The following is a 57294-nucleotide window of genomic DNA, read 5'->3' as shown; positions in this document are numbered from 1 at the left end:
GACCGGCTCGGCCACCGGCTGACGCCGTCCGTGGCAGCGACATCGACGGCGGTGGTCTGAATGTCCGACGACATGAGCACGGAGAGAGCCGGATTCGGCTCGCTGTTCGAGCGGGTGACGGTGATGCACGCGACCGACCGGTGGGCCGGCGTCGCCGGTGACGTCGAAGCCGTCATGGGATCACCCAGGTTCTCCGACGGGTCGGCCTGGGCGGCCTGGGATGCGCTGAGCGTCTCCGACGAGACGGACGGGCCGGCCTGGTCGCTCCTCGCGCGGACCGCCGATCTGGCAGCCACGATCGACGTCGCGCGGTCGCTGGGCTGGCATGTCGGCGAGAGGTCGGTGGGAGGTCACGAGACGCGCGTGCCCCTGCGTTCACCGAACGGGCTGACCGTCATCGCATACACCCCGACGTCTGCCCCGTGACCGCGCCGGGAGTCGTCTCGGGAGCAGCCCGTTCAGCGAGCGCGGCGGCGCGAACGCAGCACCGCGGTCGCGAGCTCGGCCCGGTTGCGCAGTCCCGCGGCGTCGAAGATGCGGCTCACGTACTTCTTCACCGACAGCTCCGACAGCGACAGGCGCTGGGCGATCTCGGCGTTGCTCAGGCCGTCGCTGACGAGTTCGGCGACCTCGAGCTGTCGCGGTGTGAGCGCGGCCAACGGGTCGACGGGCTCGTGCGCCGCGGACACAGTCGCGGATCTCGCCCGCAGCTGCCGCGCGAGGATGCGCATCGCGAGCAGGTCGGATTCGTCCCACTTCCGGACGCGGTCGAACATGCCGACGAGGGCCTCACCATCGGAGAGCGGCAGGTGCAGGGCCGACGCGGTCTCCATGTCGTTGGGGTGCAGATAGTCCACGACATAGGAGCGCTGCGGGACCGGCAGGCGCGAGAGTTCGTCGAGGGTCGCGAATCCCTCGGCCGTGAGGACCCGCCGAGCGCGCGGCAGCGCGAAGATGTCCTTGTCGCGCCATCGTTCGCGGTAGTCCCGCAGCAGCGGGGCCGCGGCGCCGGTCAGCAGCGGTGCCGGGTCGTCGAAGATGTCGCTGTAGGTGCGGCCGTGGAAGAACGTCACGTCGCGAACCCCGAAGTACGTGGAGATGGCCTCGACCAGGCCCTCTTTGAAGTCCTGACCGCCGGCCGCGTGTTCGCACTGCTCGAGCACCGCCAGGACCCCGAGCATCTGCCGACGCGACAGCAGGTCCTGCCATCCCCCGCGAGGCGACACCGGATCGGCGCCGGGCCTGCGTCGGGCGCCCGGCTCAGAACTACCGCGCATAGCTACGAACAGTACCCATCGACCCGGAGCCACCGACCCGGGTCGCCCAATCCCACCGGATCGAGAGGCACCTGCCCATGACGACTCCTCCCCTCGGCACCGACCTGATCGGCGCGGCGCGGTCGCACTCGCTCGGCGACATCCCGCGCAGGTCGGCCGCCCGGACGCCCGACAAGCCGGCCGTCATCCACCGCGACACCCGCCTGACCTTCCGGGAGTTCGACGACGCGGTCGACCGGGTCGCCGCCGCGTTGCACGCCGCCGGCCTGCGGCAGGGGCAGACCCTCGGCATCCTGTCGCACAACTGCTGGCAATTCCCCGTGGTCATCTTCGCCGCCGCGCGGATCGGGGTCATCTCGGTCCCGATCAACTTCATGCTCACCGCGGCGGAGATCGCGTACATCCTCGAGGACTGCGGCGCGTCCGGCCTGATCGTCGAAGACGCGCTCGTGCCCACCGCCGACGAGGCGATCGCCGCATCCACCGCACCGGTGACCGTGCGTCGGTCGATCCCGCTCGGTCCCGGCCTTTCCGACTCCCGATGGCCGTCCGTCGACGACTGGGTGCGCGAACCGGCCGGGCCGCTGCCCGATGTCCGCGTCGCCGACGACGACGTCATCCGCATCATGTACACCTCCGGCACCGAATCCCGACCGAAGGGCGCCATGCACACGAGCCGGACGCTCATGTGGCAGTACATGAGTTGCGTGGTCTCGGGCGGGATGAGCGACGACGACATCGAGGTTCACTCGCTTCCGCTCTACCACTGCGCGCAACTGGACAACTTCCTGATCACCGACATCATGCTGGGCGCGACCAGCATCATCCTCGACCGTCCCGACACCGCAACGCTCCTCCGGACGGTGGCGCAGGAGGGTGCGACCAAACTCTTCTGCCCGCCGACCGTGTGGATCTCGTTGCTGAGTTCCCCCGACTTCGACCCGGATGCCCTGTCCTCGCTGCGGAAGGGTTACTACGGGGCCTCCGCGCTCCCCGTCGAGGTGCTGGGTGAGTTGAGCGCGGCCCTGCCCGACCTCCGCCTGCGGAACTTCTACGGCCAGACCGAGATGGGTTCGCTGGCAACGGTTCTGGCGCCCGACGACCAGGCCACCCGCGGGGGTTCCGCCGGCCGCCCCGCGCTGAACGTGGAGACCCGGATCGTCGACTCCGACGGTCACGGCGTGCCGGCCGGCACGGTCGGCGAGATCGTGCATCGCAGCCCCCAGGTGACCGTCGGCTACCTCAACCTGCCCGAGAAGACGGCCGAGTCGTTCCGAGGGGGTTGGTTCCACAGCGGTGATCTCGGCTACGTCGACGGCGACGGGTACCTGTGGGTGGTCGATCGGCAGAAGGACATGATCAAGACCGGCGGCGAGAATGTGTCGAGCCGCGAGGTCGAGGAAGTGCTGTTCGAACACCCCGCCGTGCACGAAGCAGCGGTCATCGGCGTTCCGCATCCCTACTGGGTGGAAGCCGTCGCGGCGGTGGTGGTACCGGCCCCCGGGTACACGATCGACCCGGGATCGATCACCCAGCACTGCCGAGACCGGCTCGCGCCGTACAAGATCCCGAAGATCGTGATCGCGAGCGAGTCCCTGCCCAAGAACCCCAGCGGCAAGATCCTCAAGCGCGACCTCCGTGACCACTACGCCGACATCGCCTCGGGTGATGGCTGAACCCGCTGGTTTGCAACCGGTTCAGCTCGCCTCGAGCCGTTCGACGATCCCGCGATCTCCATCGACCCGCACGCGCTCTCCCGTTCGCAACACCTGGGTGCCCACCAGGGTGTTCACGACGCACGGCAGCCCGTATTCGCGGGCGACCACCGCACCGTGCGAGACCGAACTGCCGATGTCGGTGACCAGTGCGCCGATGACGGTGAAGTACGGCGTCCAGCCGACGTCGGTGACGGGTGCCACGAGGATCTCACCGCGCTGGACATCACGCGCCTCCACGATCGACTTCGCGACGCGCACCGCACCTTCGACGGTTCCCCGGCCCGCCGGACGACCCACGATCCGGCCATCGCCGACATTCCGCTCGGGAGCTACGACGCGCGGGGACGGGCGGCCGACCGACACATCGTCGAACTCGAGCCGATCCTGGTACGACAACGCTTCTCGACGCATCTGCGCGCTCTCGACGAGGTCGGTGATGTCGCCGGCGCCGACGACCCGGTGCAGCTCCGCACGGTCGAAGAAGAAGACGAGATCGGCGTCGGGAAGCCGCCCGGTCTCGGCCAACACCTCGCCGAGGTGCCGGTAACCGCGCTTGAGCCGATGTGCCATCAGCGCCATCCGCGACTTCGTCTCCTCGCGCCCCCGTGCACCCCCCTGCGCCAGGCGGGCGAGAAGCCTGATCGCGGCGGGCGGCGTTTCGTCGCCAGCCGCCGGGGCCGAATTCCGAACGGCGGGGTCGAGCGCAGACCGCAGCATCACCTGCATCATCGCCCCCAGACCACCGGGGTCGTCGGCCCAGGACGGGTCGCGCATACACAGTTCGCGGTAACCGCGGTGACCGTGCCGCTCGAGGAATCGCTGCAGCGCGCGACCGGCGTCACCGGAGGCCGACCGCAGCCCGGCGACCGCCACGTCCGGTGCGGCGGAGAGGAACTCCTCGGCCACCGCGGAATCGGCGGCGATCGTCCGTACGACGGCGTCGAGTTCGGCGAGCATCAGCGCGCTCTCGACTTCCGACGCACCGGCCATGAGCCGGGCGGCCTCGGCCTTGCCGTCGTCCTCGGTGCGGCCGTCCTTCTCCGCGCGCCGGACCAGCACGCTCTCGAGCACATTCGCCGCGACGGCAGCGCGTGAGGACGACCGCACATGGATGAGGGTGACGTCGCAGTACTGGGCGACCCCGGCTTCCAGCTCCTGCCATACGATCCGGGGGTCGCGGCTCGTCGGCACCGCGAACCCGGCGATCTCACCGGGCAGTCGACGAATGGCGGGACCGACCGACAGCGCATGCGAGGTCAGCCGGACGGTGTTCCCGAGCTTGCGCCGGAACGGTTGTGGCGGCTTGGGTTCGAGTTCGTCGATGACCCGCCCGCAGATCGAGGTCGAGAACTGTTCCAGCGAGTTCCCGAGGATGCCGGAACTCAGTGCCGTGCCCTCGGTCAGGTTCAGGAACATGTGCCCGTAGAAGTAACCCACCTGCAGCCAGGGTTTCTCGTATCGCTCCTGTGCCCGGGCGACCACCTGCACCATCTGCATCGCGTAGTCGATCGCGAACCCGGAGACCGATGCGGTCAGCGGGCAGAACGCGCCCGGCATCATCTCGCCGATGTTGCATCGTGTGTACACATGGTCGGCGCCGGCCACCGGCGAGTCCATCTCGTTCAGGTCACCGGGCAGCGTGGTGATCGGCCGGGCCTGCAACCACCAGAGTTCACCGGATTTGTCGATGGCCCATTCGAGGTCCATCGGCTGGCCCCACTCCTGCTCGGCCCGGCGGGCGCCGGACTGGATCGCCGCGATCTCGACCGGCGACAGAACCGGCGCCGCAACGGTTTCGTTGACCACCGCGGTTCCGTCGGCATCGAGCACGACGTGATCGGGAGCAACCGTCCCGTCAACGAGCGCCTCGCCGAGTCCGGAAACGACGTCGATCACCGTCAGGTCCCGCCGACCTGAGACCGGGTCCGCGGTGAACACCACGCCCGCGGCGCGCGCATCGACCATCCGCTGGACCACCACATTCATGGTGGCCGAGGCATTCCCGCTGTACGACGACGCGCGTAGCGAGTGCACCGAGTCGGCACAGGCGCGAACCGCGTCGACGAAGCGGTCGACGGTGTCGACCCCCAGCACGGTGTCGTACTGACCGGCGAAGGACTGGTCGTCCCCGTCCTCCCCCACGGCCGAGGACCGGACCGCGACCGGTGTCCATCCGGCGGCGGCCATCTCGTCGAATCGTGCTGTCGCAGCGTCGGACACCCCCGACACGCCGGCGATGACGTACCCGGGCGGCACCCGGAGACCCAGGCGCCGCAGACGTGCGAGTCCGGCCGCCTTGCCGCCGTACCGGTCGTCGGCGATCTCCTCGAATTCGACCGTTTGCGAACTCATCTCGCCTCACCACTCAGGGAGTCGACGATCTCGGCCAGCGGTTCCACACCGATGGGTCCCGGTTGATAGAGGCAGATGCGGTCCGACACACCGTCGACGCGGTCGCGGATGTGTGCGGCGATCTCGGCCGGAGTGCCGCAGGCGGCGATGGTGTGGAGGATCTCGTCGTCGATGAGTCCGGCCATCTCCTGCCAGCGTCCCTGTTTGGACATCGTGTTGAGTTCCGGCTGCAGGTCGCCCCATCCGTGCGCATCGAGCACGGGCCGGTATGCGGGAGTGGAACCGTAGAACGCCAACAGCATTCGCGTCGAGGCATGGTCGTCCGTCACATTCGGCCCGCTCGCTCCGCTCCCGGCGCCGGACGCGTCCGAACCGACCGAGACGATGATCTCGGGCACCACCTCGAAGTCGTCCTCGCTCCGACCGGCTGCCGCGAGACCGTCGCGGACCGCGGGCAGCGTCGTGCCGTGCAGGAACCGCTTCGATCCGAACGGCATCACCAGCAGGCCGTCCGCGACCTCCGCGGTGGCACGGGTCAGGCGGGGCCCCAGCGCGCCCAGGTAGATCGGTGGCGGCCCGTACGGGTTGGGGCCGGGCACGAAGGTCGGCGTCATCAGGGTGTGCCGGTGGTACTGACCCCGGAAGTCCAGACGCTCACCGTCGTTCCACGTCGCGAAGATCGCGCGCAGGGCGCCGACCATCTCCTTCATCCGCTCCACGGGTCGGTCGAACTCGGCGCCGTACCGCTTCTCGATCTGCGCGCGCACCTGGGTACCGAGTCCGAGAATGAACCTGCCCTCACTGAGCAAGTGCAGGTCGTTGGCCTGGTGTGCGAGCTGGATCGGGTTGCGCGGGAGCGCGATCGCCACGTTGGACATGATGTCGAGCCCGTCGACCGCGGTCGCGAGCGCGAGCGGGGTGAACACGTCGTGCGGACCCTCGAAGGTGAACACGCCCGACGCGCCGGCCTCCTGTAGAGCCCGTGCGCGATCGACTGCTCCGACCGGATCGAACAATGCCGTCATGATCTTCATGTCGATGTCCTAGCCGATCACATCGGTCCAGTCGGAGAATCCCGACGGGTGATGAGGACCGATGACGCCGTGCTCGAACAGACCGGCACCATGCCGGACGGTGCCGTCCGGTTCGGTACAGACGGCCGACCCGACGTGGTCGATCAGACTGAAGGGCGCCCGCGCCATCACCTCCGGGTCGGTGAGGTCGAAGCTGACGCGTTCGGCGAACGGTCCGTCTTTCCATGTGCCGTGTCCCCACGACGAGTCGCCGCCGTACCCCGATCCGAACGCGATGGGAGCGAATAGTTTCGACTCGACATCGAGGACCACCCGGTCACCGGCACGGGTCAGGAACTCGACGTGCGCGCCCCGGGGGATCCGTGTGCCCGGCGTGTAGTCGATGGCGACGCGCACACCGTCGAGTTGCTCGACGCGACCGTCCCGCCAGCGCCGCGTGCAGTCGTAGAGACTGCGATGACCGTCGGGATCCTCTTGCAGGATCAGGAACAACTGGAAGTCGTCGAAGGCCAACGGCAGGTACAGCCACCACATACCGCGGAAGGCGGTGTCGGGCCGGCCCGCGGGTTCGGACTCACCGACGGGGCGGATGCCCCACGACCGGTCACGACTCGCCACGCTGGTGTCGTGCTCGACCGTCAACCGCTCCCCGTCGACATCGATCCATCCCTGCCAGCTGCCCACTTGCGCAAACCGGCACGCCTGCAGGGTGACCCGCCGTTCGGTGAGCATGTCGTGCGGCTTCTCCAGCGCCGCGGGGAAGAGACCGCGCCAGGTCAGGTCGGCGGAGATCCCCTCGGTCTCGGCCAGCGTCAGATGTAGTTCCTGCAACGGCTCCAGCACATCCAGGCGGTAGCCGTTGACGTTCTGCCGCAGGCGGTCGTCGTCGATGGCGTCGCTGAGGTGCACCGCGGTCTGGGTGTCACCGCGGCGGACGACGAAGTAGGCGTCCTTCACCCCGAGCCGGGGGTAGTAGCCGATGCCGGTCAGCGCCATGAACCGGCCCTCGCGGTCGAGGACGTTGAAGTACGAACGGTCGTAGAAGTTCCGATCGGAGGTCGCCGGCCAGGTGATCGGCGCCGGTGCCTGATGGATCGGATATTCGTCGAGTGGACTGAGTTCCACGGACCCTCCCATAAATACGATGCAGACCGTATTGCAACTATGCTGGGACTCATGACAGCAGATGGCCGGAGGGAACACAAGAGGTCGAACCCTGCGTCGCCCGGACGGCCCCGCGACGGGCGGATCGATGCCGCGATCATCGCGGCCACCCGCGAACTCATCCTCGAGACGGGCTACCCGGCGCTGTCCCTCTCGGCGATCGCGGCCCGCGCGGGCACCACCACCGCGGCCATCTACCGGCGCTGGTCCGGCAAGGCCCAACTCGTCCACGAAGCGGTGCTGGCGGCCGAAACCCTGGAACCGCCAACGGGTTCGGGTGACGCCCGACAGGACATCCGGACCCTTGTCGAGATCGTGCGTGCCATGTTCAACCGACCCGAGGTGCGCGTGGCGCTTCCGGGTCTCATCGCCGACACCGTGGCCTCACCCGAGCTGCACAGTCAGATGATCGCCCGGCTCGCCGGCGACCTCACCGCCTTCGAATCCCGGTTCGGTCAGGAACGCCGGGGCGACGACCGGTTGCCCATGCTCGCGGAGGTCGTCGCCGGTACCGCGATCTTCCGCATCCTCATCCGCAGCGACGCCGCACTCGACGACGCGTGGGTCGAGGAGATGGTCGAGCTGATCACCGAGCGGTGGCCGGCGACGTGACGTCGTGAGGATCAAGCCGTCGCGGATCGCGGCCTCACCCCGGTCGGCCGCGAGATCGCGGTGTCCGTAAGGTCGAAAATCGGACACGGCGATTCGCTGTCGCCGCCGTAGCACGTACAGCTCTTGAGCCGAGGGAGTCCCCCATGTTCCGCAACGCGTGGCGCGAACTGCACAAACCGGTGTTCCTCACCGCGTCGGCCGTCATCTTCGGTCTGATCATCTTCGCGGTGATCTACGCTCAGACCGCGGCCGACGCCTTCGACAAACTGAACACATGGATCACCGACGGCGTGGGCTGGTGGTACGTCCTGATCGCCACCGGCTTCGTCCTGTTCGCGGTGTACTGCGCGATCAGCCGGATCGGCACCATCAAGCTCGGCGAGGACGACGAGGACCCCGAGTTCGGGGTGCTCTCCTGGTTCGCCATGCTCTTCGCTGCCGGGATGGGCATCGGACTCGTGTTCTACGGCGTGGCCGAACCTCTCTCGCACTACGTGAACCCGCCCGAGGCCGGCGGCATCCCGGGTGGCACCGACGCCGCGGCCAATCAGGCGATGGAACTGACGCTCTATCACTGGGGTCTGCACGCCTGGGCGATCTACGTCGTCGTCGGACTCGGCCTGGCCTACATGACCTTCCGCAAGGGACGGCCGTTGTCCGTCCGGTGGCTGCTCGAGCCGCTCCTCGGCCGCGAACGCGTCGAGGGCTGGCTGGGTCACGCGGTCGACATCGTCGCCATCGTCGGCACTCTGTTCGGCGTCGCGACCTCGCTCGGCTTCGGCATCCAGCAGATCAGCGCCGGTCTCGATTACCTCGGATGGGTCGACGTCAACAACTGGATCATCGTCGCGCTGATCATCGGCATCACCGGCCTGGCCATCTTCTCGGTGGTCACCGGGGTGACCAAGGGCCTGCGATGGTTGTCCAACCTCAACATGGCCGTGGCGGCGGCACTGACCGTCTTCGTCCTGGTGCTCGGTTCGACGCTCTTCCTGATCCAGTCGTGGGTGCAGAACATCGGCAACTACATCCAGGCCTTCCCGGATCTGATGCTGCGCACCGCGCCGTTCACCGACGACGGCTGGGAGGGCGCGTGGACGATCTTCTACTGGGGCTGGTGGATCAGCTGGGCGCCGTTCGTCGGCATGTTCATCGCGCGGATCTCGCGGGGTCGGACGATTCGGCAGTTCATCGGTGGCGTGCTCATCATGCCGACCCTGGTCAGCACCATATGGTTCACCGTGTTCGGCGACTCGGGCATCCTGCGGCAGATGGAGTTCGGCGACATGCTCGTCGACGGCGAGGTCGACACCAACACGTCGTTGTTCCAACTCCTCGACACCCTGCCGATGTCGGCCATCAGCAGCGTCATCGCGATCGTCATCGTCGTGCTGTTCTTCGTCACGTCCTCGGACTCGGGGTCGCTGGTGATCGACATGCTGGCGACCGGCGGCAAGATCGACACGCCCAAGCTCACCCGGGTCTACTGGGCGTCCCTGCAGGGTGTGGCGGCCGCGGTCCTGCTCCTGATCGGCGGCACCAGTTCGCTGACCGCCCTCCAGACGATGTCCATCGCCACCGCGGTCCCCTTCTCGATCGTCATGGTCCTGGCATGTTTCTCGTTGCTCCGCGCGTTCCACTACGACGTCGCGGTCCGTCCGCGCTACGTACAGCTGAGTACCACCGAACAAGCCGAGGGAGCGGCGACGGGCGACGCGGGTTCGGCTGCGGCACAGCACCAGCGGCACCGCAGGGCCCGCCAACCGGTGTCGGCGACCTTCGCGGGCCTACCGGGCGAGGGAGCGGCCCGCAACCGCGACGGCTCGCCCATCGTGCTCGCGGTCCGCGAGGTGCCCCACCACGCCGTGACGGTCAACCCCGAGACAGGTTCGTTCTCCGTCTCCGCAGAGCACGAACCGGAGAACCCCCTCGACGACGACCCGACCGAGAAGAACTGAGCGCGGGGTCGCCGCCGCGAGGTCACCGCCCCAGGTCGACGATGGCATGGAACACCCGCGTCGGGTCTTCGGCGATGCGGTTGAGCACGTACAACCACCATTCCGAGTCGAAGATGCGGTATTCGCGCGTGGCAACCCCGTTCTCCGCCAACCGATCGGGGAGGTCGGTTCGAGGTGACCATGCGCGAGATCCGTCCATCCGCGCCGTCCCCGACTCGACGGTCGGGTACCCGCGGATCTTCGACGTGGCCGCGGTGCAGGTCAGCAGGCTCGACGGCACCTGAGGCGTGCGGCCGGGGGCCTGTCTCAGAGCGAGTTCTCGGCCGCGGCGAGGATCTGTCGCCGGAGGGTCGACGACGTGTTGGGCAGCCACATCGCGCGAACGGGCGCGAACGGCGGATCGGTGAACTCGACGATCCGGATGCGGTTGACGTAGATCCAGCCCGGTTCATTGGTGACGAAGGCGCACGCCTTGGGGTGTGCGATCACCGCCGTGTGCGGGGGCGTACCCAGCAGGGTCGACAGGATGATCTTCGGTTCGAATCCGGCGCGCCGGCACATGCCGACGAGGATGTCGGTGTACTCGTACTCGTGCTCGGGACCCCAGACGACGATCTCGTAGCCGGCGAGGTCGGCCATGTCGACCCGGTCGTGCGCGGCCAGGGGGTGATCGGCACGCACCGCCAGACGCAGTTCGTGTTGTGTCGCGATGGTGGTGGCCATGTCCGGCGGGGCCGCCACGCCTCGTCCGAGAGCCATGTCGATGGCTCCCGACAGCAACTCGTCGCGAATGAGTTCGGCGAAGACCGGTCGTACCGTGATCGGCACCGACGAGTCGGCGAGCACCACCGGTTCGATGATCCGGAAGACTTCGGAGGAGGCGAGGTCCGGGGCGTGACCGATCACGAACGGCGCAGGCGAGCCGGCGTCCACCCGTCGTACCTGCGTCGCGAGCTGTTCGCCACCGGCCAGCAACGGCACTGCACCACGGTAGAGCGCCTCACCCGCGGGCGTCGGCGTGAGGCTTCGGCGCGACCGCGAGAAGAGCTCCACCCCCAGGTGTCGCTCGAGTTCGCGGATCGCCGAGGAGAGCGCTTGCTGGCTGATGAACAGGTCATCCGCGGCGACACGAAGGCTGGGCGCCTCCATCACGACGACGAACATTCGCAGTCGTCGGAGGTCGATATCACGTAGTCCGGGCTCCCCGGGACCATTCATCAACGATCTCCTGTCAGTTATCCCGATTGATGTGATTGTAGGTTGACCATCGAGCCAATATGCTGAATTCCGCGAGGCCAGGTTCGCGCCGGCCACATCGCATTCGGACTACCTGCTGGGGTCCCTCCCGCGGAGGGGACGGGAGGACCCCAGCAGGAGGCGGCTGATCGGGCCCGATCGGCACGACCGTCTCAGCGCGCATCAGATCGACGGCAATTCTGCCGATTCTTACATCTTTCGCTCCGTTGGGTCATATCGCGGATTTCGAGAAGAAACGATCTTTAATCGTCCTCTAAACTCCGTAACGTGTGTTCGACGATTCGTCGTCGCGACATGCATGCGCGTCACGCGCATCACGAGTGAAAGAGGATGCGGCCATCGAGCACCGACAACGCGGAGACCAGGATGAACGGCCCGCCGCTCGTTTCCGGGCTCTTCGCCACGGACCGGCCACCGGTGAGATATCCGGCCATCATCACCTTTTCTACGACAACGCCGATCACGTCCTCAAACAGGTCCGGATGCGCGAATGGCATGTCCGCGTCACCATCGCCGTACTGGTCGCGGTGTGCGGGGCGCTCGGCACGATCGCCCTCTTCACGCCGAGTGGCACACAGGGATCCGTCCCGCGCTCGATCGCCCTCGGCATCGTAGTCGCCACCACGATCCCGATGGCTTACGTGGTCAGCCGGGTCCACCTCGGCGTGATCTGGTGGACCAAGCAGTCGTCGATCAGAGGATTCAACACCCTGTTCGTCCTGTGGGCCGACGCAGTGCTGACCGTCGCGATCCTCGCCATCTCCGACATCATCCTGGCCCAGTTCTGCGCCGTGATCTTCGCCGTCATCGGGTCATATGTGGCCCATTTCGTCCGGTCCCCGGTCGCGTACGCCCACATGATCTACTCGAGCATCGCGGTCTGCGCGATGGGCCTCATGTCGTGGGCAGATGGCACTCCGGTGTTGAACGTCCTGTTCACCACACTCGCTTTGTTGGTCGTCACCAATGGCACCACGGCCCTTCATCGCAGTTACACATCCGATTTCCAGCGATCACTGAAACATCAGCTCATCATGGCGAATACCGATTCGCTCACCGGATTGCTGAATCGTCGCGGCTTCATCTACGCGACGACGACAATGCTCCGTCGCAGCCCCGCTCACCCGTTCGCATTGGTCACCGCGGATGTCGACCGGTTCAAGGCCATCAACGACGAACACGGTCACGCGACGGGTGACGACGTCCTGGAGCGGGTCGCGGCAATTCTGCAGGGGGCCACCGACGAGCAGGCCATCGTCGCGCGGCTCGGCGGTGACGAGTTCGCGATCGCGACGCTCGCCGACGAGACCTCGGTGCGCGCGCTCGCCGAACGCATCCGCGCGCGGCGCATCACGATCCCCGGTGGTGCGACCGCGACGATGAGCCTGGGGATCGCCGTGGGTGTCACACCGGGCGGCCACATGTCCCCCGACGACGCCGACGCCTTCATCCGGCACGAGTTCGACGTCGCCGACGACGCGCTCTTCGACGCCAAGGCCGCAGGCCGCGACACCTATGTGGTGGCGGGGCGCACCGCCACCCCCCGGCCCACCGAAGGACGCCCACCTACAACAGCACGCCCGGGTTCAGCAGACCGTCGGGGTCGAGAGCCTGCTTGATCCGAGCCGTCAGTTCCATGACGTCGGGCCCCACCTGGTCGGGCAGCCAGCCCTTCTTCAGTCGCCCCACCCCGTGCTCGCCGGTGATGGTGCCGCCCAACTCGATCGCGAGGTCCATGATCTGACCGAAGGCGACCTGCGCGCGCTCCGCCTCGTCCACATCGGCGGGGTCGAAGACGATCAGCGGGTGCGTGTTGCCGTCGCCGGCGTGGGCGATCACCGAGATCATCACCCGGTTGTCGGCCGCGATCTCGGCGACACCGTCGATGAGGTCGGGCAGCGAGGGCAGCGGTACGCCGACATCCTCGAGCAACAGCGATCCCAGCTTCTCCACCGCCGGGATCGCCGCGCGGCGGGCCGCGGTGAACGCCTCGCCCTCGACGGGGTCGTCGGTCGCGAAGACCTCGCCGGCGCCATTGGACTCGAACGCCTTCCGGATGAACTCGACCTCGGCCGCGCCGGCCGCACCCGGGGCGTCGGACTGGGCGACGAGCAGCGCCCCGGCCTCTCGGTCGAGGCCCATCCGCAACAGGTCCTCGACGGCGTTGATGGCCACCGAGTCCATGAACTCGAGCATCGCGGGACGCATGTCCCCGGTCACCGCCAGCACCGCTCGGCTGGCGTCGTGCACCGAACCGAACACACCGACGACGGTGCTCGCGGGGCCTTGCGGTGGCAACAGCCGCAGGGTGACCTCGGTGATGATCCCGAGCAGCCCCTCGCTGCCCACGAACAGCTTGGTCAGCGGCAGGCCCGCGGAGTCTTTGAGCTGCTTGCCGCCGACGCGTACCGCCCGGCCGTCGGCCAGCACCACCTCCAGGCCCAGGACGTAGTCCGTGGTGACGCCGTACTTGACGCAGCACAGTCCGCCCGCGTTGGTGGCGACATTCCCGCCGATCGAGCAGATCTCGAACGACGACGGGTCCGGCGGATACCACAGCCCCGACGCGGCGGCCGCGGCCTTCACCTCCGAGTTGAACAGTCCGGGTTGGACGACGGCGGTGCGCGTCGCCGGGTCGACGTCGATGTCCCGCATCTTCTCGGTGGACAGCATGATCGCGCCGTCGACCGCCGTCGACCCGCCCGACAGACTGGTACCCGCACCCCGCGTGATGACCGGGACACCGTTGGCGGCACACCAGCGAACGGTGTCCTGCACTTCGGCGGTGGTGGTCGGCCGAACCAGCGCGAGCGGGGTGCCGGCCGTCGGATCGGCGGCACGGTCCTGCCGGTAGCCGGCGAGGATGTCGGCGTCGGTGACCACCATGCCGTCGGGAAGGGAAGCGGCCAGCGAACTCGGGTCGGCACTCATCTGTTCAGAGTATTCGCAGACCGAACGACCACGGTTTCAGATTGATACATGGCCGGAAACGCCGGGCACCGCGACAATGAGCGACGTGAACGATTTCAACGCGACCGTCATCAACGAGTTCCGCTCCAACAACGGGCATGTGGACACCGCCGGCTTCGGCAAGAACCTGGTGCTCCTGCACACGCTGGGCGCCAAGTCCGGCGAGCCGCGGATCAGTCCCCTGTTCGCCCTGCCCGACGCCGACAGCTGGCTGGTGATCGGCTCGTACGCCGGTTCGCCGAAGGCCCCGGCGTGGGTGCACAACCTGCGGGCACATCCCGAATCGGTCGCCGTGGAGGCGCCGGCGGAGAACGGCGTCGAACGGCTCGACACCGCGGTGACCGAAGTCGAGGGTGACGACTGGGAACCCGCGTGGCAGAAGTTCATCTCGGCATCCGAGCAGTTCCTGAAGTACACCGAGACCGCGCAGGGCCGCCGGTTCCCGATCTTCCGGCTGACACCAGCTCGCTGACCCCGCGGTTACCGCCGTCGGCCCGCGAACGCCACTACCCTGGCAGGGTGTTCGAGGTTGGCGAGAGCGTGGCCGGCTTCACCATCGACGACTTCCTCGGTGGCGGGGCGAGCGCCGATGTGTTCCGGGTCCATCGCACCGGCGACGACGGGGACCCATCGTGCGATGGGCCGCTGGCCCTGAAGGTACTGCACCCGAACGCGTCCGACCACGCGCGGGTCCGGGAGCGCTTCGAGCGGGAATTCGGGATCGCGTCGCTGCTCGACCATCCGCACATCGTGCGCATGATCGAGCACGGCGAGATCGCCTCGCCGCGCGGGTCGCTCGGGCCGCGGCACCTGCCGTCGATGTGGCTGACCATGCAGTACATCGGCGGCCCCGCGGCGACCGCACTCGTCCCCGAGCGCGGCGACGAGCCGGACATGGACACCATCCTGCGGGTGGCGATGCAGATCGCCGATGCGCTGGATCATGCGCATTCGCAGGACATCCTGCATCGCGACGTCAAACCCGCGAACATCCTCCTCTCCCGCACCCCGCGATCTGTGGGTACACCCCTCGACGCCTACCTCTCGGACTTCGGGATCGCCCAGTTCCTCGACGACACCCGTCCACTCGCGCGCAACGGTCGTGTGCAGGGTTCCATCGGCTACGCCTCGCCCGAACTACTGCAGGCCCAGAAGCTCACCCCCGCAACCGATTTCTACGCATTCGCGTGCACGCTCGTCGAACTCATCACGGGCACACCGCCGTACCCGCGGAACACCGCTTTCGCGATCACCTATGCCCACCTCAACGACGACCCGCCGAAACTCACCCGACGCCGCCCCTGGCTGCCATCGGCGATGAACTCGATCTTCGCCAAGGCGCTGGCGAAGTCACCGGAGGACCGGTATCCCTCGTGCACCGCCCTCGTCGAGATCCTGACCCGGCTCATGCGGGACGTGCCCGTGCCGGAGTCGCCGCAACGTTCGACGTGGTGGCCCCGCGGCCGGTGAGCGGTCAACCCGCCGCGTCATCGATCGCATAGACACGAACAGCGGTGTCGCGGAAGATCTTCCGCAGAGCCTCCGAACCCCACTGGGACACACAGTCGACGAGCGCGCCGACCAGCACGTCGACCGCGGCGTTGGGCCGATCGATCGGATAGTTGGACCCGAACATGATGCGGTCCGACCCGAAATGGGTGACGATGTGCTCGACGAAGGGACCGATCATCTCGGCGAGCGTGGCCTGACCGCCGATGTTGCCCCACCGTTCGTGACCGTAACCCAGTATCGGCATCGCCAGACCCGACAGTTTGACGACGACGTTGCGGTGGTTCGCCAGGGTCGTCATCCGTTCTCGCCACAATCGCCAGATGTCCGCGCGCGCTGCGGCTGTCGCGCCGGTGCGGACACCGACGGGACCGAAGACCCCTGCCGGGATGCCGAAGTGGTCGAGGACGATCGTCGTGTCGGGGTACTCACGGGCCAGCAGGATGACGTCGTAGAGCTGATGGGAGTACACCGACGCCTCGAAGACCAGATCGCGGCTCGCGAGTTCGGCGAACCCCTCGAGGAACGCCGTCGAGGACAGCAGGTTGTCGGTGTCCCCGCCATCGCGGACGCGCGGATCAGGATGTCGGGACGCGACGATGCGGATGCCGCGGAACCGCGGGGAGGCCGCGAACTGTTCGTCGAGCATGGTCGCGAACGTGCGGGTCCGCGGATCGCCGTGCGAGATGACGGCGCCGAGGCGGGGGGTACCGGCCTGGCCGAACGGCAGGCTCTCGAGATATCGGGTCTCCTCGACGGCGGTGCTGTCCACCGGGGGCTCCGCGGCGTCGGCGACCTCGCGGCGCCAATGCGACTCGACGTGCACCACCGTGTCGATCGGTACCCCCACCACGGTCGGCACCAGCGCCGCATCGGTGGCGTACTGACGCGGCTCGTAGGCCCGGGCCACGGTGCGCGGGGTCAGGATGTACTCGCGGTCGGCGCGCGAGACGACGAGCGGGAACACCCGGTCGCCCAAGGTGGGGACGAACCCGTACAGCCGCGACGCCCGCGTGGCCGCCCACGGGGTGCGCCGCGGGTTCCAGTGCTGCACATGGGCATCAACGATGCCCGTGAGGACCCCTTCGAGGGACGTCATCCCCGTACCTTGCCATACCTCATCACTGTCCGACATGGGATGCCGGATCCTGAATTGTGACGTGTTGAAGGACTAGTGTGGGTCTCTTGAACCGGGTGGGGAGACGAGCCGCGACGGAGGTGTGATCTTTTCGAGATGGCGACACATACGCGCCACGCGCTGCATCAGCTGCGGACGGCTGTCAATCGACAGCCCGACCGGTTCGTCACCAACGTCTACACCCGGATGTTCGCGATCGATCCCGACCTGCGTGACCTGTTCGGGGTGTCGATGGCGGCCCAGCGAGTGGCCTTCCATCGGGTCATCGACCATGTGCTGGAAGCGATCCCGGCCGAGTCGGGTCACGCCGAACTCGTGGAGTTCCTCGCTCAGCTCGGACGCGACCATCGCAAGTTCGGAGTCGAGCCCGAGCATTACCACGTGATGTACGCCGCCCTGATGGGCGAGTTCGGCAGCCTCATGGCCGGTTACTGGGACGCCGAGACCGAACAGACCGTCTCGCAGGCGATGATGCTGGTCACCGGGGTCATGCGGGGCGCGGCCGAGAGCGCGACCCATCCCGCACGCTGGACCGCCGAGGTCGTCGAGAAGTACCGCATCACCCGGGACCTCGCGGTCGTCCGGCTTCTCGCCCACTCGCCGCTGACGTTCAACACGGGCCAATACCTCGAGGTGCACACCCCGCAATGGCCCAAGCAGTGGCGCAATCTCTCCCCCGCCATCCCGCCCAACCCGGCCGGTGAACTGGAGTTCCACGTGCGTGCGATCCCCCGTGGAACGGTCAGCACCGCGATCGTGAGCGAGACCAGCATCGGCGATGTGTGGACCCTCGCCCAGGGGCACGGGACGCTGCACGTCGACCGCGACAGCAAGGTCCTCATGGTCGCGGGCGGGACCGGGCTCGCACCGCTGCGGGCGTTGTTGATCGAGATGTCGATGCGCGCCGATTCGCCGGAGACGCACATCTTCTACGGCATGCGCTACCCGGGCGAGCTGTACGACCTGACCGTGCTGCGCCGCATCGCGTCGACCAATCCCTGGCTGCGGGTCACCGCCGTGTCCCAGGAGGAGCGCGATCCGTGGTGGATCAACGCGGTGGCGACGCCCGCCGAACTCGGCATCGACCACGAGATCGGCACCCTGGCCGACGTCGTCGCCCGGTCCGGTGATTGGCAGGACCGCCAGGTGCTCATCGCGGGATCACCGCAGATGATCGAGAACACCCGACGCACGCTGATCATCGCGGGCGTCCGGGCCAGCCGCATCCAGCACGACCCGGTGTTCTGACCCGGTACCGGAGTTGGCTCCCCCGAACCGGTTGCGCCTCAGGGGACTTCGAGGCTCGGCTCGCCGCCGGCCGGAGCCGTGACCGTTTCGGTCTCGGTCACGGTGTACGTCTCGGGAGCCGACTCGGTCACCGTCTCCGTTCGAGTGACCGGACGCGGGGTGCTGGTGACCGTGGTCGTGCGGACCGAGGTTTCCGTTGCGGTCTCGGTGACCGTCGCCTCCTCGGTCGAGGTGACCGCTGCCGGTGTCTCGGTCACGGTGACGGGCGCGGGTTCGGCGACCGTCGACTCGGCGGTGAGGATCAGCGTCATCCCGACGGCGGCCAGGAACACGGCCGCGCCGATGGCGGCGCCGACGAACCACCAGCGACGTCCCGTGGACGTCCGCGGGGCGGCGGGGGGTGCTGCCGCGGCGACCACCGCGGCGTCGGCCGCACCGAGGGCCGAGGCCAGCGCCGGGTTGTCCGCGACGGTGACGGGGCGTTGCGCCGCGTACTCGAAGGCCGGCGCGATGCCGGGGAGTTGCGCGCCGGGGCCGACCACGATGACCGACGTGATGTCACGCCCGCGCGGCAGGCGGGTGACCGCCGTCGCGAGCCGGGTCGCCGCGTCGGGGTCGGTGACCGAGGCGATCTCGCCCGGCGCGAAGTCGGTCGTGCCGAGGACGGCGCCGGAAGACGTGTCGACGGTGGCGAGGGTCGTGCCGGCGGCCGGCGCGGCATCGCGATCCAGGTCGACGACGGCCACCACCCCACCGCGCGTCGCATGCGTGCATGCGATCTCGGCGAGTGCGGCGGCATAGCCGGTGACGACGACCTTCTCCGTCCACGACGGCCCGGTGCCGGCGCCCGGCGCGAAGGCCCGTGCCAGGTGGTCGCGGACGTCTGCGCGGGACGCCGAGATGCCGATGCGGTCGACCTCCACAGGCACGGAATCGACGAGTTCGAGGATCGCGGCCTCGGCACCGGCCGCCGACGCGTCCGGGAGGTCGACAAGATTGCTCGCCAGGACGTGGCCGTCGGCGTCGCGGACCACCGAGCTGATCTGGTCGTCGACGACGGAGATACCCAGGACCACGAACCCTGGCATCGGACCGTTTGCCGGTACCTCGGACATGGTTCACCTCCCGTCGCCGACCTTGCTGTGGCGTTCTGACCCGCAAGCCTAGCGGCTGACGCGAGGACCGGGGCATCCGGCTGTGTCCGGCGTCCGGCTCAGATCGACTCGGCAGCGTGCTGGGTGTACGCGGCGTCGCGCACCGCTTCGTCGGTTTCCAGGCCGGCGCCCAGGGCACCGCCGACGGTCGCGAGGGAGCACGTCAGCCAGGCAACCTCCAGATAGTCGGTGAAGCCGACAGGGTGGTCGAGCGTCGCACCGATGACCTGCGGCACCACGAGGCAGAGCGCGCCGATCGCGGACAAGACGAACAGCGCCGCGTAGAACGCGCCCACACCGAGAACGACTGTGATCATGGTGACGATGTTGAACAGCACCACCTGTTCGCGCGTCTGTCGGGAGCCGCCGCGTTCCCACAGGTCGGCGCCGATGATCAGGGTCGCGGTGATCGCGATGATCGAACCGAGTGCCACGCCGGTGAGCCGAATCCCACCGAAAGTGTCTGCGAGCAGCCAGATGTCGGCGGTCACCAGTGCGAAGACCCCGGCCGCGATAGCGCCGGTGAGTGCGCGGCTCAGGCCGAGTGCCAGCCGCCACGGGCGGTTGGCGCGCACCATGCCGGTGAGCAGACGCAGGTTCCCGGTCAGGACACGCGCGGTGAACGCGGTGCCCGCCTCGTCGACGTCGGTCCCGAGTTGGCGCACGCGATGGCGCAGCGCCGACCGCGCCGGCGACTTCTGGTGACTGCGGAGGTCGTCGGCGTCGGCACCGAGGAGTTGACCGACGAGTCCGGTGATGATGCCGCGGGCCCGCTGCCGCACTCCGGTGGCGCCGAGCGCCGGCACCGAGAGGACCGCGACGCCGTGCACTGCGTTGGCATGCGCGACGACCGGACGTTTGCCGACGTGTAGCGGCAGGTCGGTCAGGCAGAGCACCAGATCCCACTCGTGTTCGAGCAGAAGATCTCTCGTGGCGTCGACGATCTCGGCGTCGCCGACCGGCGGCTGTACGACGCCGGCCTCGAGGAGATCCAGCTGCCAGCGCGCGCCGGGGAAGGTCGTCTGGATGTGGTCGGTGAGGTCGGCTTCGATGAGCTTGCGGGCGAGGTCGATCGCCTGGCCCGGCGCGGCGACGATGCCGAGGACGACGACGGGTTCATCCGAGGTGCCGGGCTCGGGGAACGACTCGGGGGAAGAGGAGTCCATCAAGGGTGACGGCTCGGCTCAGGCGAACCGGGCCGCGAGGGCCCGCAGGGTGCCCTCGATCCCCTTGCCGTTCTTCTTGTCGTAGCCGATGAGTTCCATGATCTTCGGTACCCGGAGCGTCGAGTAGTCGAAGGTCTCGGTGACCGCGGTCGTGGTCGGTGACGTCGACTCGAGTTCCCACCGCCAGCGGTGCCCCATCGGGTGCTGCCATTCGACGACCCGACCGGGTTCGAAGTCGGTGACGGTCGAGGTGATCTTGTACGGCACGCCGTACTGCTTCATCCCGACGCTGAAACGCGCCCCACGGGTCAGCGTCTCGGGCCCGTCCACAGGGGTGTCGCGGACCGTGCCGGAACCGTCGAGCTCCGGATGCCGATGCGGATTCGACACGAGCGCGAACACATCGGCGGCCGGGGCGTTCACGACGACCCGGCGCGAGACCTTGTGCGGGCCGGAGTCGACGGTGGTGACGGGTTCAGAAGCCATACGCTCAACGTTACGCACGTCCGTGGGCTCGCGTCGAAACCACGTCAGTCGGTGGTGCGTTTGCGTCGCGGCTGCCAGACGACCAGGGCGTTGGTGCGTGGCACGGGGACGAGTTCGCCGCCGCGGCGGGTCCGCGACGCCTGCACCTCGTCGGTCAGCTCGCGCACGCGGTGCTGGAGCGCCTCGACCTGATTGCTCAGGTCGATGATGCGTTTGATGCCCGCGAGGTTGACGCCTTCCTCCTGCGAGAGACGCTGGATCTCGCGCAGGAGTTCGACGTCGCGGGACGAGTAGCGGCGACCACCGCCACTCGTCCGTTGCGGGGTGACCAGGCCCAGTCGGTCATAGGTCCGCAGGGTCTGGGCGTGCATGCCGGCGAGTTCGGCGGCCACCGAGATCAGGAAGGTCGCGCCGTCGCCGTCGAAGTTGCTCGCACCGGCCATGACTCATCGCCCCCAGTCCGCCCGCGGGTCGAAACCGCTTGCCCGCTCGGCCTGGTCGTAGGCGCGCATCGCCTCGACCGCGGCCTCGTCGAGCTTGTTCGGAACCGCGACCTTGACGGTGACGAGCAGGTCGCCCGCCCCGCCGGAGCGCTTGGGCACCCCACGACCGCGCACGCGCAGCGTGCGGCCGTCGGTGGTGTTCGGCGGGATCTTCACCCCGACCGAACCCTCCAGGGTCGGAACCGAGACCGTCGCTCCGAGAACGAGTTCGGAGATCCGCACCGGCAGCTGCACCCGAAGGTCGTTGCCGCTGCGGGTGAACTGCTTGTGCGGGGTCACGTGCACGACGACGTAGAGGTCACCCGACGGGGCGCCACGACGACCGGCCTCGCCCTGCCCGGCGAGCCGGATGCGTTGACCGTCCTCGACGCCGGCGGGGATCCGGACGTTGATGGTGCGCGCCCGGACCTTCACGCCGCTGCCGTCGCAATCGGTGCACGGGTCGTCGATCCGCGACCCGGTGCCCTGGCAGTCCTGGCAGGGCTCGCTGAATCCGAACGCGCCCTGGTTGCGGCTCACGAACCCGGAACCGTTGCAGTTCGCGCACACCCGCGGACTGGTCCCGGGCTTGGCGCCCGAGCCGTGGCAGGTGGTGCAGGGCGACGGACTGGTCACCCGCAGGGGGACGGTCGTGCCGAGCGCGGCGTCGGAGAACGAGAGCGTCGTCTCGGTCTCGAGGTCCTTGCCACGACGCGGCCGGCTCGCCGTCGAAGTACGTTGCGTTCCGCCGCCGCGGTTGAACAGGCCGTCGAAGATGTCGCCGAAACCGCCACCGCCGCCCCCGGTCTGTGCCCCGCCGAACAGGTCGCCGAGGTCGAAGTCGCCACCGCCGCCGGTGGTGTAGGTGGTTCCGCCGCCGGGGAAGCCACCCGGGAAGCCGTTGCCGCCGCCGCGGAATCGTCCGCCGGCGAACATGGCGCGTGTCTCGTCGTATTCCTTGCGCTTCTCGGCATCGCCGAGGACGCTGTGGGCTTCGGACACCCGCTTGAAGCGCTCTTCGGCCGCGCTGTCACCCGGATTCGCATCCGGATGCAGCTCGCGCGCGAGCTTGCGGTAGGCCTTCTTGATCTCTTCAGCCGAAGCGTCAGAAGCAACGCCCAGGTCCTTGTAGAAGTCGTGTTCTAACCACTCACGTTGTGGTGCCACCAGACGTCACCTCCTTGAGTTCTGTTGTCTGGATTGAAGTTTCAGTTGGGGCCACCTGCTCCCTGAGGTGCGAGCCGACCACCTGCTCCCCGAGGTGCGAGCCGACCATGTGCTCCCTGAGGTGCGAGCGAAGCGAGCCACGAAGGGTTCGTCGCCCTTCGTGGCTCGTCGCTTGCGCTCCTCGCACCTCAGGGATCAGTGGTGAGTTCGCCCACTCAGGATCGAGCGACGGTCGTTCTATTGTGCACCGGGCGCGTCGCCCGCGGGAGCGGGATCGGTGACCGTCACCATCGCGGTGCGGATCACCTTCTCGCCCAGGCGGTAGCCGCATCGGTACACCGATCCGATCACCGGGTTCGCGCCGGTGCCGTCGTGCTGCACGGCTTCGTGGAGTTCGGGATCGAACTCGTCACCCGCCGCACCGAAGGCCACGAGACCTTCGGCGGCCAGCACACCGGTCAGCTTGTCGGCGACCGCACGCAGCGGACCGCTGTCGAGGTCGCCGTGTTCACGGGCACGGTCGAGATCGTCGATGATCGGCAGCAGCTTGTCGATCAGGATCTGCTTGCCGTAGGCGACCGAACCCTGCTTCTCCTCGGCGGCACGCCGCCGGAAGTTGGCGAACTGGGCGCGTTCTCGCTGCAGGTCGGCCGTCAGCTCGGCGACGCGGGCATCCGGTTCGTCGGCTGCGGCGTCCGGCTGCTCCTCGGTGGCCTGTGACATGTCGGTCTGCTCGTCGACGACCGGTCCGGCATCGGCCGGGCCAGGTCCGGCGGCCGGCTCGTCGCGCACCTCACCCGTCTCCGGGTCGATACGACGACGGTCGGTCACCGTCACCGGCTCCTCGCCGGACCCATTCGACGAATGGGCTCCTGCGGTCACTTGTTCTCCTTCGAGTCGGCATCGTCGACGACCTCGGCGTCGACGACGTCGGGATCGGTGTCGGCCGCGGCGGACTCACCGTTGGGGGACTCGGCAGCGGCGTTGGCGTAGATCGCCTGGCCGAGGGCCTGCGACTCCTCCGACAGCTTCTCGATCGCGGACTTGATCGCCGCGGTGTCGTTGCCCTTGAGCGCTTCCTGCGCCCCGGCGACGGCCGCCTCGACCTTCTCCTTCAGCTCCGCCGGGACCTTGTCCTCGTTCTCCTTGAGGAACTTCTCGGTCTGGTGGACCAGCGACTCCGCCTGGTTGCGGGTCTCGGCCTCCTCGCGGCGCTTGCGGTCCTCGTCGGCGTGCGCCTCCGCGTCCTTGATCATGCGGTCGATCTCGTCCTTGCTCAGGCCGGAACCGTCCTGGATGCGGATCGAGTTCTCCTTGCCGGTGCCCTTGTCCTTCGCGGTGACGTGCACGATGCCGTTGGCATCGATGTCGAAGGTCACCTCGATCTGCGGGACACCCTGCGGCGCAGGGGCGATGCCGCCGAGCTCGAAGCTGCCGAGCAGCTTGTTGTGCGAGGCGATCTCGCGCTCACCCTGATAGACCTGGATCTGCACCGACGGCTGGTTGTCCTCGGCGGTCGTGTAGGTCTCCGACCGCTTGGTCGGGATGGTGGTGTTGCGCTCGATCAGCTTGTGCATCACGCCGCCCTTGGTCTCGATACCGAGGGAGAGCGGGGTGACGTCGAGCAGCAGCACGTCCTTGACCTCGCCGCGGAGCACACCGGCCTGGAGTGCGGCGCCGACGGCGACGACCTCGTCCGGGTTGACGCCCTTGTTCGGCTCACGGCCACCGGTCAGTTCCTTCACCAGGTCGGTGACGGCCGGCATACGGGTCGAACCACCGACGAGCACGACGTGGTCGATGTCGCCGACGGAGATGCCCGCATCCTTGATGACGGCCTGGAACGGGGCGCGGGTGCGCTCCAGCAGATCAGAGGTGATCTTCTGGAACTCGCTGCGCGAGAGCTGCTCGTCGAGGAACAGCGGGTTCTTGTCGGCGTCGACGGTGATGTAGGGCAGGTTGATCGAGGTGCTCTGCGAGCTCGAGAGTTCGATCTTGGCCTTCTCGGCGGCCTCGCGGAGACGCTGCAGGGCCATCTTGTCCTTGGTCAGGTCGATGCCCGAGGTGCTCTTGAACTTCTCGACGAGCCAGTCGACGACGCGCTGATCCCAGTCGTCACCACCGAGGTGGTTGTCACCGGAGGTCGCACGGACCTCGACCACGCCGTCGCCGATCTCGAGCAGCGAGACGTCGAAGGTACCGCCACCGAGGTCGAAGACCAGGATGGTCTGTTCCTTCTCACCCTTGTCGAGTCCGTAGGCCAGGGCGGCCGCGGTCGGCTCGTTGACGATCCGGAGCACGTTGAGGCCGGCGATCTGGCCGGCTTCCTTGGTGGCCTGACGCTGCGCGTCGTTGAAGTAGGCCGGGACGGTGATGACCGCGTCGGTCACGTCCTCACCCAGGTACGACTCGGCGTCGCGCTTGAGCTTCATGAGCGTGCGCGCGCTGATCTCCTGCGGGGTGTACTTCTTGTCGTCGATCTCGACGGTCCAGTCGCCTTCGCCCATGTGGCGCTTGACGGAGCGGATGGTGCGGTCGACGTTGGTGACCGCCTGGTTCTTGGCGGGCTGGCCGACCAGCACCTCGCCGTTACGCGCGAACGCGACCACCGACGGGGTGGTCCGTGCGCCTTCGGCGTTGGCGATCACGGCGGCTTCGCCGCCTTCGAGCACGGCCACCACCGAGTTGGTGGTACCGAGGTCGATTCCAACAGCACGAGACATGTTTGGCTTCCTCCTAGTTTGCGGGTGTGCACCCGAGTCCTTGTCCCGGGGTCTCGCGACCGCGGGGATGTCGTGGCGAAACTCTGCGGGACCGGACTTCAGTGCGTCCGACTCATGTCCTACTGAAAAAGTAGATCCGAGTCAAACCGACTTGAGTCTTCGTCGCTCAGTTTTCTCGAAGTGTGTAACGGGGGTGGCCGACGGATTGTTCCCGGATCGTCGAAGAAAGTTGAGCGGATGTCGCTCAATGTCCGCCGGGCCGAAAACGCGTATGACGTTGCGCCCGGTTTCCGGGCACAACGTCATACGGAATCGCGAGGCCGTCGGCGGGGCTCAGCGTCGTCGGGTGAGCACCAGCCGGGCACCCGCATCGAGGAGGAAGCCGAGGATGCCGATCACCACGATCAGGGCGGCCACCTGGTCGTACGCCAGCTGATCGCGGGCGTTGAGAATCTGGTAGCCGAGACCGGAGCGCACGCCGAGCATCTCGGCAGGCACCAGGACCACCCAGGCGATGCCGAGCGCGACACGGATACCGGTCTGCACGTTCCCGCGGATCGCCGGGATCACCACAGACACGAGGACTTCGGTCCGGGTGGCGTGGAACGATCGCGCGACCTCGACGAAGCCGGGGTCGATCGACTTCACGCCGGCGGCCGTGTTGATGACGATCGGCCAGATCGCCGCGATCGCGATCAGGAAGATGACCGGTTCGTCGCCGATGCCGAACACCATCACCGCGACCGGAGCCCACGACAACGGGGAGATCATCCGCAGGAAGGCGACGATCGGATTCGCCGCGCGTTCCGCGGTGAGACTCAGGCCGATCAGCAGGCCCAGCGGGAACCCGAGCACGACGGCGATCAGAAGACCGATCAGCAACCGCCACAGACTCAGTCCGATGTCGGGCAGCAGCACGCCGCGATCGAGGAGTTCCAGCATCGCCGGGAACACCTGCTGCGGAGCGAACTGGCGGGCGAGGGAGTCCGCCGCGGGGGACGACGGTGGTCGTCGCCCACCAGATCGCGACGAGCACCGCGATCGCGATAAGCGGCGGGACGATGGCGGAACCGGATCGCCGGCGCGGGTCCGTCGTGGTCTCGTCCTGGGTCAGCAGCGTCATGGCGTCACCTGTTCGGTTCTCGTGAGATCGGCGGGTAGTCCGAGAGCGGCTGCACCGCCGCGCATTCCGATGGCAGTACGGATGAATCGGTCGTCGACGAGGTCGGCATGGACGGTCGCCGGGTCCAGACGGCCGAGGAAGCGGCGATCACCGTCGACGAGGGTGTTGTCCATCTCGGTGACGAGCCGCTCGGTGAAACTCGCGAACGGGAAGGGTTGGAATCCGAGCCGTTGCGGCTGCCAGTCGACGTTGCTCACCGCGAAGTCGGCCGGGTCGTAGGTGAGCGCCTTGGCGATGGCCGGTTTCGGTTGCGGGAGATAACCGCCGGCGAGTTCCGCGGCGGCTCGGGGACGATCGAGATCGATGTGGTGCTGGGCCGCGACCACGGAGTCGGCGAGGGATTGGACCGCGGCGGGTCGTTCGTCGATGGCCGACTGATGGACGAGGAGCGCGCAGCAGGCGTGCTGTCGCCACACGTCGCCGAGAAAGGTGTGGATGCGGCCGATCTTGCGCACCTGGGCCATCGCGTTGAACGGATCGGCGACGACGTAACCGCCGATCGACCCGTTCGCCAGCGCCGGCACCATGTCCGAGGGGCTCATCACGATCAGCTCGACGGTCTTGTCGCCCCGGGACGCCCCGGTACGGATGACCGGTCGCAGCCCGTGGGTCCGCAACATCCGCTGCAGGATGATGTTGTGGATCGACCACCATGCCGGGATGGCCACCTGAGAGCCGGCGAGTTGCTCGAGGTCGACGATGTCGGGCGCCACGGTCAGCGCCGATCCGTTGGTGTGATTCCAACCCAACACCTGCACGGGGCTCTGCATCGCGTACCGGAGTGCCACCGCCATCGGCATCAGCAGATGGACGACGTCGACCTTTCGCGTCACGAAGGCCTCCGCGAGCGAGGACCAGCTCCGGAACAGCACGGGTTTCGTCGAACTCACGGCCGCGGGGTCGTATAGTCCGGCGGCGTGTGCGACGAGAAGCGGCGCCGCATCCGTGATGGGGAGGTAGCCGACCCGCAGTGCATCGGACGCACCCGGTGGCGCTGCCGTGGCCGCCCGGCCCAGACCGACGACGCCGCCGATGCCGCCCGCGACGGTGAGACCACCGACCCCGGCCAGGAGGAGTCGGCGTGAGATGGGCGCGTTCACACCTGCTGCCCCACCTGGTGACCGAAGTGCGTCAGGATCTCCGCGCGCCGGTCGGGATCGTCTCGGCCGAGACCGAATTCGAGCCGCCACTCCCCACCGATCCGGCCGGTCTCGGACAGCAGGACGATCCGGTCGGCGAGTTCGAGCGCCTCGTCGACGTCGTGCGTGACGAGGACGACGGTGATCCCCAGTTCGGCGGCCAATTCGGCCAGCCAGCTGCGCAATTCGCCGCGCACCGCCGGATCGAGCGCGCTGAACGGTTCGTCGAGCAAGAGCAACCTCGGCCGGATCGCCGCCGCACGGATGATCGCCACGCGTTGCGCCTGACCGCCCGACAGCTGATCGGGGTAGCGGTCGGCGAGACCGTCGAGCCCGAAGCGGCGCAACAGGCCGAGTGCGTAGTCGTTCTCGAACGACGCACGGTGCGCGGCGAATCGCCGTCCGAACCGGATGTTCTCTTCCACGGTCAGCCACGGCATCAGCAGCGCGCGCTGGAAGACAACCCCCGTGTGCGGTCGCTCACCGCCGGACTCGTCCCGCCACTCCAGGCTGCCGGCGTCGAGGGTCTCGAGGCCGGCGAGCACACGCAACAGCGTGGTCTTTCCGCTGCCGCTACGCCCGAGGACGGCCACGAACTCCCCGTCGTCGACGGCGAGGTCGATGCCCGACAATACAGCGGTGTCGCGAAAGGCTCTGCGGCCACCAGTTATTCGAACTGCGCGAGTTCCCACCGCAGTTGTCCTTCCGAGGGTGATTGGATGGGGATGAAAGCTGTTTCCCGGAACCGCCGGTTGGTGGCGCTCGCGGTCGCATAACCCGCACCGCCGCGGACGGTCGCCTCGAGCCGGGAGGCCGCGACCGCGGTTCGGGCGGCGTCGAGGCGCAGCCGGATCAGTTGGGCCGGCGACGGTGTCGTCGGATCGGCGGCGAACGTCGCGAGACGTGCACGTATCGACTCGAATTCGGCCGTCCGGTCGTCGAACTCGGGACGGAACACCTCGTTGACCCCCGCCAAGGACTCGACGGCACCGTCGAGTGCGGCACCGATGGCACCGCTGCAGAACGCGGACTGCAGCAGCAGGAACACCGGACGTATACCCCGGACGAACCCGGTGAGGTCGTCGGAGATCACGTTCTCGTCCTCGATCACCACGTCGGTGAGCGCGAGGGACGTCGAGGCGGTGGATCCCAAACCGATGAGGTCAGGCGCGGAACGGATCTCGACGCCGGGCGCGTCCGCGTCGACGACCGCGACGAGGGTCGTGTCACCGGCGCGCACCGGGAGGACGATCAGCGACTCGGCGTAGACGTTCGACGCCCAGCGGATCAGTCCGGTCGCCACGACCCCCCCCCCGGCCGCGACGCCCCGTGATGGGTACGTCGCCGAGCCCGGCCACCTGTTTCAGACCGGCCGCCATGGCCGTGACACCGATCCGCTCGCCACCGAGGAGCGACGCGAGGTGCCTCTCCCGCAACGCTTCCGGCGATCGGGCGACGTACTCGATCGTCATCCGCTGCGCCCACAGCGAGAATCCGGCCGACAGACTCACTGCCGACACACGTTCGAGGACGTCGATCATCGACGTCAGCGAACCGTCGACCACTCCCCGGCCCAGGAGGCCGGCCGCACCGGCCGCGGCGATGTCGACCCGGGTGTCGGTGTGGCCGGCGTCGAGGTCGCGGGCGCGGCCGGCCACGGATGCGACGACTTCGCCGAGTTCATCGGTCAGCGTCGGCGCCATACCGGTCAGCCCTGTAGCCGGTGGAGGCGGTCCACCGGGGTCGAGACGACCTCACGAGCGTGACGGACGGCCGCCTCGTCCGGGGCGTCGTAGAAGCACAGGCACTTGTCGGTGTCCTCGCGGACGTAGGTCCGCAGGAAGCTGACCTCGGGGACGTCGGCATACTTCGGCGAGTTCGCCTTCTTACGGGCCAGGTAGGTCTCCATGTCGATGGCTTCGGGGATGTCCCATTCGACGAGATAACCGGCGGTCGGACGCGCCTTCTTCAGCTCGTCGAGGTCGGCGCCGACGAGCCGGACCTCGTCCGGGCCGGCAGCGACGAGCCCCCGGAAGTCCTCGACCTCGTCCAATACGGCCGCCCGGCACCCCTCGAACTCGGCGATCACGAACAGTCGCTCGGCGCCTTCGGTCACCTGCGTCTCGATCAATTCGCCGCCGGCGGTCCGCAGATGTGCGTCGAGTCCTTTGATAAGTTCTTCGATCTTGCCCGCGTCACTGTCGGCAGGTTCGAGTTCGTAGAGGAAGAGCGCCATGGGTGAGCCTTTCTGCGTCGGTGTGCCCGCTGGTGACCGCACCGACCCTGGCATAGACAGACCAGTCTGTCTACGGCGTCTCGTGGTCTACCCTTGGCGCTGTGAGCAACCCCGCACAGGCGAGCACCAGCCGCGCGACCTCTGCTGCCGGGCCCGGCAGCCCGGCCGATCGACTGCTCGCCACCGCCACCGAACTGTTTGCCGCACAGGGCATACGGTCGGTCGGCATCGACCTGATCCTGCGCGAGTCCGGCGTTGCCAAGGCGAGTCTGTACAACGCCTACGGCTCGAAGGACGGGTTGGTCGTGGCCTACCTCGAGCGTTTGGATCAGGCTGATCAAAACCGGTGGTTCGAGGCGACGAAGGCCGTCTCCGATCCGCGCGAGCGGATCCTGGCCTTCTTCGACCTCGCCATCGCCGGGGCCCCGACCCGCAACTTCCGCGGCTGTCAGTACGCCAACGCCGCGACCGAGTTCCCCGACACCGACCTGCCTCCCATCACGGCGCACCGCGCGTGGCTCCTCGACACCCTCGGCGACAACCTGCGCGCACTCGGAGTCCCGGAGCCCGATGTGACCGCGCGACAGATCCAGGTGGTCTACGACGGTGCGCTCTCGGGGTCGAAGATGGCTCGCTCCACCGCCCCCATCGAGACGGGCCGGCTACTGGTCGAGGCACTCCTCGACCGTCACCCGCCGGTTGCGTAGCGCCACCCCCGCTGGTTGAGCAGGCGACGAGCGCAGCCGCCGGGCCGAGCAAGCGACGAAGGAGCGCGTCGAGGTCGAGGAGCCGTGTCGAAGCCACCTCGCAACACGCCGCGCTGTTGGTTACCCACTCGTCCCGGTCGCACCCGGCTACCGTCAGTTCATCCCCTCGACGCGGAGGTGGCGATGAACGAGACCACACCGAGCGATCCGCGATGGGTGCCGTGGCGGGTCGCGCCGACGTCGGGCTTCGAGGTCGACGACCCGACCGGGCGTGGCGAGGTCGAGATCGCGCAGATCGACGAGCGACAGTTTCTCGTGCGCAACGCCTTTCGGTTCTCCGATCCCGCGGTCGAGGAGTACCTGGTAACACAACTGGTCGAGCGAGGACAGACGGAAGCCGATGCGCGGGGCGCCGTCGACGCGGCCCGCGCGTTTGTGCCCGGCGACGACAACCCCACCGACCTCGCCTCGATCCCCCGGTTCCTGCGCTGGTTCGAGAACCCTTACGGCAGACACTCACTCGCGGCGCTCATCCACGACGAGCTCATCACGGGCACCGTCAACTCCGGCGCGCTCGGGAGTGACACCCTGTCCGACCGGTTCTTCCGCGAGATGATGCGGGCGTCCGGCGTCCCCTGGCTCAAGCGGTGGATCATGTGGTCGGCCGTGGCACTTCGCACGCGATGGGTCGCCGGCGGATGGCGACGTCTCAGTGTGGTCGCGTGGCTGGTGCTGAGCCTCGTCGGCATCTGCGCGGCGGTCGGTTCGGGCGGGGCGTTGCTGTTCGATTGGTCGTGGCCGACATCATCGCCGGCGGTCTCTCTCCTGCTTTCCCTGCTGATGATTTTCGTCGCCGCGCCGCTGTGGGGGCGCCAGTGGGCGGCGAGTCTCGTTGCGGCCGTGGCCGCCTTGTGGGTCCTGCCCGCCGCGATCGTGGCCTACTTCGCCTATGCGCTGTATCTGTTGTCGGAGAGGATCGCTCGCACCGTCGGGCTCACGTAGCGGCTCGGCCGAGCATTCTTGTCGGTGGTCGGGTCTATCTTGGATGTATCAGTTGGACCGGTCAACCAGGCCGGGCGGCAACGACTTCGGGGGGAGTCACTGTGGGGGCATGGACGGATCTGCCGGGCGAGTTCCTCGCCGGGGTCGATCCTGCCCGCCCGGCCGAAGCCGACACCGCCACCCATATGCAGCGCCTGGGGTCGATCCGCGCGGGCGAATCGTATCTGGCGTGGTGCCGCTACCAGACGATCCTGGTGCTCTGCGACCGGCTGTTGACCACTGTCGGCAACAGTTACGTCTCCGACGGTTTCGGTGACATCGTCGCCCGGGTCTCGCGCGAGGCCGGGATCACCCGCTACCGGGCGGGGATGCTGGTCGACGAGGCGCTGTGTCTGCGTGACCGACTGCCGCGGGTGTTGGAGACGTTGCGCGACGGCATCATCGGGCCGCACCAGATCCGGGAGATCATCGGACGCACCCACTTGGTGTCCGATGATCACCTTCTCGACCCCGACGACCCCGACAGCCGCCGGATCATCGAGGTGCTCGACGAATCGATCGCCGACCTGCTGCGCTCTCGGTCCGGGTCGTGGTCGACGTCAGGTTTGCGCGACATGATCGACCGCCTGGTCTTCGGCCACGACGCCGACGCCGTCCGGGAACGGCGCCGCGAAGCGCTCGACAAACGAGGGGTGTGGACCGAGAACCACGGTGACGGGACCGGTGAGATCACCGCGGTCATGGCTGCCGAGAACATCCGGGCTTGCGACGCCTCGGTACGGGAGTTGGCCGCATCCGTGTGCGACCGGGATGGGCGCACCCTCGGGGAACGGAAGTCCGACGCCATGTGCGCGTTGCTCACCCGAACAGCGTTCACGTGTGCGTGCGGTCAGTCCGACTGCACCGCAACACCTGTCGATCCTGGAGGTTCGGCGGCGGGTACCGAGATCGTGATTCACGTGGTGACCGACGCCGACACCCTGGCCGGCGGGTCCGGACCCGGCTGGGTCGACGGGCATGGGGTGATCTGCGATGACCATGTGCGTGACCTCGCCGCCCGGCCCGACGCGACCATCAGACCGGTCACCCCGGTCCGCACACCACCGTCGCATGTCGTCGCCGGAGGCCCAGCCGTGACCGGCGATGGCGGATACGACGACACCACTACGCAGGCGTCGAACATCGCCGCGCCACAGCAGGATACGGCGGGCAGCGACACCGACACCGACACCAACGCCGATGCCGGCGGCGCGGGCTACGCGTCGACGCCCCCGACTTCGGCCACACCGTCGGCGGAGCCACCATCGACGGAGCCGGTGTCGTCGGAGGTCGTGGTGGTCTACCCGGCTGCCCTGCCTGGTGACCCGTATCGGCCGACAAATGCGTGCGCGGAGTTCGTGCGGGTGCGCGACGGCTACTGCACCGAGCCGGGTTGCACGCGTTCGGCATTCACCGCCGATGTCGATCACGTCGCCGAGTACGACCACGCCCGACCCGCCCGCGGGGGTGCAACCTCGAGTGAGAACCTCAACGCCAAATGCCGTCCCGGTCATCTCCACAAGACCCACAGTGGCTGGACCGATGTGCAGTACCGCGACGACGAGGGCCGTCTGGTCACCGAATACGTGACGCCGGAAGGGTTCGTCATCCCCGGCGAGGCCGAAACCCTCGAAGACCTCTTCCCCAACCTGCGTCGCATCCGGTTCGAACAAGCCGCGAAAGCTCCACCCAGTCCGCGGATCATCGTGCCCGAACGGCAAGGCAGACAACAACAAGGCCGACCACCGCGCACGATCACCGAACGCACCGCCGCCAAACACGCGAAGCGGCGAGAAGAACGCGCCCGCAACAAGGCACAACGCGAGGCGGATCGACTCGCCCGAGCCGAGGCCGCCAGCCATCAACCCGGCACGCCCGACGACCCGCCACCCTTCTGACAGACGCCAACACCCCGGCGGAACGTAATCGTCCACGAACCACCGGGGTGTTGGGCTGGGCCTGGGCTACAGCGCGCGGAATCAGGCCGCGGTCACCTGCGCGTCGTCGGCGACTTCCAGCGCCTGCGCGACGATCTCGGCGACATCGGTCATCGGCCGCACGTCGAGGGTGTCGAGCACCTCGGCCGGCACGTCGTCGAGGTCGGGCTCGTTGCGCTGCGGGATGAAGATGGTCTTCAGCCCGTTGCGTTGTGCGGCAAGCAGTTTCTGCTTGACCCCACCGATCGGCAGGACCCGCCCGTTGAGCGTGACCTCGCCGGTCATCCCGACATCGCTGCGCACCTGACGTCCCGTCGCCATCGACACCAGCGCGGTGACCATGGTGACGCCGGCGCTCGGACCGTCCTTCGGCACGGCTCCGGCCGGAACATGCACGTGGATGGTCTTGTCGAGCGCTTTCGGGTCGACGCCGAGCTGCTCGGCGTGCGCCCGCACGTACGACAGTGCGATCTGCGCCGACTCCTTCATCACGTCGCCGAGCTGGCCGGTCAACTTCAGCCCCGGCTCACCCTCGGTGGCGTTCACCTCGATGAACAGGACGTCGCCGCCCATGCCCGTGACCGCGAGACCGGTTGCGACACCGGGGACCGCCGTCCGTTCCGCCGATTCCGGCGTGAAGCGCGGACGCCCCAGGTAGTCGCGCAGATCGGGCTCGTCGATGATGACGGGCGCCGTCGCGGTTCCCCCGTCTCCCGATTCGACCGCGAGGTTGGTCGCGGCCTTACGAAGCGCCTTCGCCAGCAGCCGTTCGAACTGCCGCACACCGGGTTCGCGGGTGTAGTTGGCCGCGATCTCCCGCAGCGCCGCATCGGTGACGGTCACCTCGTCGGGTGTCAGCGCCGCCCGCTCGGCCTGCCGGGGCAGCAGGTAATCGCGGGCGATGGCGACCTTGTCGTCCTCGGTGTACCCGTCGAGCGTGACCAGCTCCATACGGTCGAGCAGGGCCGACGGGATGTTCTCGATGACGTTGGCGGTCGCGAGGAACAGCACATCGGACAGGTCGAGATCGAGATCGAGGTAGTGATCGCGGAAGGTGTGGTTTTGCGCGGGGTCGAGGACCTCGAGCAGCGCGGCGGCCGGGTCGCCCCGGTAGTCCGAGCCCACCTTGTCGATCTCGTCCAGCAGCACAACGGGATTCATCGATCCCGCCTCACCGATCGCCCGTACGATCCGGCCGGGCAGGGCGCCGACGTAGGTACGCCGGTGGCCGCGGATCTCCGACTCGTCGCGCACACCGCCGAGGGCGACGCGCACGAACTTGCGGCCCAGCGCCCGGGCGACGCTCTCACCGAGCGATGTCTTGCCGACACCGGGAGGACCGGCGAGCACCATCACGGCGCCCGACCCGCGTCCGCCGACGACCTGCAGGCCGCGTTCGGCGCGTCGGGCACGCACCGCGAGGTATTCGACGATGCGGTCCTTCACGTCGTCGAGGCCGTGGTGGTCGGCGTCGAGGATTTCGCGCGCGCCCTTGACGTCCGTGGAGTCCTCGGTGCGGGTGTTCCACGGCAGGTCGAGGACGGTGTCGAGCCAGGTGCGGATCCATCCGGTCTCCGGCGACTGGTCGCTGGCGCGTTCGAGCTTGCCCACCTCACGGAGCGCGGCCTCGCGCACCTTCTCGGGCAGGTCGGCTTCCTCGACGCGGCCGCGGTAGTCGTCGGCGCCCTCGGGCTCGTCCTCGCCGAGCTCCTTGCGGATGGCGGCGAGCTGCTGGCGTAGCAGGAATTCCTTCTGCTGCTTGTCCATGCCCGCACGGACGTCCTCGGCGATCTTCTCGGTCACCTCGGACTCGGCCAGGTGATCGCCCGTCCACTCGATGAGCAGCCGCAACCGCGCCGCGGTCACCGGCGTCTCGAGCAGCTCACGCTTCTGCTCGTCGGACAGCCACGACGCGTAGCCCGAGGTGTCGGCGAGATCCGCCGGATCGGACATCTTGTTGACGGCGTCGATGAGCTGCCATGCCTCGCGGCGCTGCAGCATCGCCAGCACGAGCTTCTTGTACTCACCGGCGAGTTCACGGTCTTCGTCGGTGGCGTCAACCTCGTCGACCTCGGTCACCTCGACCCACAGCGCCGCACCGTGACCGGGTGTCCCGGTCCCGATCTGCGCGCGCTGCTCACCCTTGACGACGGCTGCCATCCCGCCGCCCGGGATGCGGCCGACCTGCACGATCGACGCGATGACACCGTAGGTGGGATACCGATCGTCCAGACGTGGGGCGACCAGCAGTTTCCCGGTCTCGCTCGCCCGGGCGGCGTCGACCGTGGCCTGCGCGGCATCGTCGAGCGGAATGGGCACGACCATGCCGGGCAGGACGACGACGTCGGGAACGAAGAGAACCGGCAGTGAATATGTCTGCGACATGAAACCTCCAGAGTTAAGTCTGACCGACTCAACCCAGGTGGCAGGAATCTTGTTCCCGGGCGATTTATGCCAGGAGCGAACGGGGGGTGCGGCCGCCCAGGTGAAGCCGTCCGGATCGGTCAGCTCGCCGGCGTCGCCGCCGATCACGAGCCGGTGGGAACCCGAACCGTCCGGGTGGACACCCGCATCCTTGGCCGCGGCCTTGCGGCCGTAGAGTGCCAGCTTGATCGAGTTCGGGTCACTCTCGAACTCGACATACTTCCGGCCGAAGCTCTTGGCCACGGTGAATCCGCGGCTCAGATAGAACCCCGTGGTCGCCGCGACGTCGTCGACGCCGAGCAGCAGGACCAGATCGTCGACCTCCCGCTCCGGCGCGCCGGTCGGCTTCTTCGACGAACTGGCGACCTTCCAGATCGCGCCGTCGGGCGCCTGGACGACGCCGCCGTACCCCCAGAAGGACTTTCTCTTCTTCTCGATTCCTGACCGGTCGCGAACCTCAGGTGAGGTCGACCGCGGCGCGGGTGGCGAGGACGACGATCTGGGCGATCACCAGAACCGCGACCGCGACGAAGAACGCCGCGGTGGTCACGACGACACCGGCCGCCCCGCGCAGCGCACCCGGCACAGCCTGCAGCCAGGACACGGAGAGTCGGTGTGCGGGTGCGACATCGGGGGTCATGGGCGGTCCTCTGCATACAACGAGCGACCACACCGTTGTGGTCGCAGTCACAACACTCAATCACAAGTAAGTACTTCTGTGCCAGAAATCGACCTCAAGACTCATCCCGACCCGAACTCTCCGGCGCTGACCGTCCGAAACCCCGCCCGCCACGAAGTGCGGTAGAACCGAACCGACACCCACCCGAGGAGCCCGCATGTCGATCGTCACGCCGACCACCACTCGTCAGCCGCTGGGCCGGGCCATCGCCCGGATCGCCCTGGGAGCGGTGCTGGTGATCGCCGGTGTCGGCCACCTCACCGCTCAGCGCGAAGAGTTCCAGGCACAGGTCCCCGACTGGGTGCCGTTCAGCAAGGACTTCGTGGTGCTGGCATCCGGCGGCGTCGAGATCGCGCTGGGCGCCGCGCTCATCGCGCTGCCCCGCCACCGCAAGGTGGTGTCGTGGATCGTGGCCGCGTTCTTCGTGGTCATCTTCCCCGGCAACATCAACCAGTACGTCGAGCACATCGACGCCTTCGGCCTCGACACCGACGAGAAGCGGCTCACGCGACTGTTCTTCCAGCCCGTCCTGGTGCTCTGGGCCATCGCGGCCGGCACGGGCGAACGCCGGGCCTAACCTGCCCGGGTCGCCGCATCCTGGCAGGCGGTGTCCACACCCGCACGGACCTGCGGCCGCACATCAGTGCTCGAGCGGATCGTGCACGCCGCCACCAGCCCGCCGACCGCGCAGCATCCCGCGCAGATGTACATGGCCGTCCGGAAGCCGTCGCCGAGCGGATCGCCGGGGCCCGCATCGATCCCCGCCACGGCGGGCAGCACCGCCACCGCGAGCAAACCCGCGAGCCGCGCCACCGCGTTGTTCACGCCCGACGCGGTGCCGGCGAGCGCGTCGTCGACGGCGGCGAGCGCCGCTGAGGTGAGCGGCGCGACCGTCACCGTCATGCCGAGGCCGAACAGCAGCACCCCGGGCAGCACGGAGTCGACATAGCCCGAGCCCGGCTCGACCCGGGACATCAGCGCGAAACCACCGGCCGCGATGAGCGGGCCGACCGTCATCGGCAGCCGTGGCCAGGTGCGCTGCGCCAGCTTGCCGACCACGGGCGACCCGAACAGCATGATGAACGTGCTCGGGAACATCGCCGCGCCGGCCTCGAACGCCGAGTAACCGAGGCTCTGCTGCAACTGCAGGGCCAGCAGGAACAACGCACCGCCCAGTGCCGCATAGACCAGCAGCGTCGTCAGATTGGCGCCGGTGAACTGCGACGACCGGAACAGCCCGAGCGGCAGCAGCGGCGCCGACACCCGCGACTCGATCACCACGAAACCCGCGAGCGACACCACACCGACGATCCCGGCGGCGACCGTTACCCCGCTCCACCCGTTCGACGGCCCTTCGATCAGGGCGTAGATGACGCCCGCGAGCCCGACGGTCATCGCCAGGGCACCCGCCACGTCCAGACGGGCGTTCGACGGCGCGCCTCGCGATTCGGGCACGTGCCGGATCGCGATCCACAACGCTCCCAGCGCGAGCGGCACACTGAGCAGGAACGTCCACCGCCACGACGCCGCGTCGACGAGCCAGCCACCGAGGAACGGGCCCAGAGCCGTGGTCGCGCCGGACATCCCGGCCCACAGACCGACCGCCGCACCGCGGTCCGACGGACGGATCTCGGCGTTGATCAACGCCAGGCTGCCCGGCACGACCGCGGCGGCGGCGATCCCCTGCACGATCCGTGCGGCGACGAGGAGTTCGACGGTCGGCGCCAGCCCGCACGCGACCGTGGCCACCGCGAACACGGCGAGACCTCCGGCGAAGACGAGCCGACGCCCATACCGGTCGCCGGCGACACCACCGATCAACAACAACGCGCTCAGCGTGAGCAGATACCCGTCGAGTACCCACTGCTGACCGCGTAGACCGGTATCGAGGTCGCGCGCGATGGCCGGCAGTGCGACGTTGACGACGGTGCCGTCGATGAAGGCGACACCCGAACCGAGGACCGCGGCGACGATCAGCCACCGCCCCGCCGCCGACGCGGCCGGCACTCCACGGGCGTCGGTGTCGGCCGCGCTGTTCTCGCTCATCGGTTCTCGGCGGTGATGAGCTCGGCGGCGACGACGTCGGCGAGCCCGTCGAACTGGTGACCGCCCACCGGATGACGATGCAGCGGCGCCGACGTAAGGAACGCCGCGTTCAGGTCCAGGTGCTCGACGGGCACCACGTCGTCGTCGACGCAGTGGTGGACCGAAGGGAGCAGAGAGCCGGTACCGGGGAACACGTACTGCGGAACATCCCAACCGTCCGGTCCCCAGTTCGGCATCGCAAGAAGCACAGCACTTCTCGAGGCGACATCGGCGTCGGCGAAGACATGCATCAGCACCGTCGCCCCGAACGAGTGCGCGACGACGTGATCGTCGGCGTCCAGCCCCTCGAGACGCTCCCGGATCGGTCGGGCCCACGCCTCGATCGACATGTCGTCGTCGGAGAACCGAGGCATGTCCAGCGTCGCGTCGAGTGCCGCGGCCAGCGCCCCGGCGAGCGGGCCGTCGTCGGCGTATCCGCCCGCGCCGTGGATGAAGAACAGCCGACGCTGCGTCATGCGTACTCACTCCCTGCCGACGATGCACCGGAGCCGATCAGCAACAGACCGACCATCGTCCTGGCGTCGGCGTCGGTGTACCCGGGTCCGATGATGCACAGGTTGCCGATCGCCCGTAGGAAGGTCAGCGCGCAGATGTCCCGGCTGACCTCTCCCGTGGCCTGCGCCGGTTCGAGGAGCGAGGCGAACGCCGGCACGAGGGTGTCGAAGATGAGCGCGTGCAGATCGACGAGGCTCGGGTCGTCGGAGCTGAGCGCGTCACTCAAGCCGTGTTTGGTGACGAGGAAGTCGGTGAACGCCGACGTCCACCGGCACAGCGCGGCACGCGGCGGGACCTGTTCGGCCAGAAGCTGTTCCGCCAGTGCCGCACATTCGTCGACCTGGTGCCGGTAGACCGCGGTGACCAGTTCCGCCCGGGTCGGGAAATGCCGGTACACGGTGCCGACGCCCACCCCGGCACGCGTGGCGATGTCCCGCACCGGGGCCTGCACGCCCGCATCGACGAAGGCCGCGGCCGCCGCCTCCAGAAGTGCCGTACGGCTCCGTTCGGCCTGCATCTGACGTGCTGTTTTTCCTGCGGACACCGTCCACCCCTTGCTCGCGGAACACTGTTCCGCTAGTTAGGCGGAACATCGTTCCGTCCAGGCTATCGCGCACCCGCCCCATCCCGAAGGGAAATCTCATGTCCACGGAAGTGCTCGTTCGTCAGATCGTCTCCGTCAAGCCCATCGTCGTCCCCACCTCGGACCGTCCGTTCCCGTTGACGGTGAGGGTCACCGCACCGGCCACCGGGGATCGGCTCCCGGTCCTTGTGTTCTCCCACGGCAACGCCTGGTCGATGGACGGTTACGCACCACTCGTCGATCGTTGGGCCGCATCAGGTTTCGCCGTCATACAGCCGACCCACCTCGATTCCCGGCGTCACGGGATCGGATTCGACGACCCGCGATTCGCGTCCATCTGGCGCACGCGGGTGCAGGACGCGCACGCGGTGATCGACCATCTCGACGAGATCCTGATCGCGGCCGGCGGGGACCTGCGCCGGCGCGTCGACATCGGCCTGCTCGCCGCGGCCGGCCACTCATGGGGCGGTCAGACCGTCGGCACTCTCCTCGGCGCGCGTGTGATCGGGCCGGACGGGGTCGTCGGCCCGGATCTCGCACACCCCGCCGTGCGAGCGGGCGCACTGATGGCGACGGCCGGGACGGGCGACAGCCTGAGCGAGTACGCGCGCGAACACCTGCCGTTCATGCGGCCGGACTTCTCGACGATGTCCACCCCGGCGCTCGTCGTCGCCGGCGGCAAGGACGACTCGGCACTGTCGACACGTGGCCCGGAGTGGCTGACCGATGCCTTCCACCTCTCCCCCGGCGCGACGGACCTGATGTGGATTCCGGACGGCGAACACACTCTCGGCGGTATTGCCGGTGAGGCGGTCCGGGAAACCACCGATGAGAACCCGACCCGGGTCGCGCTGGTGGCCGACGCCGTCGCCGCCTACCTACTCGACGCGCTCGGCTTCAGTTCGGCCGCGTGGGAAGCTCTGCGGCACTCGGACTCCGTCGACTTCACGGTGCACCGGAAGTGACGCCGGCCGGGTCGTCCCGGTTCGACACTAGGCCGGGCCGGCCGTCTCCAGCAGCGATTTCAGTTGTGCGAGATCCTTTTCCACCATCTGGGTGTCGCGGTCGAACTCGTCGTCGGACATGGCCAGCTGCCGGATCGTGAAGACGACTTCGGCACCTTCTGGATGTGCCAGCACCCGAAGCGGATTGAGCACGGTGTCCCCGGTGGGAAGCACCACCTCGTGGTCGACGACGCCGAGGGTGTTCCGCGGGACGAACCGGACGGTCACGGTGCCCATCGGCGACTCCACGAGCAACTCGTCACCCCGCCGGACCACCTCCGACTTCGCCAGCCCCGCGGCCCAGCGCGGCAGATTGTCGGGCTCGGCCGCGAAGTCGTAGACCTTCGCGGGTTCGGCGTTGATGACCACACTGACGTGCCGGCTGCGCATGTGGCCAACGTAGTCGTGACAGCATGCTGCCGCCTACCGATCCCGACGCCGACCTGCCCGGTCAGGAGAGCGACTCCGCGCCCCCGTCGGTGGGCTCGGCCAGTTCCCTCTCGATGAGCTGTTCGGCGACCTTGGCCAGCGGCGTGTTGGTGTCCTGGGACAGGCGTCGGAGCAGAGCGAAGGCGGCGACCGCATCGATGCGGAAGCGGTACATGATCATGCCCTTGGCCTGACCGATGATGTCCCGGCTGGCCAGCGCACTGCGGAAGTGTTGTTGCTGCCGCGCGGCACGCAACGCCAGGGCGGCGTGGGTCGCGAACAACAGGCCGACTTCCAAGGATTCGTCGCCGAAGGCGTCGGGCGTATCGGCGAACACGTTGAGCGCGCCGATGGTCCCCTTGTCGGTGAACAGCTTGAACGACAGGCTGGACCGCAGCGGACTCTCGTCGAGGATGCGAGCGGAGAAGGCGGGGAATCGCTCGTCGCGGGCGATGTCGTTCACGAGCACGGTGTGGTGGTCCCAGGCCGCCTGCAGGCACGGGCCCTCGCCCGTTTCCTTCTGGATCCGGTCCGCCAGGTTCATCAGCGGGTCGGTGGGCGCGAGCGTGTCGAAGTTGTTCTTCTGATCGACCACGAGAACGCCGGCGTACTGCGCACCGGGGACATACTCGACGGCGCCTGCGGTGACCGAGGGCAGCACCTCGGCCGACGTGTCCTCCGTGGACTCGGGAACGGCATGCATCTGCCGCGCCAGCTCGGCGATCTTGAAATGGACGTCTGTTGCCACCGGCACTCAACCTCGATTCGATGCGCCGGATCAGCCCGGCGAACCCCGTGATTCTACAAACCTCTCATACGTTCAACCCGGTTGTTCGTGCCGAACCGACTCTCGGATGGCCCTGGATCGGCTCAATCTTTGGGACGATCAGGCCCTTATCCCCGCGCGACGTGATCTCTACCATTGGCCTGGTGATCAAACGGTTCAGTGTCTCCGTCCTTTGTGTCATCGCGGCGATCACGGGGGCGGTGGCCGTCGGCACGCCCACGGCGCAGGCGGCACCATCGTGCTCCGACGTCGAGGTCGTGTTCGCGCGCGGCACCGTGGAGACCTCTCCGCCGCTGGGTCTCACCGGCGTCTCCTTCGTCGAAGCCGTCCGCTCGCAGCTGCCCGGCAAGTCCGTCACCAGCTACGGCGTTCCCTACCCTGCCAGCGACCAGTTCAACAACCGTTTGAAGTTCGCGCGCACGGTGGCCGACGGCGTCCGCACCACCCAGAACCGCATCAAGTACCTGGCCGCGAAGTGCCCGGACACCAAGGTCGTCCTCGGCGGCTACTCCCAGGGCGCCGTCGTCGCCGGCTACGCCGTCCATGCCGGGCTGGACCTGCCCGCCCGGTACGCCGCGTACGACCGGTTCGTGCCGCCGCCGCTGCCGGCGAACATGGCGCGCAACGTCGCCGCGATCGTGCTCTACGGCGCGCCGTCGGATCGCTTCATCGACGACATCGGCGCTCCCCCGGTCAAGGTGGCAGCGCCGTACCGCAGCCGCACCGTTCGCTACTGCATCCCCGGCGACACCATCTGCGACGGCGCGCCGGTCGGCGGCCCGAATGCCCTGCACGTGCTCTACTCGGTCAACGGTATGACGCTCGAGGGCGCCCGGTACGCGGCCCGGCGGGTCTGAGCTCGGTTCAGAAGTCCGGCGCAGGCACGACTTTCGCGAAGGTCCTGCTGGCGTCGGACTTCTCCGCTTCGTAGACGAGAGCCAGTTCGGCGCGCTCGAAGTTCTGGAACCACTCGTCCCAGGTGATGTGCTCGAGGTCGCCGTCGACCGCACCGTCGAAGTCGATGCGGAGCATTCCTGTTCCGCCGACGCTCCGGATGTCGCGAACGCGGGCGGGCACACCCCGGTGGGTGGTCGCCCACTCTCGGATCTCGTCGTGATCGCGCGTCGTCCTGCAGTGAGACCCCATCGGTCGTCTCCTATCGTGCCGCACCGAAACCCACCATTGGGCATCGCGGTCCGTGGACCGCCCTGTCCTTGTCTCGGCGTCCGGGCGTCCGACGTCAACCGCTGATCGGTGCGCTGTTCATACCCAGGACAGGCTCTCGTCAACCCTGCGTGACCCGGGATGTCAGGGCGCGGCTCGGAGCGAGACGGTGAGATCGAAATGGTCGAAGGCGCGTGGCATCTCGACGTCGCCGCCGCGCACACGTGGCGCGAGCACGTTGTCGTCGAGTTCGTGATCCCGGCAGATCGCCGCCAGCACCGCCGTGCTGAACATCAGGACCACGTTGCGTCCCGGGCATTCGCCCGGGCCGTCGCTGAAGGGGACGACACCGGCGAGTCTCTGCGCTCGACCGTCGGTCCAGGCCTCGGGGGTGAAACGCTGGGCGAAGTCCATCGCGTCGTCGTCGCGCTGGAAGAACTCCGCGATCACGATCGTGGTCGCACCCTCGGAGACCGCGCCGCCGTCCCACGGGATATCCCTGCTCGCCTGGCGCAGGATGGCGAGGGTCGTCGGCCACAAGCGAAGCGATTCCAAAACGGTCGCACGGAGTGTCGGCAGCAGGCGCGCCTCGCCGGGATCCCCGTCGGCGATCTCGCTCCGCGCCGCCGCAGCGGTCGCGGGGTGGGCGGCCAACAGCGCGAGCGATCGGTGGACGGCCACCGCGACCGCGTCGAATGCGAACAGCCAGTGCGGGATCTGGCCGGTCGGGTCCAGCGAGCCCGGACTGTCCAGTGCGTCCCTCGTGACCCCGGCGAGCGAGTCGTCGGGCGCGGAGGCCACCAGGTGGTCGAGACGCCGCCGGAAGTTGTTGTAGGTGGTGGACCGGTACGGGAAGACCGGGCCCCAGTTGGCATCCCGACGCAGCGCAGTCAGCAGGTCGGTCACCTTCTCGTCGTCGCGGGCCGCGTCACCGAAGACGAAACGGCGCACCATGCGCCAGTGCGCGACGGCGTATGCATCCCAGGTCAGACGGCCGTCGGTGAGGGTGGGGAGCAGCTCCGCGATCTCGGATTCAACGATCTGTCCGCATCGTCGGTGCAGGGAGTGCACGTCGGAGGAGGTCTGCAGCGCCAGTTCGTTCAGTTCACGACGGGCCCGGCGATGCCGGTTGTCCGAGATCAACACGCCCGTCGGCTGGAAGCGCGACAGCGCCGCGACCTTCTCCTTGGACGCCGGGGTGAACGGGTCGGGCGTGCCGTCGAGGGTCGCGGTCACCGCCGGAGGCCGCAACGCGAGCACCATCGAACGCGGGAAGGTGAGGGCCAGCGCGTCGGCGTCGTCGTATCTGGACCGCAGACCGTTCAGCACCCGCGCCGCCCGACCGTGGGTGTCCAATCGCCCACCGAGGCGGACCATCGACTTGCGCCGCGCCACAACACCTTCGGCGATCACCGGGGCGAGCACACCGGCCAGGATGCGGCCGGTGTCGAGGAGTCCTGCTCGCGCCAGCCGCGGCGTCGTGGTCGCCTGGCCTGCGCTTTCCTGCACGCCATCATCGGGTCCCCGTGACATCTACGACGGCTCTCCTCACCACAGCGGATTCACGCCGGGCGGACCGCGCCGTCGGCTGCCCCCGGTCTACCCGTCGACCGTGCTGACCAAACCGTCGTCTGTGCGTCCCGGACTCTCAGGACGAGCCGCGGTCGCCGGCGGTGTCGAGCGAGGCGTCGAGGCGATGGAAGCCGTCCCGGAGGTAGACCGTCCCGTCCTCGACGGTCTCCACGTCGTCCCATGGGATGAGCACGGTGCCGCGGTGCAACCACGCGAAGAACCGGTTCAGCGCCCATGGCCGCACGACCCCCTGGCGTTCGTACCCGAGGAAGGACACGCGATTCCGGCGGTTGACGAGCAACCCGACCAGCCTCAGTGCGTCGTCCTCCACCTCGAAGCGCAGGTCGATCACGTGGCCGACGTGATCGCCGTCCGATCCTCGGACGGTGCAGCTCAACAGGTCGCTGGCAATCATCGCTTCCCGCTCCCGGGGATGCGCGCGACGATGTGATCCCGGCACCATCGTTCCGGCCACGCGAGTTCGAGTTCCTCCTGCGCGTCGTCGATCGCGACGCGCACATCGATGTCGCGCACGCGGTCGAAGGGGATGCGGTCGAGTTCGCTGATGTGCGGCCCGCCGCCGATGAGTCGGTAGAAGAGCGCGCGGCCGGTGAGCAGGGCGGAGGCCCGCGGCGGACCATCCTCCGGCATCTCGATCTCGACGTCGTCGACGACGCCGAGCGGCACCCCATCCCGATCATGGATCTGCCTGTCCAGCAGATGGAGTCGGAGATCGATCGTGGCCCGGCGCGACAACCCGCGGTCGTCGTCCCGCGCACTCACCGCCCCGCCCCCGTCACGATCAGCAGTGGTATCGCAGCCACCGAGGCGACCACGATGATGCCCAGGTAGATGGTTCCGAAGAAGTTCATCACTCGCCCGTTCACTCTGTCTCCCATGTATTCTCGATCATTCGCCACCACGAGGATCGGTAGATAGGTCAACGGCAGGGCGACCGCGGAGAACACGACCGAATACTCGGTGACCATGATCGGATCGACGCCGGTCAGCAGGATCAGCACTCCCCCGAGGAGGAACACGATGATCACGAGGTGGAACCGTGCCGCTTGGAACGGCTTCTTGGCTGCGCCCCACGGCCATCCGGCGTACTGGGCGATGGTGTAGCCGGTCGACAGCGCCGTCTCCAGAGCCGCGCCGGTCGTCGCCGCGACCAGCCCGATGATCGCGAAGGCGAGCGCCAGCTGTCCGCCGGCCTGTGCCACGGGCAAAACGACCTGCGACAGCGACTCCACCGAGATGTCGGCGGGCATCAGGTAGAGCGCTGCAGCGCCGGCTATCGCGATCGAACCCAGGCCGCCGAGGGGGAATCCGACCAGCACATTCCATCGCTCTCGGGCGAGATCTTTACGCCGCCAACCCTCCTCGATGCCGCCCGAGGAGAAGAAGACCTCGTACGGAGTCATCGCCGCACCGAACAGCGCGATGGCGTAGTACCAGTAGGCGGGTACCGACTCCTGTGACGGGATCGAGGGCGCCGTCATCTGACTCCACACCTCGCCCCAGGGCGGTTGCAACAGGAAGAAGACCACGCCGAACACGGCCAGGCACAGGCCGAGCAGACCGGTCACGTTCTCCATGATCTTGAAGTTGGCCCGCCACAGGATGATCCACACACCGAACGCCGCGACCGGCACCCACAGCAGCGGCGCGACCCCGCTGGCCAGTTGCAGCGCCAGTGCGATTCCGCCGATCTCGGCGGTGAGCGTGAGTCCGGTGACGAACAGCGAGGCGACGAGGTTGGCCGCACCCATCCGCGGGCCGAGTCGTTCCCGGATGATCTCGAAGGTACTGCGTCCGCTCACCGCGGCGACCCGCCCGGACATCTCGGCGAACAGACAGATGCCGATGACGCCGACCACGACGACCCACACCAGGCTGAAACCGAATCGCGAGCCGACCACCGCGTTGGTGACGATGTCGCCGATGTCGAGGAAGCCGCCGATGGCGGTCAGGATGCCGAGCGCGACGCCGAAGATCGTCTTCACCGGTTCATCCCCTCCCGCCGGCTGCGGAACGGGGGTCGTCGACGATCCGCTGCAGCCGCTCGCCGACCTTGCTCAACGCGTCGAGCGACTCGGCGACCCGCGGGTCCTCGCGGTCGAGCAGCGTCACCGAGCGGGCAGAGACGAGAACCCGGGTGGCCTCGCCCATGGCGTCCTCGACGCCCGCCCGCATCGGTTCATCGGCCACGTTGTCGATGTCGAGGTTGACGACCGCCCCGTAGGCGGACAGTGACTGCTCGATGAGGTCGTCGAAGAGGACGCGCACATACTGTCGCGGTGCGCGGTCCTCGGTCCACAGGCGCAGCCCCTCCTCGCCGGAGGCGACCGAGCTCACCACGTCGCCGGACGAATGCGACAGTTCGGCCGTCACGCCGCCGGGTTGCCGGGCGCACCCGACGAGGAGGAGCAGACACAGTCCGCACGCGAGAACCGCGCGCAGCGTGGTCGATCCGGCCGTCAGCCCGGTCGGCAGCAGCAACCGTGCCCTTCTGTCGTGTCCTGGCGTCGAGGCGGTCCGCGTCCGCCACAGGCCGCCTCGTGGAATAGCCCGCGGGACGGCGAGCGAAACCGGCACCGGTCATGCGCAATCCACTGGTCGGCGATGCCCCCGAGCGCGGATTTCGGCCCGTCGGGGCGGTTCCTCAGCCCGCGAGCAGCGCGACGATGGCCCTCGCCAGGCCACGTCGGGCCAACTGCTGATCCTGGAAGGTGCCGAGCTGCTTCTCCGACACCAGGCCCCGCATGGCCCCGGGCAGGAACGCCGCGACCTCACGTACCCGCTCCGGATCGACGTCGAGGTCGGCGAAAGCGCGCTGGCACGAATCGATCCACGACGGCCCCCACGACGCGAACTCGGCGGCGGTCTTGGGGAACATCCGACGCAACTCGTCCGGATCGCGCGGCAGGGCCGCCCGCAGGGTCTCGATCGCGCGGGATTCGGGCGCGGTCAGTCCGTCGTACATGAGGTCGACGATGGCCGCGACCCGCTCAGCCAGTGGCGCATCGGGTTTCGCACTCATCGGGAGGTCGCCGCGATGTTCCGCGGTCCGATGCAGCACCGCCGCCCACAGGCCGTCGATGTCGTCGAACTGGTACTTGACCGCGCCCCATGTCGCGCCGATGTCCTTGGCGATCCGATTGCCCGACACGGAGGCGGGATCGCCGGTGGCCAACGAGGCGAGCGCGGCGTCGAGCATCGCCTCGCGCGTCGCCTGGCCGCGCCTGTTCACCCGCCGGGTGACGCTGCCCGTACCGCCGTCGGGGGATCCGTCGTCCACCGCGCGGACGTCGGAGGTTCGGGATTCGCCGGGAGCCATGGCTGCCGATCGTAGCCGCTGCCGACCGCGGTCATGGCGTAGCGGCAATGCGCTGACCGGCGCGATGTTTGGCGGTCGTTCGCTCGGCTACCCGTCCGTCGGGCCGACCGCGACGAAGTGCGGACGACCATCGTCCGACCAGGCAGCCGGCCCGTTCGGACACAACCCGACAATTGGCACAAACCGTTACCCGAAGCGGTAGATACAGACAATTGGAGTTTGTATCATTGTGCAGCCGATGTGACACAAGTCACCGGCGGTCCGAGGGGGACGACATGAATGCAGCAACCGGCATCGGAGCCGCCCGACACGCACTGTCCGGACTGCTGCCGGCCGAGGCACGTCGCCGACTCCGCAACCGCGTCTACGTGGACACGCTGTTCAACAGCCGCGAACCCGAACGGACCTCATGGGCGGTGACCGATGACGGCGCGCGGTTGCGCGTCGTCCACCACGGGCCGGCGGACGCTCCCCTACTTGTTCTCGTGCATGGTTGGTCGTGTTGTGTCGAGTACTGGAATCCGCAGATCAATGCGCTGGCCGAGCGTTACCACGTCATCGCCTACGACCAGCGCGGCCACGGCGAGAGCACCTGGGGCCGTCGCGCATTCGACACCGACGTCTTGGCGGATGACCTGTACACCGTTGTCTCCCAGACACTCCCCGAAGCAGCCACAGCTGTGTTCGTCGGGCACAGCATGGGCGGCATCACCCTGCAGGCCTGGGCCCACCGGCATCGTGATCAGGCCGAGTCGCGAGCCACCGCAATGATTCTCGCCAACACCACCTGGGGCGGGGTCGCCACCGAGAGCCGGGTGCTGCCGCTCGTCAACGGCCCGATCAAGGCGCCGCTGTGGCTGCTGCAGATGGCCCTGTCCATACCGGTTCCGTTCCCGGGAGATCGGTTCACACGGAGCGTCATCCGGCATCGCATCCTGAACGGCCGATCAGCGACCGTCGATCACGCCGCGTTCGTCCTCGCGATGACCCGCTCGTGCTCGCCCAGCTCCCGCGCGAAGTCCGCCGTGGCCCTTCTCCAGTTGGCGATGGGACCCGCCGGCGCCGACGCCATCACCGTGCCGACCACGGTCATCGGCGGTCGGCACGACCTCCTTCTCCCGCACGCGATGACCCAGCGCATCGCGCATGCCCTGTCGGTTCGCGGCTACCTCGATCGCCTGGTCGTCCTCGACACCGGTCACGCGTCGAACATCGAGGCCGCCGAGGACTTCACGGCCGAGATCCGTCGGGTCATGCATTCCGCGTCACCGCGTCCGGAGCTCGCCGAAACCGCCAGCTGACCAGGCACGCCCATTTTCATAGACCCCTCTTGCATTCGCGTCGCGCGGGACCTACGGTTGCCGCATGGCGAGAACGCCGCTGTCGATGACACCCACCGGCTGGTTCCAGGTCGCCTGGTGCTCGGAGATCCCGGTCGGGGCGGTCCACACGATGAAGTACTTCGGGCGCGAGATGGTCGCCTGGCGGTCGCGGTCGGGCCGGGTCTCGGTGTTCGACGCCTATTGCGAACATCTCGGCGCCCATCTCGGCCACGGCGGCCATGTCGAGGGCGAGAACCTGGTGTGCCCGTTCCACGGCTGGGAGTGGAATCGCGAGGGGCGCAACGTCTGCATCCCGTACGAGAAACATCCCAATCGTGGGCGACGAATCCGCAGCTACCCGGTCGTCGAGCGCAACGAGGCCGTCTGGATCTGGCACGACATCGAGGGTCGTCCACCGCATTTCGACGTTCCCGACATCTTCGGCGACTTCGACGACGATCGCACCGCCGCCGACTACTACCCGCCGGTGCCCGCGGCCACCCTCTTCCGGCCGGGACTCGAGATCCACCCGCAGTACATCATGGAGAACGGCGTCGACTTCGCCCACTTCAAGTTCGTGCACAAGACACCGTTCATGCCCGAGTTCACCCGGCACGACTTCGAGGGGCCGGTGTCGCATGTCGACTTCACCATCGCCTTCGAGGAGGGCGCAACACTCGAGAACGCCACCAGCGGAGTCGAATCCATCAACGCCGGGCTGGGTTGTTCGGTCACCAAGAGCTGGGGCATGGTCGACAACCGCACGATGCCGGCGGTCACCCCGGTCGACGAGCACACCTCCGACGTCCGGTTCACCGTGTGGATCGGCCGCAAGCCGGGCGAGGAAACCGGCGAGATCACCCGCTACGGGACCGTGATGGCCGACCTCGTCATCGAGCAGTTCGCCGCCGACATCGACATCTGGGCACACCAGCGCTACTCCGATCCACCCGCACTGTCCCGCAGAGAGTTCGAGGGCTTCACCGCACTTCGCAAGTGGGCGCGGCAGTTCTACCCCGACGGCGGACCTGACGATGCCGATCCGTCGTCGTCGAGTGGAGCGGTGCTGCCACAAGGCGATGACTTCGTCCGCATCCGCCGTTCCGAGCCCGAGGCGCTACGCGCCGCCACGCAGTCCTGACATACGTTCAGCCCGAGAGGATCTGTCATGACCACCACCGAACGAATCCGGGTCTTCCAGGTCGCCACCGGCAATCTGGGCACCGAGATGATCGGGCGCATCCAGTCGCATCCCGACCTCGAACTGGTTGGGCTGCATTGTTATACGCCAGACAAGATCGGCCGCGACGCCGGTGAGATCGTCGGCCTCGACCCGATCGGGGTGACGGCCACCGGCACGGTCGAGGAGATCATCGCCGCCCGTCCGGATGTCCTCACCTTCCACGGCGTCTTCCCCGACGAGGACCTCTACGTCCAGGTTCTCGAGGCCGGGATCAACGTCGTGACCACCGCAGACTGGATCACCGGATTCCATCGCGACACCAATCACCCGCACCATTCGGGACGCAAGGTCAGCGAGGTGATCGCCGAGGCCTGCGAGCGCGGCGGCGCAACCTTCTACGGCACCGGCATGAACCCCGGTCTCGCGCAGATCCTCGGCATCGTGCACACCGCCGATGTGGCCGACATCGAGAACGTGACGGTCATCGAGTCCGTCGACGTCTCCTGCCACCACTCCGTGGACACCTGGAAGGCAGTCGGATACGGCCTGCCCGTGGACGATCCGAGCATCTCCGACTCGCTGTACAAGTACACCGCGGTGTTCGCGGACTCCGTCTATCTGATGGCCGACGCCTTCGACCTCGAGCTCGACGAGGTGGCGTTCTCCTACGAACTGGGCGCCTGCACCAAGGACGTCGACCTCGGCTGGTATCAGCTCCCGGAGGGTTCGCTGGGCGGCAGCTACATCAAGTACCAGGGCATGGTCGACGGTGTGGCGCGCGTCGAATCCCACCTCGAATGGCAGATGACACCGCACACCGATCCGTCGTGGAACATCCAGGCCTGCTACATCACCCAGGTCACCGGCGACCCGAACATCTACTCCAAGCACATGATCTTCCCGCGTAAGGGCTTCGACCTCAGCAAGCCGGAGAACTTCGCATCCATCGGCATGACCGTCACCGGACTCCCGGCCCTCAACTCGATCCGGTCCGTCGTGGCGGCACCTCCGGGCATCGTGACGAGTGCCGACCTCCCGCTGCGATCATTCGCCGGGCGGTTCGCGATCTGACGAGAGGTCAACCGAGGTCGATCGTCACCCCGGTGAGTTCGGCACCGATGTCCCACAACCGCGCCGCGACGTCGCGGTCCTTCGCCTTCGCCGACGGCTCAACCAGCACCGGAGGGCCGGCGAGCCCGAAACCGCCCACCGGACCGTAGTATTCGCCGCCCTGCGCCTTCGGGTCGGTGCCGGCGCGGAGGACCGACAACGCCCCGTCGGGCGGGTCCATGATGAATCGGTCGGTGAGCCATCGCAGCGAGGACGCGTGATAGGCCCACTGCAGGAACCGGCTCTGCTCGCGCATCACGCCGGTGCGGGTTCCGCCCGGGTGCGCGGCGAGCGAGATCGCCGGCGCCTCCGCGCTTCTCATCCGACGATCGAGTTCGAGCGCGAACAGCATCTGGGCGAGCTTCGCCCGCGAGTAGGCACCGGCACTGGTGAACGCACGGTCCATCGGGAGGTCCGTGAAGTCGATGTTGCCGGCTCGGTGCGCGTGACTGCCGACGGTGACCACCCGCCCGGCGTCGGCTGCCAGGATCACATCCATCAGCCGGCCGGTGAGTGCGTAATGACCGAGATAGTTGGTCCCGAAGTCCATCTCGAACCCGTCCGGGGTGAGATCGCGCCGCGCCCGCATGACGCCGGCATTGTTCACCAGCAGATCGACGGTCGCGTGCCGGCGTCGGATCTCCTCGGCCGCGGATCGCACGGAATCCAGACTCGCCAGATCGAGATCGACGATCTCCACCTCGGCGCCCGGAACCTTCGCGACAATGTCGTCGCGGGCCTCCGCAGACGTTTGAGGATTGCGGCACGCCAGCACGACGCGAGCGCCCAGAGTCGCCAGCCCGAGCGCGATCTCGCGCCCGATCCCCGAGTTCGCCCCGGTCACCACCGCGACCCGTCCGGTTTGCGGAGGCGCGTCGGCCAACGTCCACCCCGACTTCACATCTGCCCCCTCCGGCCCCGGCTCGAACGACGATGTTGTTCGTATCACATGGCGCCGGAGGGAGCGAGAGTCAGGCGCTCACGGCCTCCGGGGTGGCGCTGCTGAATTGTCCGGCGGGCGCGAAGCGGGCGAGGACCTCGTCGTGCGGCTCTCCGGCCACCGCGGCGATGAAGCCCTCCACGTCCTCGCGGGTCCGCAGACCGAGCAGCGGATTCGGTTCGGAGAGGAGACCGAACAGGGCCGACGCGATGGCGGGACTGACGGCGGCAGCCGGAAACGACAACTCCAGGTGGGTCGCGTAGTCGGGGTCGCCCAGGTAGAGGCGGGTGACCTCGACGGCAGCCCGTCCGCGTCGCTCCCAATGCTTCTCGAACTCCGCCGACAGCCATTCGGCGGTGAACTCGCCCTCGTGGCCGCGAGCGGCCTTCACCAGTTCGGCGACCTGGATCAGCGAGTTCTGCGCACCCTGCCCCGCCACCGGGTCGACGGCGATCGCGGTGTCACCGATCGCCGCGACCGGATGTCCACCCGCGGTGGTGGCGACGGCCTGCCGCACGGTCGGGGTGACCGCACCCTTGAGCCACGACACCGGATCGGACTCGATGACCTGCAGCCGGTCGATGACCGGCGCATCCTCCGGGAAGTATTCGGCGAAGATGCCGGAGATGGTCTGGCGGGCCGAGACCGCGTCGTGGACGTCATCGATCCGGGCGGCCCACGCGCCGTCGGGCTTGGCGAAGACGATGAACGACCACGTCGGGCCGGCGTCCTTGTGCAGGAACGGTCCGACGAAGATCTCACCGTTCTGCGCATCCAGGTTGAACAGCGAGTGGTCGCCGCCCGCGCTGCTGCGGTAGGCGAAGGACTCCGGGCCGTGGTCGACGCCGGTCAGGGTGACCTGCAGCAGACGACGCTGCGGTTCCCGGTAATGCGTGCGCGACTCGTCGACCGGGAACAGCGTCGACAGTCCGCCCTTGCCGGTGGCGACGAGGGTGATGTCGGCGTCGGCGGCGATCGCGTCGAGACGGTCGAGGCCGACCTGTCCGACCTCGAATCGGCCGCCGCGGTCGAGGAACCGGGCGAGCCGGTCGTCGGCGCGGAGGCGGAGGTCGACGGCCTGGGCGACGTAGCCGTAGTCCGGGTTGAACTCGAGGACCGCGGCGCGCTCGTCGCCGCTGCCGGAGTACAACCGGGCGCTGATGCCGGTGGTGTTGCTGACCTCGTACAGGTCCTCGATGATCTCGGCATCCCATTCGCGGGACTTACCGAACAGGACACCGACACCGGTCGGCGGCACCTTGTCGCGCAACGACTCGCGGTCCCGGTCGCTGTAGAGCGTGACGTCGAACCCGGCGTCGAGGAAGCCGAGGGCGGCGCTGGTCCCGGCCAGCCCGGCCCCGATGATCGCGACCGATCGTCGTGCTGTCATGAATGGATCTCCCCTGGTTGTCGGCGTGGAAATGACTGCTCGACAGGGTGCCGGGGCGATCGGTGTGGCTGAAGGGTTAGACGCACCGAGAACGAATCGGCGCTTCGGTGCCGCTCGGGTGGGGAACGCGCTAGGCGTCGTCGCGAACCCGGCGGTACCGCTCGTAGATCACCTGTCCTCCGTAGGTCCGGGTCTCGGCGAGCGACAGCCGGATCGTGTCGGCGACCGGCGGCAGCAACGGGGTACCGCCACCGACCGGTGAGCTCGTCGGCCAGCGATCCCTGCGCCAACCGCGCGTTGCCCTCAACCGACGTGAGGGTGCGGCTGAAGACCACCTTGGGCAGCGCCGACCAGAGGTCGGCGAACGCGGCATCCGCGTCGTTCTCACGCATCCGCGGGTCGGTCTCCCAGACCAGCATCGTCTCGTAGAGCCGGCGGCCGCACACGAACGCGCCGAGCTCGCCGACCCGTTCGGTGTGGAACGCGAACAGATCGTCAGAGGGGACCGACCAGTTGAAGTTGCCGTCGCGGTCGGAGATGAAGCCGTCCACCGAGACGCCCATCGACAGAAGCAGCATGTGGGGATGTTACGACGCCTCGCCGCCACAGTCGCGGACTCCGACGCAGCAGGTGAACCCATGAGTCTGCTGTGAGGTCCGACGACACCCCGCTCGTGCCAGGCTTCCCTCAGGTGCGGGCAAGTACCATCGCCCTCTGTGCGTACGCCCCTGACCGATGCGACACCCGTCGCAACCCCGAACGAGGACGCCGCGACCGGCAACACGTCCGGGTACCGGTTGGACCTCGACGGGCTGCGCGGCATCGCGATCGCGCTGGTCGCGATCTTCCACGTCTGGTTCGGCCGGGTGTCCGGGGGCGTCGACGTCTTCCTGACACTGTCCGGCTACTTCTTCGTCGCGTCTCTGCTCAAGCACGTCCTGGCGACCCAGCCCGCGACGAGTTCCTGGGGCGCGGCGATCAATCCGTGGCCGCGGTTCTCCCGGCTCCTGCGCCGGTTGCTGCCCGCTCTGCTGCTGGTGCTCGCGGTCACCGCCGGACTGATCGCGCTGATCATGCCGACGACGCGTTGGGGACCGCTCGGGGCCGAACTGCAGGCCAGTGCGCTGTACTACCAGAACTGGCACCTCGCGTTCGAGTCGCAGGACTACGCGGCCGCCGACTCCGCGAACAGCCCGATGCAGCATCTCTGGTCGATGTCGATGCAGGGCCAGTTCTTCGTCCTCACCCTCGTCTGCGCGCTGGCACTGGGCGCGGTGCTGCGTGCGCTCGGCCGGCGATCCGCATTCTTCGCCGACCCCAAGGTGGTCCGTGGAGTCGTCGGGATCGCGCTCGGCGTCGTCGCATTGGGCTCCTTCGCGTGGGCCAACTACCGCCACGGGATCAACCAGCCCTTCACCTACTACGACACCGTCGCCCGTCTGTGGGAACCGCTCGTGGGCGGACTCCTCGCGGTGTGGATGCCGCGCATCGCGCTGTCGCAGCGGGTGCGTGACCTACTGGGAATCGTGGCCCTGGGCCTCATCGTGACGTGTGGTTGGTGGATCGCCGGCGTCCAGGAATACCCCGCGGCGTGGGCGCTCGTCCCCGTGGGCGCGACGCTGATCCTCATCTGGGTCGGCTCGTCGCAGACCGCCCCCATCGATCAGGCCCCCGTCGATCAGAAGACGGCGTCCGGCCAGACCTCGATCCGATCCGGGGTGAGCCGCGGTCTCGCCCATCCCCGGCTGGTGTGGCTGGGCTCGATCGCCTACGCGCTGTACCTGTGGCACTGGCCGCTGCTCATCTTCTACCTGGCGTGGCGCTATCAGGACGATGTCTCGTGGTTCGAGGGCACCGCCATCCTGGCCGTGTCCGTGCTGCTCGCCTGGCTGACCACGAAGTACGTCGAAGCGCCGCTGCGTGCGGGGTCGGCGAAGCGGAAGCAGTCCCCGGTGCCGCCCGATGCCGATGGCGCGGTCGCGCGGCCGCCGTTCGAGAAGACCAGAGGCTACCGGCGCGCCCTCGTCGCGGTGCTGGTCGTCATCAGCGTCGCGGCCGGCGCCGCCGCGGTGACCTGGCAGCGCGACGCCGCCAATGCCACCCTCGACACCCAGAACCTCGACCCACGGCTGTACCCGGGGGCGCGGGCCTTCCTCGACGGCGCTCCGGTACCGAACGTGACCGCACAACCGAGTCCCGATGTCGTCGACATGGACTGGCCGATCACCTCCTACGACTCGATCATCAGCGGCTGGAAGGACCCGTCCATCAAAGTCGGGTACTACGGCAACGTGAACGCCACCCGAACCATCGCGCTGGTCGGCGGTTCGCATGCGGAACAGTGGATCACCGCGCTCGACGCCATCGGCAAGCGCCACGACTTCCGCGTGACCACCTACCTCAAGGTCGGGTGCGCCCTCACGACCGAGCACGTGTTCACGTGGTTCGGCCAGAAGTACTACCAGTGCAATGACTGGTCGCGTCGCGTCATGGAGCGGCTCGCCGTCGACAAGCCGGATGTCGTGTTCACCAACAGCACCCGGCCCGTCGAATCGGGCGACGGCGACTACGTCCCCAAGGACTACGAAGAGATCTTCTCCGAGTTCCGCGACCGCGGGCAGCGGGTCGTCGCGGTCCGCGACAACCCCTGGGCGACCGGACAACTCAAGCCGCCGGAGTGTCTCGCCAGCGGTCGCAAACCCGAGGTGTGCGGCGTGCCCCGAGCACAGGCGATGGCGCCGGCCGATCCCGCCGCCGCGCTCGCCGGCGAGTTCCCCAACATGAGCTTCCTCGACTACACCGACGCCATGTGCGACGACGAGTACTGCCCCGCGGTCGTCGGGAACATCCTGGTGTGGCACGACTTCCACCACCTCTCGGCGACCTTCGTCCGCAGCCTCATCCCCGCCGTCGAAGCCGATCTCCAGCGGTCGCTGGGCTGGTGGTGAGCCGACCCTTCGTGACGCTCGCAAGCTCGCTCCTCAGCCTGAATCTTTCATGGGTGGCTGGGTTTTCGTCGATCAACGGTCGGTGTGGGGTTGTGGGGTTGGTGTTGGTGTGTGGGCAGGGTGGGTCGCCAGCGTTCGGTTCGCTGGTTGTTCTCAGTTC

The 57294-nt window shown here is 68.1% G+C and carries 53 protein-coding genes and 4 pseudogenes (1 of these 57 only partly in view); 19 read left to right on the top strand and 38 right to left on the bottom strand.

Features of this window, described 5'->3' with window-relative positions; all coding sequences use genetic code 11:
- Positions 1–60 carry the end of a 3,4-dihydroxy-2-butanone-4-phosphate synthase gene (ribB, locus tag JW364_RS07055; RefSeq protein ID WP_205333365.1) on the top strand. The gene continues 1197 nt to the left of window position 1, outside the view, so the window shows 60 of its 1257 coding nt (coding positions 1198–1257); its start codon lies beyond the left edge, outside the window; it ends in the stop codon at positions 58–60.
- A gap of 12 nt (positions 61–72) precedes the next feature.
- On the top strand, positions 73–426 hold the full coding sequence (locus JW364_RS07050; RefSeq protein ID WP_240198787.1) for a hypothetical protein: 354 nt from the start codon (positions 73–75) through the stop codon (positions 424–426).
- A 32-nt stretch (positions 427–458) separates the two neighbouring features.
- Here JW364_RS07050 and JW364_RS07045 read toward each other — a convergent pair whose 3' ends face one another.
- Positions 459–1277 carry a LuxR C-terminal-related transcriptional regulator gene (locus tag JW364_RS07045; protein ID WP_240198786.1) on the bottom strand — a complete coding sequence of 273 codons (819 nt, stop codon included), beginning with the start codon at positions 1275–1277 and terminating at the stop codon, positions 459–461.
- Between the two features lie 77 nt (positions 1278–1354).
- On the opposite strand from JW364_RS07045, the gene JW364_RS07040 reads away from it, so the two are divergent.
- Complete coding sequence (locus JW364_RS07040) at positions 1355–2953, top strand: fatty acyl-CoA synthetase (RefSeq protein ID WP_205333363.1); 1599 nt, start codon at positions 1355–1357, stop codon at positions 2951–2953.
- Positions 2954–2974: 21 nt separating this feature from the next.
- Here JW364_RS07040 and JW364_RS07035 read toward each other — a convergent pair whose 3' ends face one another.
- The 3 genes from JW364_RS07035 to JW364_RS07025 are packed head-to-tail and all read right to left on the bottom strand — an operon-like array spanning position 2975 to position 7506.
- Positions 2975–5347: a PEP/pyruvate-binding domain-containing protein gene (locus JW364_RS07035; protein WP_205333362.1), complete on the bottom strand. Its 2373-nt coding sequence runs from the start codon at positions 5345–5347 to the stop codon at positions 2975–2977.
- Positions 5344–6381, bottom strand: a complete 1038-nt coding sequence (locus tag JW364_RS07030) for a TIGR03617 family F420-dependent LLM class oxidoreductase (RefSeq protein WP_205333361.1) — start codon at positions 6379–6381, stop codon at positions 5344–5346. The genes JW364_RS07035 and JW364_RS07030 overlap by 4 nt, the downstream gene beginning before the upstream one ends.
- A gap of 9 nt (positions 6382–6390) precedes the next feature.
- Complete coding sequence (locus tag JW364_RS07025) at positions 6391–7506, bottom strand: hypothetical protein (RefSeq protein WP_065632462.1); 1116 nt, start codon at positions 7504–7506, stop codon at positions 6391–6393.
- Between the two features lie 51 nt (positions 7507–7557).
- Here JW364_RS07025 and JW364_RS07020 point away from each other — a divergent pair, with 51 nt between their 5' ends.
- Both JW364_RS07020 and JW364_RS07015 read left to right on the top strand, forming a co-directional pair.
- A complete protein-coding gene (locus JW364_RS07020) occupies positions 7558–8157 on the top strand; it encodes a TetR-like C-terminal domain-containing protein (RefSeq protein WP_205333360.1) in 600 nt (199 codons plus the stop codon).
- Between the two features lie 143 nt (positions 8158–8300).
- Positions 8301–10115: a BCCT family transporter gene (locus JW364_RS07015; protein WP_205333359.1), complete on the top strand. Its 1815-nt coding sequence runs from the start codon at positions 8301–8303 to the stop codon at positions 10113–10115.
- A 22-nt stretch (positions 10116–10137) separates the two neighbouring features.
- Here the strand turns inward: JW364_RS07015 and JW364_RS07010 are convergent, their stop codons facing one another.
- The 3 genes from JW364_RS07010 to JW364_RS24120 all read right to left on the bottom strand — a co-directional run bounded on the left by JW364_RS07010 (position 10138) and on the right by JW364_RS24120 (position 11869).
- Complete coding sequence (locus JW364_RS07010; RefSeq protein WP_205334512.1) at positions 10138–10395, bottom strand: hypothetical protein; 258 nt, start codon at positions 10393–10395, stop codon at positions 10138–10140.
- Between the two features lie 26 nt (positions 10396–10421).
- Positions 10422–11333: a LysR family transcriptional regulator gene (locus JW364_RS07005; RefSeq protein WP_058249674.1), complete on the bottom strand. Its 912-nt coding sequence runs from the start codon at positions 11331–11333 to the stop codon at positions 10422–10424.
- Between the two features lie 353 nt (positions 11334–11686).
- Complete coding sequence (locus JW364_RS24120) at positions 11687–11869, bottom strand: hypothetical protein (protein ID WP_223258896.1); 183 nt, start codon at positions 11867–11869, stop codon at positions 11687–11689.
- On the opposite strand from JW364_RS24120, the gene JW364_RS07000 reads away from it, so the two are divergent.
- Positions 11855–12991, top strand: coding sequence for a diguanylate cyclase (locus JW364_RS07000; protein ID WP_240198784.1), 1137 nt, complete (start codon positions 11855–11857; stop codon positions 12989–12991). The two genes, JW364_RS24120 and JW364_RS07000, sit on opposite strands and share 15 nt — an antisense overlap.
- On the opposite strand, the gene JW364_RS06995 is transcribed toward JW364_RS07000, so the two are convergent.
- Positions 12939–14303 (bottom strand): FAD-binding oxidoreductase, encoded by a 1365-nt coding sequence (locus JW364_RS06995; protein WP_205333356.1) that lies wholly within the window; start codon positions 14301–14303, stop codon positions 12939–12941. The genes JW364_RS07000 and JW364_RS06995 overlap by 53 nt on opposite strands.
- 85 nt (positions 14304–14388) lie before the next feature.
- Here JW364_RS06995 and JW364_RS06990 point away from each other — a divergent pair, with 85 nt between their 5' ends.
- Together JW364_RS06990 and JW364_RS06985 are read left to right on the top strand one after the other, a co-directional pair.
- Positions 14389–14814, top strand: a complete 426-nt coding sequence (locus JW364_RS06990) for a nitroreductase/quinone reductase family protein (protein WP_068970840.1) — start codon at positions 14389–14391, stop codon at positions 14812–14814.
- Between the two features lie 47 nt (positions 14815–14861).
- Positions 14862–15812 carry a serine/threonine-protein kinase gene (locus tag JW364_RS06985; RefSeq protein ID WP_205333355.1) on the top strand — a complete coding sequence of 317 codons (951 nt, stop codon included), beginning with the start codon at positions 14862–14864 and terminating at the stop codon, positions 15810–15812.
- 4 nt (positions 15813–15816) lie between these two features.
- On the opposite strand, the gene JW364_RS06980 is transcribed toward JW364_RS06985, so the two are convergent.
- Positions 15817–16950, bottom strand: coding sequence for an amidohydrolase (locus tag JW364_RS06980; RefSeq protein WP_068970792.1), 1134 nt, complete (start codon positions 16948–16950; stop codon positions 15817–15819).
- A gap of 123 nt (positions 16951–17073) precedes the next feature.
- Between JW364_RS06980 and JW364_RS06975 the strand changes: the two are divergent.
- Positions 17074–18237 (top strand): annotated as a pseudogene (locus JW364_RS06975) (FAD-binding oxidoreductase); the annotation flags it as partial.
- A 38-nt stretch (positions 18238–18275) separates the two neighbouring features.
- On the opposite strand, the gene JW364_RS06970 reads toward JW364_RS06975, so the two are convergent.
- The 12 genes and pseudogenes from JW364_RS06970 to JW364_RS06915 form a co-directional block, all read right to left on the bottom strand.
- Positions 18276–19352, bottom strand: coding sequence for a hypothetical protein (locus JW364_RS06970; protein WP_205333353.1), 1077 nt, complete (start codon positions 19350–19352; stop codon positions 18276–18278).
- A 98-nt stretch (positions 19353–19450) separates the two neighbouring features.
- The gene (locus JW364_RS06965) at positions 19451–20557 is read right to left on the bottom strand and encodes a hypothetical protein (RefSeq protein ID WP_068970790.1); all 1107 of its coding nucleotides are present in this window, start codon (positions 20555–20557) and stop codon (positions 19451–19453) included.
- Between the two features lie 18 nt (positions 20558–20575).
- On the bottom strand, positions 20576–21043 hold the full coding sequence (locus JW364_RS06960; protein ID WP_058249667.1) for an SRPBCC family protein: 468 nt from the start codon (positions 21041–21043) through the stop codon (positions 20576–20578).
- Between the two features lie 44 nt (positions 21044–21087).
- On the bottom strand, positions 21088–21486 hold the full coding sequence (locus JW364_RS06955) for a heat shock protein transcriptional repressor HspR (RefSeq protein WP_058249934.1): 399 nt from the start codon (positions 21484–21486) through the stop codon (positions 21088–21090).
- A 3-nt stretch (positions 21487–21489) separates the two neighbouring features.
- Entirely contained in the window at positions 21490–22692 is a 1203-nt protein-coding gene (dnaJ, locus tag JW364_RS06950; protein WP_058249666.1) for a molecular chaperone DnaJ, read from the bottom strand.
- 237 nt (positions 22693–22929) lie between these two features.
- The gene (gene grpE, locus JW364_RS06945; RefSeq protein WP_068970965.1) at positions 22930–23574 is read right to left on the bottom strand and encodes a nucleotide exchange factor GrpE; all 645 of its coding nucleotides are present in this window, start codon (positions 23572–23574) and stop codon (positions 22930–22932) included.
- Complete coding sequence (gene dnaK / locus JW364_RS06940) at positions 23571–25415, bottom strand: molecular chaperone DnaK (RefSeq protein WP_068970966.1); 1845 nt, start codon at positions 25413–25415, stop codon at positions 23571–23573. Before dnaK ends, grpE begins: the two co-directional genes overlap by 4 nt.
- Positions 25416–25748: 333 nt before the next feature.
- Positions 25749–26538, bottom strand: a pseudogene (locus tag JW364_RS06935) (ABC transporter permease).
- Entirely contained in the window at positions 26535–27698 is a 1164-nt protein-coding gene (locus tag JW364_RS06930; protein WP_205333352.1) for an ABC transporter substrate-binding protein, read from the bottom strand. Before JW364_RS06930 ends, JW364_RS06935 begins: the two are co-directional and overlap by 4 nt.
- Positions 27695–28429, bottom strand: a complete 735-nt coding sequence (locus tag JW364_RS06925; protein ID WP_374100798.1) for an ABC transporter ATP-binding protein — start codon at positions 28427–28429, stop codon at positions 27695–27697. The genes JW364_RS06930 and JW364_RS06925 overlap by 4 nt, the downstream gene beginning before the upstream one ends.
- A pseudogene (locus JW364_RS24505) lies at positions 28405–29440 on the bottom strand (acyl-CoA dehydrogenase). The gene JW364_RS06925 and the pseudogene JW364_RS24505 overlap by 25 nt, the downstream one beginning before the upstream one ends.
- A 5-nt stretch (positions 29441–29445) precedes the next feature.
- Entirely contained in the window at positions 29446–29973 is a 528-nt protein-coding gene (locus tag JW364_RS06915; RefSeq protein ID WP_205333351.1) for a DUF4242 domain-containing protein, read from the bottom strand.
- 101 nt (positions 29974–30074) lie between these two features.
- Here JW364_RS06915 and JW364_RS06910 point away from each other — a divergent pair, with 101 nt between their 5' ends.
- From JW364_RS06910 to JW364_RS06900, 3 genes are all read left to right on the top strand, one after another.
- A complete protein-coding gene (locus tag JW364_RS06910) occupies positions 30075–30680 on the top strand; it encodes a TetR/AcrR family transcriptional regulator (protein ID WP_205333350.1) in 606 nt (201 codons plus the stop codon).
- A 183-nt stretch (positions 30681–30863) separates the two neighbouring features.
- Complete coding sequence (locus JW364_RS06905) at positions 30864–31682, top strand: DUF1353 domain-containing protein (RefSeq protein ID WP_205333349.1); 819 nt, start codon at positions 30864–30866, stop codon at positions 31680–31682.
- Positions 31683–31783: 101 nt separating this feature from the next.
- A complete protein-coding gene (locus JW364_RS06900; RefSeq protein ID WP_205333348.1) occupies positions 31784–33619 on the top strand; it encodes a DUF222 domain-containing protein in 1836 nt (611 codons plus the stop codon).
- An 81-nt stretch (positions 33620–33700) separates the two neighbouring features.
- On the opposite strand, the gene lon is transcribed toward JW364_RS06900, so the two are convergent.
- Entirely contained in the window at positions 33701–36043 is a 2343-nt protein-coding gene (gene lon, locus JW364_RS06895) for an endopeptidase La (protein WP_205333400.1), read from the bottom strand.
- 496 nt (positions 36044–36539) lie between these two features.
- A complete protein-coding gene (locus JW364_RS06890; RefSeq protein ID WP_078113994.1) occupies positions 36540–36722 on the bottom strand; it encodes a hypothetical protein in 183 nt (60 codons plus the stop codon).
- Positions 36723–36918: 196 nt separating this feature from the next.
- Here JW364_RS06890 and JW364_RS06885 point away from each other — a divergent pair, with 196 nt between their 5' ends.
- Positions 36919–37338, top strand: a complete 420-nt coding sequence (locus tag JW364_RS06885) for a MauE/DoxX family redox-associated membrane protein (RefSeq protein ID WP_058249658.1) — start codon at positions 36919–36921, stop codon at positions 37336–37338.
- Here JW364_RS06885 and JW364_RS06880 read toward each other — a convergent pair.
- From JW364_RS06880 to JW364_RS06870, 3 genes are read right to left on the bottom strand one after another with little or no spacing between them, the layout of a single operon-like run.
- Complete coding sequence (locus tag JW364_RS06880; RefSeq protein WP_205333347.1) at positions 37335–38807, bottom strand: DHA2 family efflux MFS transporter permease subunit; 1473 nt, start codon at positions 38805–38807, stop codon at positions 37335–37337. The two genes, JW364_RS06885 and JW364_RS06880, sit on opposite strands and share 4 nt — an antisense overlap.
- Positions 38804–39322, bottom strand: coding sequence for an alpha/beta hydrolase (locus JW364_RS06875; protein ID WP_205333346.1), 519 nt, complete (start codon positions 39320–39322; stop codon positions 38804–38806). Before JW364_RS06875 ends, JW364_RS06880 begins: the two co-directional genes overlap by 4 nt.
- Positions 39319–39906 (bottom strand): TetR/AcrR family transcriptional regulator, encoded by a 588-nt coding sequence (locus JW364_RS06870; protein WP_307814758.1) that lies wholly within the window; start codon positions 39904–39906, stop codon positions 39319–39321. Before JW364_RS06870 ends, JW364_RS06875 begins: the two co-directional genes overlap by 4 nt.
- A gap of 98 nt (positions 39907–40004) precedes the next feature.
- Here JW364_RS06870 and JW364_RS06865 point away from each other — a divergent pair, with 98 nt between their 5' ends.
- Positions 40005–40910 (top strand): chlorophyllase, encoded by a 906-nt coding sequence (locus tag JW364_RS06865; protein WP_205333345.1) that lies wholly within the window; start codon positions 40005–40007, stop codon positions 40908–40910.
- Positions 40911–40937: 27 nt separating this feature from the next.
- On the opposite strand, the gene JW364_RS06860 is transcribed toward JW364_RS06865, so the two are convergent.
- Together JW364_RS06860 and JW364_RS06855 are read right to left on the bottom strand one after the other, a co-directional pair.
- A complete protein-coding gene (locus tag JW364_RS06860; protein WP_205333344.1) occupies positions 40938–41339 on the bottom strand; it encodes an SRPBCC family protein in 402 nt (133 codons plus the stop codon).
- Positions 41340–41400: 61 nt separating this feature from the next.
- Positions 41401–42126 carry a GAF and ANTAR domain-containing protein gene (locus tag JW364_RS06855; RefSeq protein ID WP_205333343.1) on the bottom strand — a complete coding sequence of 242 codons (726 nt, stop codon included), beginning with the start codon at positions 42124–42126 and terminating at the stop codon, positions 41401–41403.
- Between the two features lie 173 nt (positions 42127–42299).
- Here JW364_RS06855 and JW364_RS06850 point away from each other — a divergent pair, with 173 nt between their 5' ends.
- The gene (locus JW364_RS06850) at positions 42300–43022 is read left to right on the top strand and encodes a cutinase family protein (protein WP_205333398.1); all 723 of its coding nucleotides are present in this window, start codon (positions 42300–42302) and stop codon (positions 43020–43022) included.
- Between the two features lie 7 nt (positions 43023–43029).
- On the opposite strand, the gene JW364_RS06845 is transcribed toward JW364_RS06850, so the two are convergent.
- From JW364_RS06845 to JW364_RS06815, 7 genes are all read right to left on the bottom strand, one after another.
- Positions 43030–43311, bottom strand: coding sequence for a hypothetical protein (locus tag JW364_RS06845; RefSeq protein ID WP_065632445.1), 282 nt, complete (start codon positions 43309–43311; stop codon positions 43030–43032).
- A gap of 162 nt (positions 43312–43473) precedes the next feature.
- Positions 43474–44862: a cytochrome P450 gene (locus tag JW364_RS06840; RefSeq protein ID WP_205333342.1), complete on the bottom strand. Its 1389-nt coding sequence runs from the start codon at positions 44860–44862 to the stop codon at positions 43474–43476.
- A gap of 115 nt (positions 44863–44977) precedes the next feature.
- Positions 44978–45316 (bottom strand): PRC-barrel domain-containing protein, encoded by a 339-nt coding sequence (locus JW364_RS06835; protein WP_065632444.1) that lies wholly within the window; start codon positions 45314–45316, stop codon positions 44978–44980.
- A complete protein-coding gene (locus JW364_RS06830; protein WP_205333341.1) occupies positions 45313–45684 on the bottom strand; it encodes a hypothetical protein in 372 nt (123 codons plus the stop codon). Before JW364_RS06830 ends, JW364_RS06835 begins: the two co-directional genes overlap by 4 nt.
- Positions 45681–46907: an Nramp family divalent metal transporter gene (locus JW364_RS06825; protein WP_205333340.1), complete on the bottom strand. Its 1227-nt coding sequence runs from the start codon at positions 46905–46907 to the stop codon at positions 45681–45683. Before JW364_RS06825 ends, JW364_RS06830 begins: the two co-directional genes overlap by 4 nt.
- 4 nt (positions 46908–46911) lie before the next feature.
- On the bottom strand, positions 46912–47403 hold the full coding sequence (locus tag JW364_RS06820; RefSeq protein WP_205333339.1) for a hypothetical protein: 492 nt from the start codon (positions 47401–47403) through the stop codon (positions 46912–46914).
- Positions 47404–47566: 163 nt separating this feature from the next.
- Positions 47567–48241, bottom strand: coding sequence for a TetR/AcrR family transcriptional regulator (locus tag JW364_RS06815; protein ID WP_374100797.1), 675 nt, complete (start codon positions 48239–48241; stop codon positions 47567–47569).
- 275 nt (positions 48242–48516) lie between these two features.
- Here JW364_RS06815 and JW364_RS06810 point away from each other — a divergent pair, with 275 nt between their 5' ends.
- The 3 genes from JW364_RS06810 to JW364_RS06800 all read left to right on the top strand — a co-directional run bounded on the left by JW364_RS06810 (position 48517) and on the right by JW364_RS06800 (position 51817).
- On the top strand, positions 48517–49542 hold the full coding sequence (locus JW364_RS06810) for an alpha/beta fold hydrolase (RefSeq protein WP_205333338.1): 1026 nt from the start codon (positions 48517–48519) through the stop codon (positions 49540–49542).
- Positions 49543–49606: 64 nt separating this feature from the next.
- The gene (locus tag JW364_RS06805; protein ID WP_205333337.1) at positions 49607–50704 is read left to right on the top strand and encodes a Rieske 2Fe-2S domain-containing protein; all 1098 of its coding nucleotides are present in this window, start codon (positions 49607–49609) and stop codon (positions 50702–50704) included.
- 27 nt (positions 50705–50731) lie between these two features.
- The gene (locus tag JW364_RS06800) at positions 50732–51817 is read left to right on the top strand and encodes a dihydrodipicolinate reductase (protein ID WP_205333336.1); all 1086 of its coding nucleotides are present in this window, start codon (positions 50732–50734) and stop codon (positions 51815–51817) included.
- 7 nt (positions 51818–51824) lie between these two features.
- Here JW364_RS06800 and JW364_RS06795 read toward each other — a convergent pair whose 3' ends face one another.
- The 3 genes and pseudogenes from JW364_RS06795 to JW364_RS06785 form a co-directional block, all read right to left on the bottom strand.
- On the bottom strand, positions 51825–52757 hold the full coding sequence (locus JW364_RS06795; RefSeq protein WP_205333335.1) for an oxidoreductase: 933 nt from the start codon (positions 52755–52757) through the stop codon (positions 51825–51827).
- 70 nt (positions 52758–52827) lie between these two features.
- Positions 52828–54186 carry a styrene monooxygenase/indole monooxygenase family protein gene (locus tag JW364_RS06790; RefSeq protein ID WP_165629515.1) on the bottom strand — a complete coding sequence of 453 codons (1359 nt, stop codon included), beginning with the start codon at positions 54184–54186 and terminating at the stop codon, positions 52828–52830.
- Positions 54187–54316: 130 nt separating this feature from the next.
- Positions 54317–54764: pseudogene (locus tag JW364_RS06785) on the bottom strand (dihydrofolate reductase family protein).
- Between the two features lie 138 nt (positions 54765–54902).
- Between JW364_RS06785 and JW364_RS06780 the strand changes: the two are divergent.
- Positions 54903–57134, top strand: coding sequence for an acyltransferase family protein (locus JW364_RS06780; RefSeq protein WP_205333334.1), 2232 nt, complete (start codon positions 54903–54905; stop codon positions 57132–57134).
- Positions 57135–57294 lie beyond the last annotated feature (160 nt).

It is taken from the genome of Gordonia sp. BP-119 (assembly GCF_016924115.1).
In the GTDB taxonomy this organism is placed as follows: Bacteria; Actinomycetota; Actinomycetes; order Mycobacteriales; family Mycobacteriaceae; genus Gordonia; species Gordonia hongkongensis.
The sequence above is the reverse complement of the archived record's forward strand: the minus strand, read 5'-3'. Positions and strand labels throughout refer to the sequence as shown.

Excerpts from the sequence above, each read along its gene's own strand:
- JW364_RS07035 (WP_205333362.1), bottom strand. The coding sequence starts at position 5,347 with ATGAGTTCGCAAACGGTCGAATTCGAGGAGATCGCCGACGACCGGTAC.
- JW364_RS06915 (WP_205333351.1), bottom strand. The coding sequence starts at position 29,973 with ATGGCGCTCTTCCTCTACGAACTCGAACCTGCCGACAGTGACGCGGGC.
- JW364_RS06965 (WP_068970790.1), bottom strand. The coding sequence starts at position 20,557 with ATGGACTCCTCTTCCCCCGAGTCGTTCCCCGAGCCCGGCACCTCGGAT.
- JW364_RS06980 (WP_068970792.1), bottom strand. The coding sequence starts at position 16,950 with ATGACGTCCCTCGAAGGGGTCCTCACGGGCATCGTTGATGCCCATGTG.
- lon (WP_205333400.1), bottom strand. The coding sequence starts at position 36,043 with ATGTCGCAGACATATTCACTGCCGGTTCTCTTCGTTCCCGACGTCGTC.
- JW364_RS06790 (WP_165629515.1), bottom strand. The coding sequence starts at position 54,186 with ATGACAGCACGACGATCGGTCGCGATCATCGGGGCCGGGCTGGCCGGG.
- JW364_RS06890 (WP_078113994.1), bottom strand. The coding sequence starts at position 36,722 with ATGACCCCCGATGTCGCACCCGCACACCGACTCTCCGTGTCCTGGCTG.
- JW364_RS06875 (WP_205333346.1), bottom strand. The coding sequence starts at position 39,322 with ATGACGCAGCGTCGGCTGTTCTTCATCCACGGCGCGGGCGGATACGCC.
- JW364_RS06960 (WP_058249667.1), bottom strand. The coding sequence starts at position 21,043 with ATGGCTTCTGAACCCGTCACCACCGTCGACTCCGGCCCGCACAAGGTC.
- JW364_RS07015 (WP_205333359.1), top strand. The coding sequence starts at position 8,301 with ATGTTCCGCAACGCGTGGCGCGAACTGCACAAACCGGTGTTCCTCACC.
- JW364_RS24120 (WP_223258896.1), bottom strand. The coding sequence starts at position 11,869 with ATGCCATTCGCGCATCCGGACCTGTTTGAGGACGTGATCGGCGTTGTC.
- JW364_RS07045 (WP_240198786.1), bottom strand. The coding sequence starts at position 1,277 with ATGCGCGGTAGTTCTGAGCCGGGCGCCCGACGCAGGCCCGGCGCCGAT.
- JW364_RS06840 (WP_205333342.1), bottom strand. The coding sequence starts at position 44,862 with ATGTCACGGGGACCCGATGATGGCGTGCAGGAAAGCGCAGGCCAGGCG.
- JW364_RS06845 (WP_065632445.1), bottom strand. The coding sequence starts at position 43,311 with ATGGGGTCTCACTGCAGGACGACGCGCGATCACGACGAGATCCGAGAG.
- JW364_RS06955 (WP_058249934.1), bottom strand. The coding sequence starts at position 21,486 with ATGGCCGGTGCGAGCAACTTCGACGGCGACGGCGCGACCTTCCTGATC.
- JW364_RS07050 (WP_240198787.1), top strand. The coding sequence starts at position 73 with ATGAGCACGGAGAGAGCCGGATTCGGCTCGCTGTTCGAGCGGGTGACG.
- dnaK (WP_068970966.1), bottom strand. The coding sequence starts at position 25,415 with ATGTCTCGTGCTGTTGGAATCGACCTCGGTACCACCAACTCGGTGGTG.
- JW364_RS06835 (WP_065632444.1), bottom strand. The coding sequence starts at position 45,316 with ATGATTGCCAGCGACCTGTTGAGCTGCACCGTCCGAGGATCGGACGGC.
- JW364_RS06805 (WP_205333337.1), top strand. The coding sequence starts at position 49,607 with ATGGCGAGAACGCCGCTGTCGATGACACCCACCGGCTGGTTCCAGGTC.
- JW364_RS07030 (WP_205333361.1), bottom strand. The coding sequence starts at position 6,381 with ATGAAGATCATGACGGCATTGTTCGATCCGGTCGGAGCAGTCGATCGC.
- JW364_RS06800 (WP_205333336.1), top strand. The coding sequence starts at position 50,732 with ATGACCACCACCGAACGAATCCGGGTCTTCCAGGTCGCCACCGGCAAT.
- JW364_RS07000 (WP_240198784.1), top strand. The coding sequence starts at position 11,855 with ATGCGCGAATGGCATGTCCGCGTCACCATCGCCGTACTGGTCGCGGTG.
- JW364_RS06860 (WP_205333344.1), bottom strand. The coding sequence starts at position 41,339 with ATGCGCAGCCGGCACGTCAGTGTGGTCATCAACGCCGAACCCGCGAAG.
- JW364_RS06970 (WP_205333353.1), bottom strand. The coding sequence starts at position 19,352 with ATGTCCGAGGTACCGGCAAACGGTCCGATGCCAGGGTTCGTGGTCCTG.
- JW364_RS06880 (WP_205333347.1), bottom strand. The coding sequence starts at position 38,807 with ATGAGCGAGAACAGCGCGGCCGACACCGACGCCCGTGGAGTGCCGGCC.
- JW364_RS07020 (WP_205333360.1), top strand. The coding sequence starts at position 7,558 with ATGACAGCAGATGGCCGGAGGGAACACAAGAGGTCGAACCCTGCGTCG.
- JW364_RS06995 (WP_205333356.1), bottom strand. The coding sequence starts at position 14,303 with ATGAGTGCCGACCCGAGTTCGCTGGCCGCTTCCCTTCCCGACGGCATG.
- JW364_RS06865 (WP_205333345.1), top strand. The coding sequence starts at position 40,005 with ATGTCCACGGAAGTGCTCGTTCGTCAGATCGTCTCCGTCAAGCCCATC.
- JW364_RS06815 (WP_374100797.1), bottom strand. The coding sequence starts at position 48,241 with ATGGCTCCCGGCGAATCCCGAACCTCCGACGTCCGCGCGGTGGACGAC.
- JW364_RS06905 (WP_205333349.1), top strand. The coding sequence starts at position 30,864 with ATGAACGAGACCACACCGAGCGATCCGCGATGGGTGCCGTGGCGGGTC.
- JW364_RS07005 (WP_058249674.1), bottom strand. The coding sequence starts at position 11,333 with ATGAATGGTCCCGGGGAGCCCGGACTACGTGATATCGACCTCCGACGA.
- JW364_RS06810 (WP_205333338.1), top strand. The coding sequence starts at position 48,517 with ATGAATGCAGCAACCGGCATCGGAGCCGCCCGACACGCACTGTCCGGA.
- JW364_RS07040 (WP_205333363.1), top strand. The coding sequence starts at position 1,355 with ATGACGACTCCTCCCCTCGGCACCGACCTGATCGGCGCGGCGCGGTCG.
- JW364_RS06885 (WP_058249658.1), top strand. The coding sequence starts at position 36,919 with ATGTCGATCGTCACGCCGACCACCACTCGTCAGCCGCTGGGCCGGGCC.